This is a genomic window from Streptomyces shaanxiensis (assembly GCF_039537145.1).
Lineage (GTDB): Bacteria > Actinomycetota > Actinomycetes > Streptomycetales > Streptomycetaceae > Streptomyces > Streptomyces shaanxiensis.
Map to the genome: position 1 here is coordinate 114552 of NZ_BAAAZY010000024.1, position 57671 is coordinate 172222.

Here is a 57671-nt window from a genome sequence, read left to right on the forward strand (position 1 = left end):
GCCCGGATTCGGTGTATCACTCCCGTGATCGTCCTGTGTGCGGGCTAGCGGGTCCTGTCACGGTCCGTGACGTCTCTCGCCTCCTGGGGCCCGGCAGTGTAGACATGGGCACATGGTCCGACTATTGGGTCGATCCGGGGCCCGGTCGGCCCGTCGTTCCAGCGGTCTGAGCGCACCCGGTGCGCCCGACCGCGTCTTTGGGATGCCCGAACGGGGAACGCCGCCCGACACGCACGACGAGGAGCCGCGCAAGGGGCGGCTCTCCCGGTTGCGGTCGGCCGTGGGCGGGCGCAGCGTCGCCGGGCAGGTGTTCCTGCTCCAGGTGGTGATCGTGCTGCTGCTGGTCGTCGCCGCGGTGGTGGCGCTGGTGCTGCAGGTGCGGTACGACACCACGCAGGAGGCCCGGCATCGTTCGGTGGCGGTCGCCGAGGCGTTCGCGAACGCGCCGGGCACCCGTGAGGCGCTGGACAGCCCGGATCCCTCCGCCGTGCTGCAACCGCGGGCCGAAGCGGCGCGCGAGGCGACGGACGTGGACTTCATCGTCGTCATGAACACCGACGGCGTCCGCTACACCCATCCCAAGCCGGACCGCATCGGGAAGACATTCGTCGGGAACATCGAACCCGCGCTGGCCGGGGGCGTCGTGGTCGAGGAGATCACGGGCACCATCGGGCCGCTGGTGCAGGCGGTGGTGCCCATCAAGGACCCGGACGGGAAGGTCGTCGGGCTGGTGTCGGCCGGCGTGACGAAGGCGACCGTGGGCGGTACCGCGGACCGGCAGCTGCCGCTCCTGCTGACCGCGGCGGCGGTGGCACTCGCCCTGTCCACGGCGGGCACCGCGCTGGTCAGCAAGCGGCTGCTGCGGCAGACGCACGGCCTGGGCCCGCACGAGATGACCCGCATGTACGAGCACCACGACGCCGTCCTGCACGCCGTCCGGGAGGGCGTGATCATCGTCGGCGGCGAGGGGAAGCTGCTGCTCGCCAACGACGAGGCGCACCGCCTGCTGGACCTGCCCGAGGACGCGGAGGGGCGCCCGGTCCTCGACCTCGGTCTCGCTTCCGACACCGCCGAGCTGCTGGACTCCGGCCGGATGGCCACGGACGAGGTGCACCTGGTGGCGGACCGGCTGCTGGCGGTCAACCAGCGGCCCACCTACCTCAGGGGCCGGCCGTCCGGCAGTGTCGCCACGCTGCGCGACTCGACGGAGCTGCGGGCCCTGTCCGGCCGGGCCGAGGAGGCCCGCGAGCGCCTGAACATGCTGTACGACGCCGGGGTGGGCATCGGCACCAGCCTCGACGTCACCCGCACCGCCGAGGAGCTGGCGGAAATGGCGGTGCCGCGGTTCGCGGACTTCGCCACCGTCGACCTGTTCGACGCCGTGCTCGGGGGCGGGCAGCCGGAGGCGGTGACGCTGCTGCGGCGCACGGCGTTCAGCGGGATACGCAAGGACGCGCCGCTGTATCCGGTGGGCGAGCAGATCCGTTTCGTCGACTCCTCGCCGCAGGCCCGCGCGCTCAGCGACGGGCACGCCGTCGTCGAGCCGCGGCTGCAGACGGCGCCGGGCTGGCGGGCCCAGGATCTGGAGCGGTCGGCGCAGGTGGTGGAGTTCGGCATCCACTCGCTGATCGCGGTGCCGCTCAGGGCGGGTGCCCTGGTGCTGGGCGTGGTCAGTTTCTGGCGGTCGCAGAAGGGCGAGCCGTTCGACAGCGACGAGGTCGCGCTCGCCGAGGAGCTGGTCGCCCGGGCCGCGGTGTCCATCGACAACGCCCGCCGGTACACCCGCGAGCACAGCATGGCCGTGACCCTGCAGCGCAGCCTGCTGCCCCGCAGCCTGCCCGAGCAGAACGCCCTGGACATCGCCTACCGGTACCTGCCGGCGCAGGCCGGCGTGGGCGGCGACTGGTTCGACGTGCTGCCGCTGTCCGGGGCCCGGGTGGCGCTGGTGGTGGGGGACGTGGTGGGCCACGGGCTGTACGCGGCGGCCACCATGGGCCGGCTGCGTACGGCCGTGCACAACTTCTCCGCGCTGGACCTGCCGCCCGACGAACTGCTCGCGCTCCTCGACGAGCTGGTCGCCCGCATCGACCAGGACGAGGCGCAGGAGGGCGACAGCGCCCCGGTGACCGGCGCGACCTGTCTGTACGCCGTCTACGACCCGGTGTCCCGGCGGTGCACCGTCGCCCGCGCCGGTCATCCGCCGCCTGCGCTGGTGCGCCCGGACGGCACCGTCGAGTTCCCCGACGTGCCCGCCGGTCCCCCGCTGGGCCTGGGTGGGCTGCCGTTCGAGTCGGCCGAGCTGGAGCTCGCGGAGGACAGCCGGCTCGTGCTCTACACGGACGGGCTCGTGGAGGACCGGGAGCACGACATCGACGAGGGCCTGGAGCTGCTGCGCGCCGCGCTGACCCGGGCCGGGCATTCCCCGGAGGAGACCTGCCAGGCCGTACTGGAGGACAGGCTGCCTGTCCGGCCGAGCGACGACATCGCGCTGCTCGTGGCACGCACGCGGGCGCTCGGTCCCGCCCAGGTCGCCGAGTGGCAGGTGCCGTCCGACCCGGCTGCCGTCGCCCAGGTGCGCTCCGCGGTGACGCGGACCTTGGAGGAGTGGGGGCTGGAGGACCTGTCGTTCACCACGGAGCTGATGCTCAGCGAGCTGGTGACCAACGCGATCCGGTACGGCGGCGACCCCATCCGCGTGCGCATGCTGCGCGACCGCACCCTGATCTGCGAGGTCTTCGACAGCAGCAGCACCTCGCCGCACCTGCGCTACGCGGCCATGACGGACGAGGGCGGGCGTGGCCTGTTCCTGGTCGCGCAGCTCGCCGAACGCTGGGGCACGCGGTACCTGCCCGCCGGGAAGGTGATCTGGGCGGAGCAGCCGCTGCCGTAGCGGCGCCTGCCTTGTAGATTGGTACGAACCTTTGACGCGACGGGTGCCTCTCATGAGCCGCGTCTGATAGGAAACCTTCCTATCAGTGTCACGTACGGCCAACTCCCCACCCCCCACCATCATTTGGAGCCGCCGTGAAGCACCCCACGCACACGTCGCGCCGCACACTCCTCGCCCTGATCGGCGCGTCCCTGGCATCCGTCCCGCTCATCGGCTCCCCCCGCGCCGCCGCGCTCCGCGCCGCGGTGGGACTCGACGACCCGGCGAAGAAGGAGATCGCCATGAAGCTGGTGTCGAGCGCGGAGAACTCCTCGCTCGACTGGAAGGCCCAGTACAAGTACATCGAGGACATCGGCGACGGCCGCGGCTACACCGCCGGCATCATCGGCTTCTGCTCCGGCACGGGCGACATGCTCGACCTCGTCGAGCTGTACGCCGACCGCCGCCCGGGCAACGTCCTCGCCCCGTACCTGCCGGCCCTGCGCCGGGTGAACGGCACCGACTCGCACGACGGCCTCGACCCGCACTACCCCCGCGACTGGGCGCGGGCCGCGCAGGACCAGGAGTTCCGACGGGCCCAGAACAACGAACGCGACCGCGTGTACTTCAACCCGGCCGTGCGGCAGGGCAAGACGGACGGGCTGCGTGTCCTCGGCCAGTTCGCTTACTACGACGCCATCGTCATGCACGGCGACGGCGACGACCCCACCAGCTTCCGCAACATCCGCAGGCGCGCCCTGAACCGGGCCCGGCCGCCGGCGCAGGGCGGCGACGAGGTCACCTACCTGCACGCCTTCCTGGACGCGCGGGTGTGGGCCATGAAACAGGAGGAGGCCCACAGCGACACCAGCCGCGTCGACACGGCCCAGCGGGTCTTCCTGCGCAAGGGCAACCTCGACCTCGAAACACCGCTCGACTGGCAGGTGTACGGGGACAGTTACCACATCGACTGACCGGGAACCGGGACTCGGCACAGCAGCGGGCACGGTCGACCACCGTCGGCCGTGCCCGTCGCCGAGAGCCGTTTCCAACCCATAGAATGCGTTTATGAGCTCATAGGCCGGACCCGCGTACCGACTTAGGCTTGCCTTAGTTTAGGCTTCCCGACGAGATCGTTCTGTCGCCGCTCGAAGGGAACCTGATCATGCCCCGCCCCCTGCGGGTAGCCATCGTCGGAGCCGGCCCCGCCGGGATCTACGCCGCCGACGCCCTGCTCAAGTCCGACGTGGCCGCCGACCCCGGTGTGTCCATCGACCTCTTCGAGCGTATGCCGGCGCCGTTCGGACTGATCCGCTACGGCGTCGCCCCCGACCACCCCCGCATCAAGGGCATCATCACGGCCCTCCACCAGGTGCTCGACAAACCGCAGATCCGCCTCTTCGGCAACGTCGACTACCCGAACGACATCAGCCTGGACGACCTGCGCGCGTTCTACGACGCGGTGATCTTCTCGACGGGCGCGACGGCCGACCGCGAGCTGCGCATACCCGGCATCGACCTTGACGGCTCGTACGGCGCGGCCGACTTCGTCTCCTGGTACGACGGCCACCCGGACGTGCCGCGCACCTGGCCGTTGGAGGCCGAGAAGGTCGCCGTCCTCGGTGTCGGCAACGTGGCCCTGGACGTGGCCCGCGTCCTGGCCAAGACGGCGGACGAGCTGCTGCCGACGGAGATCCCGCCGAACGTGTACGAGGGCCTGAAGGCCAACAAGGCGCTGGAGATCCACGTGTTCGGCCGCCGTGGCCCGGCGCAGGCGAAGTTCTCCCCGATGGAGCTGCGGGAGCTCGACCACTCCCCCAACATCGAGGTCATCGTCGACCCCGAGGACATCGACTACGACGAGGGCTCGATCGAGACCCGGCGCGGCAACAAGCAGGCCGACATGGTCGCCAAGACCCTGGAGAACTGGGCGATCCGCGACGTCGGCGACCGCCCGCACAAGCTGTTCCTGCACTTCTTCGAGTCGCCGTCGGAGATCCTCGGCGAGGACGGCAAGGTCGTCGGTCTGCGCACCGAGCGCACCGCCCTCGACGGCACCGGCAACGTCAAGGGCACCGGCGAGTTCAAGGACTGGGACGTCACGGCGATCTACCGTGCCGTCGGCTACCTCTCCGACAAACTCCCCAAGCTGCCCTGGGACATCGACTCGGGCACCGTCCCGGACGAGGGCGGCCGGGTCGTCCAGGAGTCCGGCGAGCACCTGCAGTCGACGTACGTCACCGGCTGGATCCGCCGCGGCCCGGTCGGTCTGATCGGCCACACCAAGGGCGACGCCAACGAGACGGTGTCGAACCTCCTGGCCGACTTCGCGAACGGCCGTCTGCAGACGCCGGGTTCGCCCCAGCCCGAGGCCGTGGAGGCGTTCCTCGCCGAGCGCGAGATCCGCTTCACCACCTGGGAGGGCTGGTACAAGCTCGACGCCGCCGAGAAGGCGCTCGGCGAGCCGCAGGGCCGTGAGCGCGTGAAGATCGTCGAGCGCGAGGACATGCTGCGGGAGAGCGGCGCGTAACTCACCGACGCGGACCGGGACGGCCGGAGGTTTCGATCCACCGGCCCTCCCGGAATTCGCGCGCCCGGGGTGATCACCGCCTGTTAGCGTCCCCCGGCGTTCTCACTCCTCGAACCCCCTTTCTTCACCCGGCTGCGCACTGCGCGGCGGGTGCTCGTCGCCGGCGCCGGCGGCGGTTTCGATGTCTACGCCGGTGTCCCGCTGGCCCTCGCGCTGCGGGCGGCCGGCAAAGAGGTCCACCTCGCCAATCTGTCCTTCGCGGACCTGTACGGGCTGGACCTCGACGTCTGGGTGGACCACGACGTCGCGGCGATACGCCCGGACACCGCGGCCCGCGGTGACTACTTCCCCGAGCGCACACTCGCCCAGTGGCTCGGCCGGCAGGATCTGCCCGACACCGTGTACGCGTTCGCCCGCACGGGCGTCCGGCCGCTCCGGGCCGCCTATCGCGCACTGCTGGACCATCTGGGCGGCGTGGACGCCATCGTGCTGGTCGACGGCGGCACCGACATCCTGATGCGCGGCGACGAACACGGCCTGGGCACACCCGAGGAGGACATGGCAAGCCTGGCCGCCGTGGCCGGGCTCGACGAGGTCCCGGTGCGGCTGGTGGCGTGCCTCGGCTTCGGCGTGGACGCCCATCACGGGGTCAACCACTCCCTGGTGCTGGAGAACCTCGCCGCGCTGGACCGCGAGGGCGGCTATCTCGGCGCCTTCTCGTTGCCGCGCGACAGCCGCGAGGCGGGCCTCTACCTCGACGCGGTGGAGCACGCCCAGCGGTGCACGGCGAGTCATCCGAGCATCGTGCAGGGTTCCGTCGCCGCAGCCGTACGCGGCGACTTCGGCGACGTACGGTTCACCGAGCGCACCAAGGACAGCGAGCTGTTCGTCAATCCCCTCATGGCCCTGTACTTCTGCGTCGACGCGCCCGCCCTCGCCCGCCGCAACCTCTATCTCGACCGGCTGGAGAACACCGCGCTGATGCGCCAGATCAGCTCGGTCATCGCGGAGTTCCGCGACGAACTCGACCACCAGCGGCCACCTCGGGCCTACCCGCACTGATGCACCCGCGTCTCGCATTCCGGTGAAGTCGGTACAGCTCTCGCGAGGGCTGTATACACTCCTGATCTTCACGGAAGCTCCACACAGGGGGGTAATTCTCCATGCGCATACGCCTTGTCGTCACAACTGCCGTCGCCGCCGGCACGCTGGCCGCACTGTCCGCCGTACCGGCCCAGGCCACCGAGTACTCGTCCGCGCTGAAGATCAAGGGCATCCAGTACGACGCGCCCGGCAGCGACTCCAACAGCTGTTCCACCGGCAACACCGACGAGGAGTACCTGACGATCAAGAACTACTCGTCCGGTACCACGGTCAACCTCAAGGGCTACGTCGTGAAGGACAAGGCCGGCAACCGCTTCGCCTTCACCGCGAACCACTACCTGCAGCCCGGCGACTACGTGAAGCTCCGCGGCGGCAACGGGACCGACTCCGACTCGCGCAACGTCGTCTACCGCGACAACTGCAACTTCATGTGGAACAACGACAAGGACTCGATCTACCTGTACAAGCCCTCGGGCGCCGGCGCGGACTCGCACTCCTACACCAGGAGCGGGAACGACCCCGACCGCAACGGCTACATCACCTACCACGGCTGAGCCGGCGGTGAGGCGTGAGCAGGACCCGCCCCAATGCGGATGGTGGGCGGGTCCTGCTCACCGGGCCATTGTCATGAACGGGCGTGGTGCGGGCCACGAGTGAGCGGCAGTCGGGCTGTGCGGAGCGCGCACACCCCGTGTGCGGACCCCCGCTTGATCGGACGCCACCCGTGGCGACGATACTGGTACCAGCACGTGCCCCCGCTCATAGATGGACTCATGCCCAGCTCTGCCAGCGCCCGCCCCACGATCCCGCCCTCGGTGTGGTTGGCCCGTGGCCGCCACGTCGGACCCGCCGCGGAGGACGTCCTCCGGCTCAGTCTGCGGCAGCTCAAGGACAGCGGGGTCATAGACGACTTTCTGGAAGTGCCCGAGACCGAGGGCGCCCAGGAGAGCGTCTTCGAGGCCCGATGGCGGGTCGCCGAGTCGGTGACCGTGCGCGCCCGGCTGACCGTCGGGCACGACTCCGGCAGCGGGCAGGAGTGGGTACTGGTCGCGGAGGCGGAGGCCCCGTGGGATCCGCGATGGCCGTCGCCGGCCGCCAAGTTCTGGCCGCAGGATCGGGACGCGGCCTGGGACCACGACGCGGTCACGGGCCTGCGCCTGCGGGACATCAACCCGCTGCCCTCGGACGACAAGGACGTACGGCGCGTGCTGCGGGACTCCGTGCGCGACGGCTGGAGCATCCATGTCGTCGTCCACGAGGCCATGTCGACGGACGAGCGCGGCCGCGTCCCCCTGGCCGGGATGCTGCCGCCGGGCCTGCGGCACCGGGTCGTCGAGCACCGGGCCTCGCCCAGCCAACTGCGCGTCGTCAACTGGGCGCTGCGGGACGCCGGCGTCGAGGTGCCGCGCGGGGGTGCCGTGGTGCTGCCCGGGACTCCGGCGCCGTCCGACTACGGCGTGGACGACTTCGCCGTACGCAGCGTCTTCCTCGACGGTTCGGAGCCGGCCGAGCTCATCCACGCCGTGACGCGCTTCGCCGCGCTGCCCAGGCCACTGCCGGTCGGCGCCGAGGAGGCCGTCACCGCCCTGCGGGAGGACTGGCGGCTGCTGACGCTCGAGGAGGAACTCGCCCGTGAGCGCAGGCTGGTGAAGATGTACGCCGAGGCGCTGGAGGCGATGACCAAGTCCCGCGACCTGTACCGGGAGGCGGCCGAGCAGGCGCACGCGGCGCTGGCCGCCTACCGGGAGTCCGCCGACGCCGTGGGCGAGACGCGGCCCCAGCCGCCCGTCGGCTCGCCGGCGTCCCCGCTCCAGCAGCTGACCCGGACCTTCGAGCGGCTCAAGGGCTCGGCCCGCTCCCGCAGGAATGCCCCCGACGCGGACACCGCCCAGGAGGCCGGGGCCGTCGAGGAGCAGCCGGAGGCGTCGGACCGCTAGCGGCGGCGCGAGAAACACGGGACCCGGCTGCGGCCTGCCCGTGCGCGCGGGTGCGTACGACGGCTGCGAAGGACTCGTACGGGACGCGTACTGCGTCGGGCGGGTTCGCTCCGGTGCGGGGATGGACGGACCGCCCGCCTGACCAGGCAGGTGTCCGGCCCGATCGTGCGTCTTCCGTCCTGACGGGTGAAGAGGTACGCCAGGTGACCGCCGTCATGCAATGCACACGCCGCAACCGGGAATCCGTCCAGCAGTGCGTGTGGTGCGCACCGAGGGCTGAAGGAGGGTCCGTGGAGTCGACCACGACACTGATCGTCGTCGCCGTGGCCCTCGCGGCCGTCCTGCTCGCCGTGGCCGTCGGGGTGCTGGTGCGGCTCGTGCGCACGCGGCGCAGCCTGCGGCGCGCCGGGCTGCCGACGGGGCCGCGATGGGTGTTCTGGGGCGCTCTCCTCTACTTCGTGCTACCGGCCGATCTGGTGCCCGATCCGGTGTATCTGGACGACATCGGCGTGCTCCTGCTGGCACTGCGTACCCTGCGCCGTTCTCCCGATGCCGGGCGGCCCGACCCCGTTGACTACGGAAAGTAAGGAAACCAACCACTCGTTCGATTCGTTTAAGTAAGTGGAAACCAAAGGGCGTCGACGGACCGAGGGGCGGCGCCGGGTGACCAAGCTCGTTCGGAGCAGCACCTGTGAGGGAGAGACGATGCAACCGTTCGCGCTCAACTATGCACGGCCGGCAGCGGAGTTGGAGGTCACCGCTCCGTACGTCTACGACTCCGGGCTGCAGTTGAACGTGCTCCGTGACGGGCGGATAGCCGCCAGTGATCATGGGCTGCTGCGAGAACTCGGGACGACTACGTCCACGGCGGGCTCGAAGACTCACTTCGACGACTGAACACAGGTCGGCGACGATGACCGTCTTGATTCTGACCAGCGAAGAAGACGTGACGGCGGACATGGTGGTCGTGCACCTGAACGCCACGGGCGTCCCGGTGGTCCGCCTCGATCCCGCCGACCTGACCGGCGGGGTCGCGCTGTCGGGCGAGTTCGTCCACGGTGCCTTCCGCGGGCATCTCTCGGCCGCCGGACGGCTGGTGAGCATCGGCGGGCTGCGCTCCGTCTGGATGCGCAGGCCGGGGACGGCGGCAGCGCGCGCGGCCGCGCCGTCCGCCTGGCTCGCGGAGGAGGCCGGGCAGGCGCTGTACGGCATGCTGCGGGGCTGTGACGCGCGCTGGATGAACCATCCCGACGCGGCCCGCCGGGCCCGTTACAAGCCCTGGCAGTTGCGTCTTGCCCAGCGCTGGGGCCTGCCCGTGCCGGCCACCTTGATCACGACGTTTCCGCAGGCCGCCCGGGAGTTCGCCGCGCGGTATCCGGATCTGGTGGTCAAGCCGGTGTCCGGCGCGCATCCGCAGGATCCGCCCCGGGCGGTGCCGACCAGCAGGGTGGCTCCGGACGCGGACTTCTCCGCCGTCGCGTTCGGCCCCACCCTGCTGCAACGGCGGGTCGCCAAGCGGGCCGACATACGTCTGACCGCGGTGGGCGAGCGGCTGCTGGCCGCCCGCAAGGCGACCGGCGCCGACGCCGAGGTGGACGTCCGCTTCGCCGAGTCCGCGGCGCCGTGGCGGCCCGTCGAGGTCGCGCCACGGGTCGCCGAGGCCGTCCGCGCCTATCTGCGGGACGCCGAACTCGCCTACGGCGCCTTCGACTTCGTGGAGGACGCCGACGGGACGTGGTGGTTCCTGGAGTGCAACCAGTCGGGTCAGTTCGGGTTCGTCGAGGTGGACACGGGCCAGCCGATCGCCCGCACCATCGCCGAGTGGCTCGCCCGGCCCGTGTCCGGGCAGGAGGCGCACGTCAACGGGGCGAGCGCGAAGGTCACGTGATCGGGCTCAGAGCTGACCAGGGCCCGGCGGCAGGGCGCTGCGCTGCCACGTCGGGGCCGGGGGTGCGGGCCGTACGGGAGCGGGTGCAGTGCCGCCGGACAGCAGCGGCTGCATGGCGAACTCCACTTCCCGGCTGACGCGTTCGGCCTCCCGACGCACTTGGGTGGGGATGTCGCCGCGCTCCGCGATGAGCCGGTCGTAAATGGGGGAATCCTGGAACACCCGTCAACGCGCCTTTCCTGTCGTGGCCCTGTGTGCATTTGGGCACGGCTGTCGAGTCTAGGCGCCGACGCACCCTGAAGTATGAATTCTGCCAGAGCGCTTGACGGGCGACGACCGGGCGCTTCCAGGAACAGGGCGGCCCGTCCCCGGGTCAGGCACCCGTCGTCGAGCCCGGCCGGACGATCATCAGGATGGTGACGGTGGCCCAGAGCAGGTTGAAGATGCCGGTGAACATCGCGAGTTGCACCGTGGCCGCGTGCTCGACCGGCTTCTCGGCGTCCAGTTGCCCCAGGAGTTCCTCCTGGCGGGGCAGGACGAAGGCGACCAGGATTCCGGCTGCCGCGGCCGTCAGGGCGATGGACGTGATGAGCCAGCCGCTGCCGAGGACGCCCATCGCCAGGGCGGTGGCCAGGCCGAGGACGGGGACCGACACCCCGATGCCCGCGTAGACGCGGCAGATGCGGTGCAGGAGGCGGACGGTGCCCACCGCCACGGCGCCGTCCGCCTCCGGGACGCGGCGCGCCGCCGGCGGGAACATGCTGGCCGCGACGGTGACGGGGCCGACGGCGACGATGGCGGCCAGGACGTGAAGGATGAGCAGGATCTTGGTCACCGGGCTCACGGTAGGGATCTCCCGGGTGATCGCACAGCGGCTGAAATGACAGTTACCAACGGATTCTCGCCAACCGCTGTGAACGGCCCCCTTCTGCCGCGTCTACTTCCGAGCACTCCACCTACCTGGGCTTCTGTCGATGGCGGGAACCTGCCTAAGGTGGCGCTCATGCACACCGTGGCGATCCTGGTTCTCGACAACGTGGTGCCGTTCGACATGGCGACGCCCTTCCAGATGTTCGGCTGGACGCGGCTGCCGGACGGCCGCCGTCCCTACCGGGTCCGGCTGTGCGCGGAATCGCCGGAGGTGCCCACCGAGGGCTTCGCCCTGCGGATCGACCGGGGGCTCGACGGACTGGCGGACGCGGACACGATCATCGTGCCGGGCTGCGACTCGACGGGGGCGCCCTCCCCTGGCGTGGTGACGGCCCTGCGGGAGGCGGCGCGAGCCGGCACGCGGATCGCGTCGGTGTGCGTGGGCGCCTTCGTGCTGGCCGAGGCGGGCCTGCTGGACGGGCTGCGTGCCACCACCCACTGGATGGCCACCGACGACCTGGCCCGGCGCTTCCCGCGCGTCGAGGTGGAGCCCGACGTGCTGTACGTCGACAACGGGCAGGTCCTCACCTCCGCCGGAGCAGCCGCGGGACTGGACATGTGCCTGCACATGATCCGGCAGGACCTCGGTTCGGCGGTGGCCGCGCACACCGCGCGCATGGCCGTCGTACCGCTGGAACGGGAGGGCGGGCAGGCGCAGTTCATCGTGCACGAGCACCCGCCGGTGCCGCGCGGCTCGGCGCTCGAACCCCTCCTGGAGTGGATCGAGGACAACCTGGCCAAGGAGGTCACACTGGCGGAGATGGCGCAGCGCTCGGGCATGAGCGAGCGCACCCTCAGCCGCCGGTTCCGTGAGCAGACCGGCACCACTGCGCTGCAGTGGCTGCTGCGGGCGCGGGTGCGGCGGGCCCAGTATCTGCTGGAGAACAGCGACCACCCGATCGAACGGATCGCGCGGCAGGCGGGCTTCGGGTCGCCGACGGCGTTCCGTGACCGCTTCCGCCGGGTGGTGGGCACGACCCCGCACGCCTACCGCTCCGCGTTCCAGGGGAAGCCCGCGATTCGCGTCCAGACATAACCGGTGACCCGCCCTGGTCGGTCACGGTGGTAAAAATCACCCGAGTCCCATACGGGCTGTGCACAGTTGGACAAGGGGTATCGATCCTCCCCAAGGACGGTGTACACCCATGAACTACTCCAGCCGCTTTCTCTGTGTTCTCTACGTCGCCACGAGCGCGGGGCTCGCCTGGACCACGGTCCTGGCGTTCCGGTACGGCCCCGTGTGGGCCGCCTGCCTGTTCGCCGCCGCCAGTCTCGTGCCGCTCATCGCCGTCGTACGGGAGACAGTGATCGGCGAACAGCGGCGGTGGCTCCTGGAGTTGGTCGCGCGGGCCGGGCGGGCCGGCGACGCCGCGGAGGCGATCGTCCAGGCAGAGCTCGACTCGGCGTGCTGCGAGCGTTGGTGGACGAGCCTCGGCAGCGCGCACGACCTGACGTGCCGGCACGGGATGCCGCACAGCAGCAGCGCCGCCTGAGCGTGCACGGGTCAGTGGCCGAGAGCCCGGTCGACCTCCTCGTACAGGAGCCGGCCGCGAGACGTACGGCCATGAAGAGGTCGGCGGCAGAACACCGCGGCGGGCCCAGCACCAGGCAGGGCCCCGACCGCGACCGGGCCGCGCTCATTGGAGTGGACGCTTCGGACGAAGATCGTTCAGCAGTGGGCGACGTACCCTGCACGACCGGAAACGCACCCCATGACCAGGCCGCAGGCGACGCGCAGGAAGCGCGCGAACGGGGTGGAGTCACGGCAGCGGATCCTCGACGCCACCGTGGAGATCGCCGGTGAGCGGGGCTACGACGGCACCTCCATCGCGGCCGTCAGCGCCAAGTGCGGGTTGCCCGCGAGCTCGATCTACTGGCACTTCCAGGACAAGGACGATCTGATCACACCCCTGGAGCGAGTCACCGCCATGGCCGCGAACGTGGCCAGGTCACTCGTCGACGCACCGGACTTCCTGCGCCTGGGTCTGATGCTCGCCCTGGAGCGGCGGCCCACGGAGCCCCGGGGCCGCACCGTGTTCCTCCGGGTCCGCGAGATCACCCACCAGAAGATCACCGAGGTGCTCACCACCCTCTTCCCCGGCCTGGACGAGGCCGCCGTGCACACCCTCGCCGTCTACACCGTCGCCGGCGCCGACGGCCTGTTCGTGCATCGGAAGGTCACCGGCGACGCCGTCGATCTGGTGGCGCTGTTCGAGCGGCACGCACGGCTGGTCCACGACGCGGCGACCCGCATGGCGGCGGCTCGGTGATCCGCCAGGACCCGGCCGCCTCAGGCGACCTGCCCGCTGTGCAGGGACGCGTAGGCGCCGTTGCGGCGCAGGAGTTCCTCGTGGGTGCCGATCTCCTGGATCCGGCCGTCGCTCATCACGACGATCCGGTCCGCGCCCCGCACGGTGGACAGCCGGTGTGCGACCACGAAAGTGGTACGGCCGTGCAGGAGCCGGGCGAGGGCCTGCTGGACGAGCGCCTCCGACCGGGTGTCCAGGGCCGAAGTCGCCTCGTCGAGGACCAGCACCCTCGGGTCCCGGATCAGCGCCCGCGCGATGGCCAGGCGCTGCCGCTGCCCACCGGACAGCCGTGCCCCGCGCTCCCCGACCAGGGTGTCGACGCCCTGCGGCAGCCGGTCGACGAACTCCAGCGCGTTGGCGTCGCGCAGCGCCGCCCGCACCGTCTCCTCGTCGGCGTCGTCCATGCCGTACGCCACGTTCTCCCGGATCGTGCCGTCGAAGAGGATCGACTCCTGCGGCACGACCGAGACAAAGCGGCGGTACGTGCGCAGGTCGAGGGTGTTCATGTCCGTCCCGTCGAGCAGCAGGTGACCGGAGGTCGGACGGATGAAGCCGATGACGAGGTTCAGGACGGTGGACTTCCCCGCGCCGGAGGCACCGACGAGGGCGATGGTCTCCCCCGGTGCCACGGAGAGGTGGAAGTCCCGTACGGCAGGGCGGTCGCTGTCCTCGTAGGCGTACCCGACGCCCTCGAAGGTCACGGCGCCGCGCAGCGAGGTGAGTTCGGCCTTGCCCTCGTTGTCCTCCAGCTCGGGGGCCTGCAGGACCTCGCCGACGGAGCGGACGGACTCGAGCCCCTTGGTGATGACCGGGGCCAGCCCTGCCAGCGTCGTCGTGGAGTTGGTGAGCGTGGTCAGGAACGCGCTGAGCATCACCACATCACCGGCGGTCACGCCCCAGACGTCGTAGTACGAGATCAGCGCCGCGCCGGCGAGAACGAGCACGCCGACGACGTTCAGCACCACCCAGGCCAGCGAGCCGAAGCGGCCGTTGACCAGGTCGAGGCGCATACCGGAGGTCAGCAGCCGGTGCAGGGTGCCGTCCATGCGGCGCAGCGCCTTGCCCTCCAGGCCGTGGGCGCGGGTGACCGGGATGAGGCGGGTCATCTCGGTCACCCGGGAGGACAGCGTCTCGACCTCGTGGCGGAAGTGCTCGTTGTGGGTGCGCAGCCGTGCCCTGAGGCGCGCGACGACCAGGGCCGCGGCGGGCACGATCACGAGGAAGACGGGCACGAACTCCGGTGTCCGTACGGCGATGATGACGAGGCCGCCGATGAGCACGGTGCCCGCGCCGAGGCCCGTCTCCGCGGTCTGCTGCACCATCTGCTCGACGGTTTCCACATCGCGCACGACCTTGGCCTGCAGCACACCGGCGCTGACGCGCGAGTGGTAGCCGATGGAGAGCTGCTGCATACGCGTGCACAGCGCGGAGCGCAGGCCGGTGCCCATCCGGCGGACGCTGCCGTACAGCAGGCGTACGTACAGCACGTGCAGCGGGTAGTTGACCAGCAGGATCAGCATGATGACGCCGGTGCTCAGCCAGAGCCTGCTGATCGGCTGGTGCTGGACGACGGTGTCGATGATGGACGCGGTGATCAGCGGCAGCAGCCAGACCGGGCTGTGTTTGACCGTGAAGATGCCGACCGCCGCGGCGAGGCGGCGGCGGTCGGCGCGGAACAGGTAGGCGAGGGTGCGTACGGGGTGTTCGTCCCGGTAGCGGTGGTCTAGCGGTCTTTCGTGTGACGACGCCATCGGCGTAGTCCTTCCCAAGGTGCCGGATGCATGGCAAGCGCTTTCCTATCCCAACGGGGAAGGACTACACACGCGATCGGCCACCGATTCCCGAAAGAGTTTCAGACGGCGTCCAGCTCCGCGATCTCCTCGGCGGTGAGCGCGAGCCCGGTCGCGCCCAGCGAGTCCAGGATCGTCTCCGGCCGGCTCGCACCCGGGATCGGCACGACGACCGGCGACTTGGCGAGCATCCACGCCAGGCACACCCGCTGCGGACTCACCCCGTGGGCCTCGGCGACCCGGGCGAACGGGGCGTAAGCGGAGCCCAGTTCACGGGCGCGGGAGATACCACCGAGCGGGCTCCAGGGCAGGAACGCGATGCCGAGCTCGTCACACAGGCGCAGCTCGGGCTCGCTGGAACGGAACGCCGGGGAAAACTGGTTCTGCACGGAGACCAGCCTGCCGCCGAGGATCTCGCCTGCCTCCCGGATCCGGTCGGGGTTCGCGTTGGAGATCCCGGCCATCAGGATCTTGCCCTCGTCGAGCAGATCGCGCAGGGCGCCCACCGACTCGGCGTAGGGCACCCTCGGGTCGGGACGGTGGAACTGGTAGAGCCCGATGGCCTCCACGCCGAGCCGGCGCAGGGATGCCTCGCAGGCCGCCTTGAGGTGGCGGGGGCTGCCGTCCAGCGTCCAACTGCCGTCGCCGGGGCGCAGATGGCCGCCCTTGGTGGCGACCAGGACGTCCTTGCCACGGTCGTGGGAGGCGAGGGCCTTGGCGATCAGGGTCTCGTTGTGGCCGACCTCGTGCGCGTCCCGGTGGTAGGCGTCAGCGGTGTCGATCAGGGTCACGCCGGCGTCGAGCGCGGCGTGGATCGTGGCGAGGGAACGCGCCTCGTCCGGGCGTCCCTCGATCGACATGGGCATCGCGCCCAGTCCGATCGCGCTGACCTCGACGTCACCGATGCGGCGGGTGTGCATGGGCTCGTGACCTCTTTCGCCTGTCACGCAAGGAACGTTGATGTCCGGTGGGCGACGGTGGATCACGGCCGCCGGACTCACTCAAGCGTGGCCGTCCCCCGGCGAGAGGTCCAATAGAAGATGGAGAACGCATTCAGCGACGGCACCGCTGAATCACCCGTACTGAAGCCGAATCTCCCCTACTGAGATCGACCGCCTGCTCCCTTGCGCCGCATCCCGGGAGGTATGACACGCTCACCTCGACCGACTGCCGGACCGACCTGCCGCCCCGGCATCGGTTCGCGAACACTTCGGCACAGTGAGAGGCGACGGCATGCGGATAGGACTCCTCGGCACCGGACCGTGGGCCCGGATGGCCTACGCGCCCGCCCTGAGCCGGCACGGCGAGCTGGACTTCGCAGGTGTGTGGGGCCGCCGTACGGCCGCTGCCAAGGAGTTGGCCGACAGCTACGGCGTGCCGGCGTACGACGATGTCGACGTGCTGCTCGCCGACGTGGACGCCGTCGCCGTGGCCCTGCCGCCGGCCGTCCAGGCCGACTTGGCGGTACGGGCGGCGCGGGCGGGCCGGCATCTGCTGCTGGACAAGCCGCTCGCGCTGACGGTGGCGGACGGACGGGCGGTCGTCGAGGCCGTCGAGGAGTCCGGCGTGGCCTCGGTCGTCTTCTTCACCGCCCGGTTCCAGCCGGAGACCGAGGCGTGGATCACCGAACAGGCCGCTGTGGAGGGCTGGTTCACCGGGCGGGCACACTGGCTCGGCGCGGTGTTCAGCGGTGACGACAGTCCGTTCGCGGCCTCGCCGTGGCGGCGGGAGAAGGGCGCGCTGTGGGACGTGGGGCCCCATGCCCTGTCCGTGCTGCTGCCGGTCCTGGGTGACGCTCGGCGTGTGACCGCCGCGGCGCACGGCCCCGGCGACACCGTCCATCTGGTCCTCGAGCATGTCAGCGGCGCGTCGAGCACGCTGGCCCTGAGCCTCACGGCACCGCCCGCGGCGGCGGGGGCGACGGTGGAGCTGCGGGGTGCGGCCGGGGTGACGCTCCTGCCGGAGAGCTCCGACGGCGCGGTGGCCGCGCTGATGCGCGCCGGGGATGCACTGCTGGCCGCCTCGGGCACCGGGCAGGCGCACGCGTGCGACGCGGCCTTCGCTCTGCGGGTCACCGAGATTCTGGCCGCGGCCGAGGACCTGTTGAACGACGGAGCCTGACGGGTCGGTCGCCGTCAGGCTCCTGGCGAGGGTTCACCGAGGTCGAGGACCTCGCGCAGGACGAACACCGCCCGCTCGGCGTCAGCGTCTCCAGCACCAGCGGCATCGCCATCGAGACGCTGTCGGCCAGGACGAGGCGAGCCGGTCGCCCGTATCGCCCCTCGCGCCCGGCCTGTTCGCCAGCCCGACGAACTGACCGATCAGTCCTCGAACGGCTCGTCGCTCCACCGGAACCACGCCCTGTCGCCGTCGACGTGCAGCAGGAACTCGGCGACGGGGCCTTCCGGTGAGGACAGGGAGACGCCTCTTCGGATCTCGTCGTAGACCGCCTCCCATTCCTCCCGGCCCTCATCGAGGCCCTGCTCCAGCAGGGCGAGTTCACGGGCGAACAGATCGCGGACCGTGGCGTACCCCGGGCCGGGTGTGAAACGGCCCGACAGCCAGGGGAAGTCGGCGTCGTCGATCAGGATCTCCCCGACCGGCTCGTCGCCGCCGCGCACATGCCAGACCTCGCCCTCGAACCCCATGCTCGCCTCCCGTACCCGCTGTCGATCACACCGTCGGCCAGCATGCCACCCGGCACTGACAGGCGGCCCGGACCCGCCGAAGGTCCGGACCGCCTGTCGTTCACCGCCCCTCGGGTCCATGCCTCCACTGGCCCTCGGGGCTACGTCTCGCTATGCCTGGCCCGCCGCATGGAAGTTGATGCGTTCCTTGGCGACGGGGAAGCCCGCCTTGGCGAAGTTCGCGGCCATGGGGAAGTTGCCCCGGTCCGTGCTTCCGCTGACGAACTCCGCGCCCTGCTGGGCGAGGAAGTGGGTGCACTCCGCGAGGAGGTCGTAGGCGTAGCCGTGGCCGCGCTGTTCCGGGACGACGCCGATGAAGCCGATGGTCGGGCCGGAGGGGTTGTGGGCCGGGATGTGGATGCCTGCGAGGTCGCCGTCCGGGGTGTGCGCGAGCTGCCACCACTCCCGTGGGGACGGGCACCAGTGGAAGAAGTCGAGCTCCTCCTGCGCGGCCTGGTCGAGGCCGCCCTCTTCGATGGCCCGCAGGGCGTGGGCGTCGAGGGTGGCGGAGTGGATGCGGCGCAGCGCGTCGAGGAAGACCGCGTCGTCCGGCTCGGCGCCGAAGCGCAGGCGTCCGGGGCGCTCGGGCAGACCGAGCTCGGGGGTCCAGCGGTACAGGAAGCGTTCCACGAGGAGTTCGTAGCCCGCCGCCCGAGCGGCGCCGAAGCGGGCCTCGGCTGCGGCCTTCAGGGCGGGATCGTCCCGCCAGCCGCTGGGCAGGTTGATCTCGAGTTCGACCCGCCAGGGGACGGAGCGCAGGAGTTCGGCGCCGGCCTCCTCCTCGCCCTCGGCCACGTCGAACCAGTTGATGTTGACGGGCTCCGAGTCGTCGGGGCCGCCCCACCAGGCGCCGCGAGCGACGACCGTGCCGTCGCGCAGGGCCACCCGCTGCCACTCGGGGCGGAACCGGGTCCGCCGGTGTCCCTCGCGGGCGCCGAGCGGGTCGGGGTGGGCGTCGAAGAGATGGGCGTCGCTCGCGGTGAGCGCGCGAATGACCAGGTCGGTCACGGATTCCTCCGGGATACGGGCTACTTGGAGCGCTCCCGGTCAGATCTCACGAACCACGCCGGGGCAACGGGAGAGGGAGCGCTGGAAAGGTGTGAACTGCACGGCACTCGCCTCCTTCCGTCCGTCTCAGGGCGTGGAGCCACACCGTACGTGATCTTTCGGGGGTCGGTCCACGGAATTTCTCGGCACTTGACGGAGGGCTCTCCTCGTCGTCCGGGAGCGCTCTCAACGGCCTGGCCGGGCTTAAGTGAACCTTAGGCAAGGGTTAAGCGGTCGTGCCCATTCTGTGGGCTTTCAAGTTCCCCCAGTTCAGCGGGATTTGAGGCGCCGCCAGAACCATTGGCCCACTCCGGAACCGTGCGTAACATCGGGGTCCATCGATGGCGGCGACCATGGATTGAGAGCGCTCTCAGACCGATCGCTCTCGCGTCCTCCGTCCCCCACCGAGACCCAAGTACCCGCACAAGTACTCCGGGAGACCCCCCACATGACATCCCGCCATCAGCGCCATCTCGGTCGACGCAGGCTGCTTTTCGCCCTCGGCGGCGCGGCCGTGGCCGTCCCCACCGCCGCCACCGTGGCTCCGTACGCCCTTGCCGGCACACCCGTGGACGGCGGCACACGTGCCGCGGCGGCCGCACTGCCGCTGACGATCGTCAACAACAGCGGTTCCTTCGGCAACGCGAACGTCCACGTCTACATCGTCGGCAACCAGGACGGCAGGCAGGTACGCGTCACGCCCGACGGCACCCTCGCTCCGATCACCCTGTCGGACAACGGTTCCGACGGCTTCACCGATTACGCGATCAGCCTGTCCGGCAGTGGCGAGACCCGGCTTTCCCTCCCCCAGATGTCCGGCCGGATCTATGTGTCGGTCGGCCAGAAGCTCAAGTTCAAGGCCGTCGCGGACGGCAACGGCAACGCGGCGCTCCAGTACCCGGCGGGCTGGGTGACGTCGGACCCCAACTACCCGGTGGTGCACGACTGTGCCGAGTTCACCTTCAACGCCGCCGGCATGTTCTGCAACACCACCATGGTCGACATGTTCAGCGTGCCGCTGAGCATCCGGCTGACCGGCGCCAAGGACCAGACGACGGGCACGCTGCGGGCCGGCGGGCGGGCGGCAGCGTTCGCCGCGGTCCGTCAGGTCGAGGACTTCGCGCGGCTCGTCGTGGACGACACGCGTGTCATCGCCCCGGGGCACGGCCTGGACGCCGGTCTGTTCGCCAAGGACTACCTCGCCCCGTACATCGACGAGGTGTGGAGCACGTACACCGGGCGGGACCTCACGGTCACCACCAACGCGGGTACGTTCACGGGACGGGTCCGCGGCGATCGGTTCGCCTTCGACGGGCCCGCCCAGGTGTCCTTCGGCAAGCCGTCGACCCGGGACGTGCTGTTCTGCGACGGCAACCTCGCCGCCCCCAACGACGGCACGACCGGCCCCGTCGCCGCCGTCCTCGGCGCCGGATTCAACCGCTCGACGCTGCTCAGCCATCCCGCCCAGCCGACGACCGACCCCGCCACCTTCTTCCGCACCGACCTGACCAACCACTACGCCAAGGCGATGCACACGGCGACGGAGGACGGCAAGGCGTACGGCTTCGCCTTCGACGACGTGGCCGACTTCGCGTCGTACATCCAGGACACGGCGCCGACGGGGATCCGGCTGACGCTCACGCCCTTCGAGAGCTGACGAGAGGGGGCCGCCGGGGCCCGGGTGGGCGCGAGGTGCCCGGCTTCGGTTGTTTCCCTGCGGTGCGCAGAGGTACTCCTGGTGTCCAGGGGGCCACAGTGCACAGCGGGTCCCGGCGCCTCCGGATGCAGGGTCCGCTCCGGCGTTGAATGGTGTTAACAGACCCGATGACCGCACCGGGCCCGAAGAAGCATCCGGATCCGAGGAGCAGAGATGATGCCGACGTCCCAGCCCGAAACATCCGGGCCGTCCGAGGAGCGCGCCACCCCGGACGACCTGCTCCACGCCCGCACCGGCACCGAAGTGTCACCCGAGGACATCGTGCTTGCCTCAGGCAAGGACATCACCCCGCGCAACCTGGAATGGGCGAAGCGCAAGCTTGAGGCAGAGGGTCCCTCCGCCCTCGACAAGCTGCTGCCCTAGCCGTACCGGCCACGATCCGCACGGGTCGCCCTCGGGTGCGGGCCGGCACCCGGGGCGACCGTGTGCGCCTGCCTTGGCCGGCCCGCGGACCTCACCCCGCGGCCTCACCCCTCGTCCACACACAGCACCGGCACTCGCTGGACGACGTTGTTGGCGAATCCCCCGCGGTTCCAGAGCTGCTCGAGTGGTTGGCCGTGCCCCTCGGCGTCGGTGGCCCGCGCGCTCAGCACATGGTCGCCCGGGGTCGCCGTCCAGCCGTACCGCCAGTGGCGCCATGCCCACCGGTGGCCGGTGTCCGGCTGCAGCTCGGCCTCCCGCCAGGTACGCCCCGCGTCCGCGCTGACCTCGACACACGTCACCGGCGCCCGTCCGGACCAGGCACGCCCTTCCAGAGCCACCGGGCCGGGCCGGACCACCCGTGCCCGGGACATGAAGTCGGGGAAGCCGGGTGGGACGAGCAGGGCGCGCGGGGCGATGCGGGTGACCGGCTCGCCCTCGTCCTCGGGGTGCTGCCGCAGCCGGTAGGCCACGGCCTGCTGGAAGCCGGTGAACGGCACGTCGGTGACCTCGACCTCGCGCAGCCACTTCACGTGTGCCATGCCGTACCAGCCGGGCACGACCAGCCGTAGCGGACGGCCGTGCTGCGGGGGCAGCGGAGTGCCGTTCATCGCGTACGCCACCAGCACCTCGGGGTCGCTGCCCGTGGCCACGTCCAGGGGGAGCGCGCGCCGGTAGTCCTGCTCGATGCCGCGCTCGACCCCGTGGTCGGCGCCGGTGAAGACCACGTCGACCGCGTCGGGTTCGACTCCTGCCTGCGCGAGCAGCAGGCGCAGCGGTACGCCCGTCCAGTCGGCGGTGCCGACCGCCTCGACGAGCCAGGGCTGGCTCACCGGCCGTGGGGTCAGCAGGGCCCGTCCGTTGCCCGCGCACTCCAGCGTGATCCGGGTCGTGACCTGCGGGAACGCCCGCAGGTCGGCCAGGCCCAGTCGCAGCGGGCGGCGGACGCGGCCGCCCAGCGTCAGGTGCCAGGGGGTGTCGTCCGGGGCGTACGGGATGTCGTAGTGGGTCAGGACGTAGTGCAGGCCCGGTGGGGTGAGGTCGTAGCGCAGGGCTTCGAGCGGCAGGCCGTGGTTGCGGGTCGCGAGCGCCAGTTCGTCCCGGCCGATGCCCTCCTCGGGGGCGGCCAGCCGGGCCGGTGCGCTCGCGTCGGCGAGTCGATGCCCCATACCTGCATTATCGACCCGTATGCACGGTATGGCACCGTGCGCGAGCGGTGGCACAACTTCCGTTTCCTTCCCGGCACTTCACGCGCAGAGTGGTTTCCGGCTCGCCCTTTCGTAAGGGCTCCTCCGGCTGTCAGACTCCGGAGGGTGCCCGACTTCGACATGCTCGTCATCGGATCCGGCCCGGGTGGCCAGAAGGCCGCCATCGCCGCGGCCAAGCTGGGCCGCCGGGTCGCCGTCGTCGACCGTCCCGACATGGTCGGCGGCGTCTCCATCCACACCGGGACCATCCCCTCCAAGACCCTGCGCGAGGCGGTGCTGTACCTGACCGGTCTCACCCAGCGCGATCTGTACGGGCAGAGCTACCGGCTCAAGGAGGACATCACCGTCGCCGACCTCACCGCCCGCACCCAGCACGTGGTCGGCCGTGAGGTGGACGTCATCCGCAGCCAGCTCTCCCGCAACCACGTCGCCCTGTACGCCGGGACCGGCCGCTTCGTCGACCCGCACACCGTGGCCCTGCGCGAGGTCACCGGCCACGAGCGGCTACTGACCGCCGAGCACATCGTCATCGCCACCGGCACCCGGCCCGCGCGGCCCGGCAGTGTGGAGTTCGACGGGCGGACGATCCTGGACTCGGACAACGTCCTGGCGCTGGAGCGGGTGCCGCGGTCCATGGTCATCGTGGGTGCCGGCGTGATCGGTATGGAGTACGCCAGCATGTTCGCCGCGCTCGGCAGCAAGATCACCGTGGTGGAGAAGCGTGCCGGGATGCTCGACATGTGCGACGTCGAGGTGATCGAGTCGCTCAAGTACCACCTGCGGGACCTCGCCGTGACGTTCCGCTTCGGGGAGACCGTCGCCGCGGTCGAGCGGCATCCGCGCGGGACGCTGACCATCCTGGAGAGCGGCAAGAAGATCCCCGCCGACGCGGTGATGTACTCGGCGGGCCGGCAGGGGCTCACCGACGGACTGGACCTGGACAAGGCCGGGCTGACCGCGGACCCGCGCGGCCGGATCACGGTCGACGAGCACTACCGCACCGAGGTTGCGCACATCTACGCCGTCGGCGACGTCATCGGCTTCCCGGCGCTGGCCGCGACCTCGATGGAGCAGGGCCGGTCGGCGGCGTACCACGCCTGCGGGGAGCCCGTCGGCCGGATGCACAACCTCCAGCCGATCGGCATCTACACCATCCCGGAGATCAGCTTCGTGGGGCGGACCGAGGACCAGCTCACCGATGAGTGCGTGCCGTTCGAGGTGGGGATCTCCCGCTACCGCGAGCTGGCCCGGGGGCAGATCATCGGTGACTCGCACGGCATGCTGAAGCTGCTGGTCTCCCCCGAGGACCGCACGCTGCTCGGGGTGCACTGTTTCGGTACCGGGGCGACGGAGCTGATTCACATCGGGCAGTCGGTGATGGGGTGCGGCGGAACGGTCGACTATCTGGTCGACGCGGTGTTCAACTACCCGACGCTCGCGGAGTCGTACAAGGTCGCGGCCCTGGACGCCACGAACAGGCTCCGGCAGATCGACCGCATCGGGGACTGAACCCCGCGCCGGACTCCCCGGTGGCCCACATCGCCACCCCACGCGCCGTTCCGAGCCTCCGGCGTGCGCTCTTGAAGCCTCAATGATGTGGCTATCATCACTCGCACACACGGCGTAACTGCACGGCGACGCAACGGCGTACAGTGTCCGCCACCCCTTTTCGCCGCCCCTGCCCGAGGTCATCCCTCTCCGGTTCGTGGCGTTGTACCACCCCACCCCCCATACGCGTCGGGGCCTGGTCGCCCTCGCGCCGTGCAAGACGGAGAGCAGCGCATCCATGAGCAACAACAGGGGCAGAGGGCTGCAGGCCAATGTCCTCGGTACGTTCGACACGGTGGTGATGGCGGTCGCGGGCAGCGCCCCGGCCTACTCGCTCGCCGCGACCACGGCGGTCCTCGTCTCGGCGGTGGGGCTGGCCAGTCCGGCCGCGCTGCTGTACTGCGCGATACCGATGCTGGGCATCGCCCTGGCCTTCAGCTATCTCAGCCGCATCGACGTGAACGCGGGCGCCAGTTACTCGTGGGTGGGGCGAACGCTGCACCCCTTCCTCGGGTTCATCAGCGGCTGGGCGCTGGTGATCTCGGCGACCATCTTCATGGTGGCCGGTTCCCTGCCCGCGGGATCGATGACGTTGGCACTGTTCGACGAGCAACTCGCGGAGAACACCGCCCTGTCGACACTGGTGGGCGCCGGCTGGTTCCTGATCATGCTGTTCGTGGTGCTGGGCGGCGCCCGCCTCACCGTCCGGGCGCAGCTCGTGATGTCCGGTGTCGAACTGGCCATACTGGCCCTCTTCGCCGTCCTCGCCCTCTTCCACTCGGACAACGCCCGGGCGTTCGACTGGTCCTGGCTCGGCTTCGGGCACTTCGACGGGGTGACGGGGTTCGCCTCGGGGGCGCTGATCGCCGCGTTCTACTACTGGGGCTGGGACGTCACCAGCAATCTCAGCGAGGAGACCCGCAACAGCCGCCGCACGACGGGCCTCGCGGGGGTCATCGGGGTGGGCATCGTGTTCCTGTTGTTCGAGGTGTTCACGATCGCGGTGAACGTCATCCTCTCCGCGAAGCAGATCCAGGAGAACGACGCGAATGTGCTGGCGGTGCTCGGTGCGGAGATCTGGCCGGGCTGGGGCGGCAAGTTGCTGATCGTGGCGGTGATGCTGTCCACCATCGCCACGTTGGAGACCACACTGATCCAGGTCACGCGTTCGCTGTTCGCGATGGGCCGGGACCGTACGATGCCGTCCGCGCTGGGCAAGGTGCACCGCCGGTGGAACACGCCGTGGGTGGCGATCGCGGTGGTCGGCGTGGTGGCGCTGGCGATGTTCATCGCCGCCAACGCCCTGGGCACGGTGGGCGACATCCTCTCCGACGCCATCTCGGCGATCGGCTTGCAGATCGCCGTCTACTACGGGCTGACGGGTCTCGCGGTGGTCGTCGCCTATCGCGGGATGCTGCTGAAGTCGGTGGGCAACTTCGTGTTCGGCGGGCTGTGGCCGTTGTTCGGGGCGCTGTTCATGTTCTGGATCTTCGTCGAGTCGCTGGGTGAGCTGAGCGGTTCCGCGATCGCGATCGGCATCGGCGGCCTCGCGGCCGGGCTGGTCCCGATGCTCTGGTACTGGCGGCAGGGCAGCGACTACTACCGGCCGGCCAAGCTGGACGCCACCCGGACCGTCGAGGCGGACTATGTTCCGGCCGGCCCCGGCGGCTCGAACTCCCTTGTCCACGAGGGCCTTTCCACCGACTTCTGAGGGAGCCCTCGATGGCGAGAGACCGCTTCGCTCCCGACTTCGACCCCGACTGCGGGGACGCGCCCCTCACCTGCGCCCGTCAGGACATCGTCATCGGGCGCTGGCAGGGGCTGCGGGAACTGCTGCGCGCCACCGGTCCCGACTGGCTGGTGCGCGGCCACCGGGTCCGGCTGCTCGCACAGGCCTGTGCGGGCAGTTCGACGGTGGAGTCGTGGCTGGCCGCCGAACCGCACAGCCCGGACGCGCTGGTGCTGCGGGCGGCCACGGAGACGACCCGGGCGTTCAATCTGGCGATCGCGGCGGGCCGGGGTGTGCCGATCGACCAGCACCGCATCGACACCGCGGTGCTGTCCTGCCTCAGGGCCGCGGACTCCTACCCGGACGACCCGACGCCGTGGATCTCGCTGATCTCCGTCGCACGGCTGTACCCGGCGGGCGTACGGCGGCAGGAACTGGGGCGCTGGTGGGACGAGTTGCACCAGCGCGACCCGTTCAGCGTGGAGGGGCATCTGCAGGTGCTGCACTACTACTCCTCGCGCTGGCACGGCACCCACGGCCTGATGTACGACTTCGCCCGCGACGCGGCCGGAGTCGCACCGCCCGGCTGCCCGCTTCCGGTGCTCGTGCAGTACGCCCGCGTCGAGGAGTTCCGCTACGCCCTGGACGCGGCCAAGGGGCAGCACGCCTCCATGGGGCTCGGCCAGCACTGGAGTCACGACGGCGCGGTCAGCGACGTACGCCGGACCTGGGAGCGCTGGATCACGAACCGCGCCTCCGCCGACGTGGCCCCCGGCGAGCTGCGCGATCTCAACTACCTGGCACACGCGGCCTGTCAGGCGGGGGTCCGTGACATCGCCGCGGCCCTGTTCCGGATGCTGGGGCGCCGGGCGACACGGGCTCCGTGGGGGTACACCGGCGATCCGGAGAAGCAGTTCGTCAGGTGGCGGGGGGAGGTGGGGCTGCGCCGGTGAGAGGCTGTGCGACCACCGTGACGATGAGGATCGTGTGTGGTCGCTGGGACCATCGTGGCGCCAGGAGCTTCCGGTCTCCAAGTCCTGTGACTGCGAAGGGACATGGGCGGCGGCGGCCCCCCAGGGTGAGGGTGAAAGCGCTGCCCGCCCCTGCGCGCCGATGTGCCACCTGTGCGCCAGTGCGCGGGGCGCTCTCTACGTGCCTGCTGGGCAGACTGATGAGAGTCGGCTTCACCCGCGTTCAGCGGCAGGAGGTTTGGGCATGGCGGTACCGCGCATGGGTCAGCGACACAGAGCGATCCTCCGGAGAATGGGCATACTGGCCGCCTCGATGGGGCGCGGGCGACGGGCGTGGACCGGAGGACGCCGAAGGTCCGGGGCCCGGACCAGGTGGCTCCTGCTGAGCGTCTGCCTGATCGTGACTGCCTTCGGCTCCAGCACAACATCGATGGCCGCTGCCACCAAGCCGTCGGCCCAGCAATGCGACGAGGTGCCGACCGGCGTCGACGCCCGCGACCACTGGCTGAGGTTCAGGGTGCCGCCCGGGCTCATGCCGGACCCTCAGTTCGACGGGCGCCCCGCGAGGATCCAGGTGCATCGCGTTCAGCCGGTGTACGCGAACGGCAAATGCCCTGGAGTGCCCAACAGGGCCGCAGTGCTGATCCACGGCCGCTCCGTCACCGCCTCGCCGCTCTTCGACCTGCGCCACCCCGCCCCGGAAGGTGACTCGCTCAGCGTGCAGGACGGACTCGCGCGGGCGGGAATCGACACCTTCGCCCCGAGCCTGCTCGGCTACGGCCACTCGACGCGCTTCGACGAGGGCCTGAACGATCCCGCCAACGCGAGCCTCAGGCCCTACAACCCGGACGGCACCTGTTCGCACCCCGAGGGGTGCGACCGCACCCCCAACCCGATCTTCCCCCTCGATCAGCAGGGGACCCTGCTCCTGACCAATCCGCTGGGCGGGGAGAGGGTCGCGCACTCGAGCAATCAGCGCTTTGCGAGCACCGACGTCTGGGTACGCGACATCCGCCAGGTCATCGACGACGCCATCACGCGCGCGCAGCCCACGGACGGCAAGGTCACCCTGCTCGGCCATTCGCTCGGTGGGCTGCGCGTCGGGCGGACGCTGTACGCAGCCAACCCCAACCCACTCCTTCCCGGCAGCGCCGACGTCATCGCGAAGGTCAACCGTGCCGTGTTCATGTCCTCGCTCTTCGGTGGACCGACTGAGGAGACGGCGCCCCCGGCGGGCTTCGTCACGTTCCCGCTGACGCTTGACCGCCGCCCGGGGGCACCGGTGCTGCCGCCGGATCGCGAGGCCGTGTGCACCGGGCGTGTCGTGCCCGGCAGCCAGGATCAGTTCTGGGAGCAGATCATGGAGCAGGACACCGAGGGGCGGAACTGGGGCGGGAACGACCCCGGCAACCCGACCGGCCTCAACCGCTCGCCGACGTTCTCCAGCTACGGCTGGAACACCGCCGTCGCGGGGCAACTGACCCCGCCCACACTGGTCATCCACGGTCTCGAGGACGCCACGGCGCCGCCGGCCAACTCGTCCGCCATCTTCAACGCGCTCCCGGCGTCGATGACGAACAAGGTGCTCGTACAGGTCCAGTGCGCAAGCCACCAGATGCCGATGGAGGGCTGCTCCGGCCCACGCTGCACACCGGAGTCCGGAACCCCCTACGGTGGGCGCCCCGGTGAACCGTGGGCCGGTCCCCATGCCACGGTCAAGGCGGCGCTGATCGAGTGGATCAGGAGCGGGACCTTCAACGGCTCCGCGAACGGACAGTTCACCGTCAACGAAAGCGGCGTGGCCAACGCCGGCCCGTAGAGCGACCCCGGGCCCTCAGTTGGCAGCGGTGGCAGCCGCGGTCAACGCCCAGGGTGGAGGCTCCGGGGCAACCCGGAGCCTCCACCCGTCACTGGCCGTCCCCACCTCTCCTCGATCCGCCCGACCCGCCACACCAGCAGGGCGACGACCCACGTCACGACGAAGAGGCCCACGACCACGAAGCCGGCGGTGTTGAGGTCGAGGCCGGCGATCCAGTTCCAGAACGGGCCGTGCAGGGCGAGGCGGTCGGCGAGGAGGCCGAGGAGTTCGACCGTGCCGATGAGCAGGGCGACCGCGACGGACAGGCCGGTGACGATGAGGTTGTAGTAGACCTTGCGGACCGGCTGGGAGAACGCCCAGCCGTAGGCGAAGTTCATGAACGTGCCGTCGATGGTGTCCAGGAGGGACATGCCTGCGGCGAAGAGGACCGGCAGGCAGAGGATCGCGTACCAGGGCAGACCGGATGCGGCACCCGAGCCGGCCAGGACGAGCAGGGCGACCTCGGTCGCGGTGTCGAAGCCCAGGCCGAAGAGCAGGCCCAGCGGGTACATGTGCCAGGGCTTGGTGATCGACCTCGTGGCGCGGCCGAGGAGGCGGTTCATGAAGCCGCGGTTGTTCAGCTGCTCTTCGAGGGCCGCCTCGTCGTAGCTGCCCGAGCGCATCCGGCGGAACACCTTCCAGATCCCGGCGAGGACGACCAGGTTGATCGCCGCGATCAGATAGAGGAAGGCTCCGGAGACCGTCGTACCGATCAGAGCGGTGATGTCGTGGAGGCGGGAGTCCTCGTCACTGACCGGTCCGGCCAGGGTCTTCACGCCGAGGGAGAGCAGCAGCGCCAGGGCGAAGACGACGCTGGAGTGGCCGAGCGAGAACCAGAAGCCGACCGACAGCGGCCGCTGCCCCTCCCCCATCAGCTTGCGGGTGGTGTTGTCGATCGCCGCGATGTGGTCGGCGTCGAAGGCGTGCCGCATACCGAGCGTGTACGCGGTGACGCCGATGCCGATGCCGAAGGACTGCTGACCGATGCTGTAGTGCCCGGGCGCCACGACGGCGACGAGGGTGAACCACCCGATGACGTGCAGGGCCAGCACGAACGCGGCCATGCCGCCGACCCTGCTCCACTCCTGCCGCGTCATGGAGGTGCGGACGCGGTGCCAGGCCGTGCGCCGCGCGGGGGCCGTGGCGGGGAGGGTCGGAGTGGAGTCAGGGGCAGCCGTCATCGGGGAGGGAGCGTCTTTCTTCCGGAGGGCGGCTGCGATGTACAGCCTGCGGCCATCCTGCGGTACTTGCAAATCATGTGCAGTAAAGGCCGCGGCAGTTCTTGCCCATGGAAACCAAACCCGCGGGCCATGGAGAGGGAAAGCGCGCAGGGACGGGACGGCGGACGCCCGTCAGGGAGCGGCGTTCGGGCCGTCCGGCCGGCTGCGGCGCTGCTCCACCATCTCCCGGCTCAGTTCCTCCGTCTCCGCGTCGGTCAGCCGCTCGAAGCCGCCCTCTGTGATCACCGAGACGCTGGGGAAGATCCGGCGGTTGATGTCCGGTCCGCCGGTCGCCGAGTCGTCGTCGGCCGCGTCCCACAGTGCGTGCAGCGCGGCCAGGGCCGCCTCGTGCCGGGACAGGCCCGCGCGGAACAGCTTCTTGAGAGCGCTGCGGGCGTACGGCGACCCGGAGCCCTCGGCGTGGAAGTCGTACTTCTCGTACGGACCGCCGGTGACCTCGAAGTCGAAGATGCGGCCCCGCGCGCCCTCGGACGCCTTGGTGTCGTAACCGGCGAGGAGCGGCACCACGGCGAGGCCCTGCATGGCCTGGCCGAGGTTCTGCCGGATCATGCCGGCCAGGCGGGACGCCTTCGCCTGGAGGGACATGGGAGTGCCCTCGATCTTCTCGAAGTGCTTCAGCTCGACCTGGTACAGCTTCACCATGTCCAGCGCGAGCCCGACGGTACCGGCGAAGGCGACAGCGGTGTGGTCGTCCGCGGGATGGACCTTCTCCAGGTCGCGCTGGGCGATGAGGTTGCCCATGGTGGCCCTGCGGTCGCCGGCGATCAGTACGCCGTCGCGGTAGGTGAGGGCCAGCACCGTGGTGCCGTGCGGGAATCGGTCGGGTGCGGCGCGCACACCGTCGGGGAAGGGGCGGCGCATGGGCAGCAGGGCCGGGCGGTGTGCCGCCAGGAACTCGGTGAAGGACGAGGTCCCCGGAGTGAAGAACTCCTCCCCCAACCGCCCGTCGTGCTCACTGCTCGCCATGACATTCCCCCTCCGCCGTTCAGCCGACAACCGGACTCCTACCTGAACGGGCCGACCGGGAAACGCCTTTGGCGCTCACAGGGCCCGGCGCCGGACGAGCACCACAAGCCCGGGAAGCAGCGACAGCCACACGTCAGCAGCCGGTGGCCGAGCACGGCGGAGGCGGCCACCGCGGCCGGTGCGCCGACGGAGGTGAGGGCGAGGGCGGTCAACCGCGTCGAGGGAGCCGAGTCCTTTGCGGATCTTCCGATCCGTCCCCGCTCTTGCCTCGATCTTCCTACAACCGCAGGTCAGAGGCTCTTTGTCATTCTGCCTCTGCGCCAGCCTTGCTGATCCTTCGTCGGACAGCACCAGACGTACGACGGGACGGCTCGTGGCTACGCTGCCCCGGACCAGCTCGCCAGCGCGGCTCGGATCCATGCGGGCCGCGGTGCGCGGCCGAGCCCCGTCGGCTGGCCGACGACAGGCCCCCTTCGGCGGCGCGTACAGCTGGGCACGGTTACGGGCGCGGGCCGCGTCGTCCTCCGCCGCCATGCCCATAGCCGTCTCAGCGGCGTTCAGGAGCCGCCTCAGCGGCCACGTGTGCGGGTCGACGCCCTGGAGGGCGAGACTCCCGTCCCACGCCTCCCAGCCTGCCGCGACGGAGTCGAGGATGCGGCAGACGACGTAGTAGGGCGGCTACCACCACCGAACAGCTCGACCACCCATTCCAGGAGTTCCACGATCACGCGCGTGGGCAGGCGGAACCCATCGACGACGCGGGAGCCCTCGTGCTGGGCCGCGTACTCCTCGGCCTGGTCCAGGTCGCGGAACGTCTCCAGCGTCTCACCGTCCTTGACGACGTCCAGGCGCAGGAAGAGGTCCGCGGAGTCCTCCAGCATCTGCCGGGCGAGGAACAGGCGCAGCGCGCGGACCGTACGGCGCACGTCCTTGGGGTCGGCTTCGGCGAGGTTGTCCATGTCGACGCCCTTCGCCTTCTGCGCGTCCCGCAGCTCGGCGTAGGCGTCCATGAACTCGTCGCCCATGACCTCGGGTTGGAAGTGCAGCTCGGTCCCGCCGATGTCGGCGACGTGCGGTTCGGTGTGAAGGGCGAACAACTTCCTCACGGGTGGTTCCTTGTCTCCCGCTCCTCGCCCGGCCCAAAACCAGCGGCGCTATGCGAAGCGTAGCCGGACAGCATCACCCTCTCCTGGCCCGACGTCTTGGCCGCCTCCGGCCCTCGCGACACAATGCTGTGGCGTGCCTCGTAGCGGGGGGGAAGCATGCTCTCAGGACCAGAGGCGACCATCGTTGCTCGCGCAGGCGGCGCGGTCCTGCGGGGAGCAAAACAATATGCGACCACGTCCTTGGAATGGCCTTCGCTGCACGCCAGTCTGATGGAGCTGCACGCGATCACCGATGAGTGGTGCGAAGCCGCCGAACTGACTGCAAAGCTTATGCAGATGGTGCTCGATGGCGAGGTCGGGCCGCCACGTCGGACTTGGCCCAGGGGGAACCTCGACTTCGGTGACCCGGAGGTGATGAGCACCAGGCGCTTCACGAACCTCATGACAGTAGTGCGACATCGCCTCCACATCGAGCAACAGCTAACGCCGAAAGTTCCCCTGGTCAAGAGGCTGACCCCCGAGCAGAGGAGGAGAGCCGCGCGGCGGAATTTGCGCAACATGATGCGCGTGTACTGCCCCGAGCTGCTCTCCGATTTCGAGAATGCGACAGCCCGTCGGTATGAGTGGGTCAAAGCCAACGCGTCGGCAATCATGGAAGCCCTGATCACTCAGCCAGATGACCTTGATTCACTACGGACCTGGGCAGAGGAAGCCCGCCAGTGCGTTTGTGGCGGTGGCGGCGGAATCCGCTCCGGCGGCGCAGCGACGTCATCGAAGCCTGGGTCATGCTCGCTGGGTGGCTGCTGGCCCTCGTAGGCGGCCTGATCGCAGGGCTGACGGCGGCGGACGCGATCGGGCGGTCCACCGACCGGCAGCGGGCAGAGCGCCGCGAGGTCTCGGCCGTCCTCGTCGAAGACGCGGAGGACAAGGTTCGCACCAGGGCAGTGGGCGATCCTCGAGTGTGGGCGACGGTCCGCTGGACCGCGCCGGACGGTTCGACACACACCGACGAGGCCAGAGTCTCAGCCTTGAGTCCGGCCGGGAACCGGGTCTCGATATGGATCGACGAGGACGGTCGCCTCAGTGCCGAGCCTCTGACCGACGAGGAGGCGCGGTTCCATGCGGCCTCTGGAGGGGTGCTGGCCGGAGCGGGTGTGAGCGGCATCGCGCTGGGCGCTGTCTGGGTGGCCCGCCTGTACTTGAGCCGACGGCGTTTGAAGCAGTGGGCTGCGGAGTGGAAGCGGATCGACACGCGATGGGGGAAGAAAGCCGGCTGACCAGACCGGTCGAGGGTAGTGCCACAGAGACAGGTCTACGGTGTGGCGGGGTCGGCCGGACGGGGGTGGCGGCCGAGGAGTTCGGCGAGACCCTGACGGGTGGCGGCCAGTACGACCCGGTCCTCGGGCCGTAGAACGTACCCGGGGTGTAGCTCCCAGACGAGCCCGGGGGGCCTGTCGTCGCCGTCGGCCGGATGGGCCGCCGCGAGATCGGGACGACGGTCGGCGGGGGCGGCGGCGTCGAGGGCCAGGACACGCCAGGCCCCGGGGCGGAAGGCTTCGGCGACCGTGCGCCCCTCCAGTTGCGGGTGCCCTGCGACGACGAGGGCGGCGAAGAGGAGCACCTTGCGTTCCACGGGGATGGCGCCGAGGATCTGGCGGCCCATCATCGCGCCGGCGAAGGCGGGGGCCGCGAGGCTGGAGACGCTGCGGCTGCGGGTGAGGGCGTGCGGATGGGCGGTACGCAAGGTTCGGTAAACGGCGGTAGCGAAGTCGTCGTCGTACAGCCGCAGCGCGACACGCAGGTCGGGCTCGACGCAACGGGCGTACAGGACGGCTTCGAGGTTGGTGGTGTCGGAGCTGGTCAGGGCGAGCAGGGCATGCGCACGGTGGACCTTGGCGGACTCCAGGACGCCCTCCTCGGTGACGTCACCGATCACGGTGGGAATGCGCAGGCGACGGGCGAGTGGAATGCCGCGTGCCTCGGGGTCCAACTCCACGCAGACGACGGGGATGTCGAGTTCCTTCAGCCGGGCCAGCACACGGGTTCCGATCTTGCCCAGGCCGAGCAGGACGACATGCCCGGACAGGCCACGCGGCGGACGGCGCAGGGCGGAGGCGCTGCGGAAAGTGCCCAGGCCCTCCAGCACGGCAGCGGTCATCACCGGCAGCAGTAACAACCCGGCTAATCCGGAAAGGAGTTGGATGATCTGACGGCTCAGCGGCTCGCCGATCGCCGGGTCGTCGATGGCGAACAGGTCGAGCAGGGTGAGGTAGGTGGCGTGGACGAGGTCGTCGTCGGTGGTCAGCCAGGAGGCGACGGCGAGGCCGAGGACGCAGGCGAGCAGGCCGGCCAGCGACCAGCGCAGCCGACGCGAGAACAACTGGGAGAGTGGGGCTCCCCGGCCGGCCAGCCGACCGGTGGGCAGTACGGGCCCGCTGTACGAGACGGCTTCCAGCACCACTGTGCCGTGTCCGGTGCCTGCGGTCACCGCGTTCTCGTCCGGGAGGAGTTGGGGCGCCTCGGCGCCGCTTCTGTCCGAACCCTCCGCTCCCGCGGGATCGTTGGCGGTCGCCGACAGCAGAGCAAGGGTGCACAGGCCGGGGTCGACGACCTCACCGCGGCGCGGCGGAGTACGCTCCACCGCCCGCAACAGCAGTCCATCCGCCTGAACGACCTTGCTGGTACCCGCAACAGCGGTGGCGGCCAGTGCCGGGGCGGCGGTGTCCGCGTCGGACATGACAGTGGTGGAGGCGTCCAGAGCCACCGGGTCCAACCCTGGTGAGGCGACGATGGCGGCCTGGTCCAGGAGCTCTTCCAGCTGCTGGCCGAGCTTGCGGTTGTACAGCCGGATCACCAGCCGCACCTGTGGGTTGAGGCGCCGGGCGATCAGCGCCGTGCGGATGTTCACCTCGTCGTCCTCATACACCAACGCGAGCGCGGCGGCCCGTGCCACCCCGGCCGCGGCGAGCACCTCGTCGGTGACCTCCGATGCTTCCAGCACCTGTTCGTCATCGGCGGCATCCGGTGCGGTGCCCGCAACTCTGGTCATCACCGTGGACACCCGGCCGAAGAGCGCCGTCGCCAGATCCCGGCCGGCCGGCGACGTACCCGCCGCGACGCCGCTTCGGGTGGGGGCCACGAGCGTGACGTGCTCGCGGTAGACCTCGCGCAGTTCGTCCGACAGCCGGTAGGCCAGCCCGTCATCACCGCAGACGATCATGTGCCCACTGCGGGGTGGCATCTGGCGCGGGAGAGACGACATGGAAGATCACTTTGCCGCAGTCCGGCAGCTGTTTCCATGCCCACGGGACGGAGAACAGCAGAGCGCCACGGCGGCACGATGTTCGCGCCTTGCCATTCGTCCAATTGAAGTGCATGTGGTGACTCTGGCTCGGGAGGTACCTCATGGCCCGCAGCCACCGCTTTCACCCCGACCGGGACGGACATTCCGTCGCGGTTCAGCCGGCAGCGTCGGGTCCCGCCGAGCTGCTCGTAGACGAAAAGGTGGTCGGCGCGCGACTCCGCAGGGATGCCGAAGCACCTCGCGTCTCCCCGGTCAATTCGCACAACGAGTGGGACCCGCTGGAGGAGATCATCGTCGGGCGTCTCGATGGCGCGACGATCCCCTCCCGCCATCCGGCCGTCGTCTGCAACGTCCCGCCGTGGACGGGGCGGTTGCTGGGACTGGCCGGCGGCTTCAAATATCCGCGCGTGCTGATCGAGCGGGCGCAGCGCGAACTCGATCAGTTCGTCGATCTTCTGCGGTCCCTCGGCGTCACCGTCAGGCGCCCGGATGTGGTCGACCACAGGCGACACTTCGGCACGCCCGACTGGTCGTCGCGCGGTTTCTGCAACACCTGCCCGCGGGACAGCCTGCTCGTAATCGGCGACGAGATCATCGAGACCCCGATGGCGTGACCGTGCCGGTATTTCGAGACTCACTCCTATCGAGCGCTCCTCAAGGACTACTTCCGGCGAGGCACGCGCTGGACGTCGGCTCCTAAGCCGCAGCTCACCGACGCGCTGTTCGATGCGGATTTCCGCATCCCGGAACCTGGCGAGCCCATGCGCTACATCCTCACCGAGTTCGAGCCGGTGTTCGACGCGGCGGACTTCGTGCGCGCGGGACGCGATCTGTTCGTCACACGAAGCAACGTCACCAACCGCATGGGCATCGAGTGGCTGGGCCGCCATCTCGGGCCTGTCTATCGCATCCATGAGATCGAAAGCCGCTGCCGCACGCCCATGCACATCGACACGACGTTCGTCCCGCTCGCACCCGGCAAGGCACTGGTCAACCCTGAGTACATCGACGTCGGCCGCCTGCCCGACGTCCTGAGCAACGTGGGACATCCTGGTTGCCCCCGAGCCCGACCCGATCGACGAGCCCTTGCTCAGAGTCACCTCAATGTGCGGCAGATGGCTCAGCATGAACGTGCTCATGATCGACGAGAAGCGGGTGATCGCCGAGCGGCACCACCGGCATGTTGCACGCACTGGAGAAGTGGGGGTTCGAGCCGGTCCCATGCGACCTGCTGCACTACGCGCCGTTCGGCGGCTCGTTCCACTGCGCGACGCTGGACGTCCGGCGTCGTGGCACGCTCGAATCGTATGTAGATTGACCGGCCCATCAACACGGGCCCAGGCCGCGTGGCCGATGAGGTGGGTCGGCCTCACGTCACGTTTCCGAGCCTCGTACCCCGCTTGTCCCTCCAGCGCGGCGTGCCCGGCCGGAGAGTTCGTCCCTGTTACACAGGCCACCCAACAGCGTCGAGTCATGAAATGCGCGCCATCACCAAGGACTGCACGTCAAGAAGGCCATGATCGAATCACCGTGAAGATCCGGTGACACTGACAGGCCGTTGCCACTGCTGCCGGGACCGCCTCTTCAAGGTGGTCAGCGACGACCGGAGTGATCGGTGTCGTCGACCCGCGTCGCCAGCACGGTCCATGGCTGCGCCGCGCTCACAACAGGGCGGCCAGGAGACAGCAGTTGCCCGGCCTGGTCGGACGGGTGGTGCGGCGGCGCGAGTAGGCCGGGGCAAACACCATGCTCGTGGCCGAGAAGCTCTCCGAGGACCTCTGCCTCAAGGCGCGCCTGGCCCGCCTGCCCCTCACCCAATCTCCACAGCCGCAAGGGCCTGACCAGCCTGGTCACATCAGGCGGCCAGCTGGATTCCCGCCGGGATCGTCGGCCAGCCCGATCGCGGCCTTCAGGCGCTTGCCCACTGGTTCCCGCCGCACCTAGAAGCTACGGCAGACCGCCATCGCGATCTCCAGACCGTGCTGCCCGACCCGGCACGGATCGGCGGAACAGTCCGCCGGCAAGGTTGGATCGGTGTCCCGCACGCTGATCTCCACGGCGCCGTCGTTGACCTCCAGGTCCAGCAGGCACGGGCCGGGGGCGTATTTGCGGGCGTTGGTGACCAGCTCGCTGACCACCAACTCGACCATGCCCATCGCACGGTCCGACACCGGGATCCTGTGAACGGCCTGCACCTCGGTCATGAAATGACGGGCAGCATGCCGGGCCTCAGCGATCGGCTCGCTGCCGTCGAAGGCCATGGCGGACAGGATCGAGCGGCTGACCAACGGCTCATATTCGTCTTCGTGCACCACTGAGCCACACCGCCACTCTTGTCCTGAGCGCTCACGGTCAACTACGCGCATACCCCCGAGACGGCGCCGCACACGGCTCCAGAGCGGCAGAACTGACCCCCTTCACACAGGGCGAACCATGCCCCAAAGGATCTCCGACGCTTTCAGACTTCAGGTTCGGAAAGAGTCATTATGGAGATTTCTCCGCCGCTCGGCACACAGGGCAAGTCAGCTGACGGGCCGCAAGGTCGTGGATCACCTTGCCCGGCTGCGCGGGCCCGCGCAGTATCTGGCTCTCGGTGTGCACGTGATCAGCGCACACACCCGCTCCGCACACGCAGCACACGGCGACCGCGGCTGCAGTACGACCTTGCTGGACACATTCATAGCAGTCCATGGCGAGTGCCTTTCGTTTCGGGAGAGCGAGGGATCATGCAGTTGCAAACCACGGCTCTCCTAAGCCCCAAGAGGCTGCGCTTCTGGGGGCTTGCAATTCGTACACTGAAGGGGCATGTGGTGACTGGCCTTGGAGGTACCTCATGGCCCGTAGCCACCGTTTCCACCTCGACCGAGACGGCCATTCCGTCACGGTCGAGCCAGCGTCGGGCCACGCAGAGCTGCTGGTCGACGGCAAAGTGGTCGCCTCGCAGCGGCGGCGCCGCAAGGGTGCCACGGTGCTGGCCGCGGAGCTGCCCGGCGACCCGCCGCATCCCTTCACCGTCCGCGTCGACCGGTTCAAAGAGGCGGGGAATCCGCCTGTCTGCCTGATGGAGACCGGCGGTGTGCGCGAACTCATGCCCGACACACCGCTTGCCTCTCATCGGGCACCCTCCCCAGGTGTCGGCATCCCGCGGCATCCGGTGAAGCGGCTGGGGAGACTCGTGCGCCGGCGCTTGCGGCACTTGCAGACCGGTAACCGCCGTTAGACGACCGGTGGTCGAGGTGTCCCCGGCTGTCCGAGCGGTCTTGCGTGGGTCGGCCATCACTGGTTCTCCGTTCCGCCGAGTGTGTGGCGCTGCACGATCCGGGAGATGTCGCGGGCGGTGATGATGCCCACCAGGTGCTGGCCGTCGGTGACGAGGATGCGCGGGTCCATGCCCGGGCGGAGCTTTTCGAGGACGTCTTCCAAGAGGTCGTCCGGCGCGCAGGTCGTGATGTGCGACAGCGCGGTCGCCACGTCCCGCACGCGCAGTGTCTGCCGCTGCTCGGCGGGGATCCGCGCGAGCTGAGGCAGCCGCAGCAGGCCACTGGGGCGCCCTTGGAAATCGGTCAGGACGAGCGTCGAGTGGTGGGCACGCAGAGCCACGTCGTGGACGCAGCGTTCCACGGTGAACCAGTCCGGGCAGGTCTCCACGGGACCCGACATGGCATCGGCCGCTTTCACCCCGCGCAGAGCGGGGACCAGCCGGGCGCGCTGACGCTCGGCGCCGGCGACGATCACGAGGAAGAAGCCGACGAGCGCGAGCCACAGACCGCCGAAGGCTCCGCGCAGGACGGCGATCCATCCCAGAGAGATGAGCAGGATGCCGAGGATCTGTCCGCCGCGTGCGGCTGCTCTATCGGCACGGTCACGGTCTCCGGTACGCCACCACATCAGCGCCTGCACCACCCGCCCGCCGTCGAGCGGCGTGGCCGGCAGCAGGTTGAACACGCCGAGGACGACGTTCACCCACCCGAGCCAGACCAGGACGGCCGCGGGCACCGCCCAGCCGGACACCGCGTCCAGCCCGATGCCCGCCCCGATCGCGGCCCCGCCGACGACGAAGCTGGTGAGCGGTCCGCTCACGGCTACAAGGAAGGTCGCGCCGGCTCCGCGCGGTCTGCCCATCTCGGTCATCCCGCCCAGCGCCCAGAGCGTGATGCTCTTGACCTCGATGCCCTTCTTAAGGGCCGTGAACGCGTGGGCGGCCTCATGTGCCAGAAGGCTCCCCAGGAGCAGCAGGGCTCCGACCAGGCCGGCGACTGTGTACGTGGCGCTCGACTGATCCGGGACCGAGGCGGGGAGTGTTCGGCTGCCCAGGCTGGATCCGAAGAGCAGCACGAGCAGGGGCACCGACCAGTGGACGCGCAGCGGCACCCCGAGAACGCGTCCCATCCGTACGGAGCCGTTCATCGCCCTCTCCTGGGGACTGAAACCGGCGGTCCTGCGCACGTGCCGACGGGCCGGGGCGTCCATAGGACCGGACCAGCGCGGTGTCCCCCCACTGACAGTCTCACTCGCCAGGGGCGGATGGCCGAAGGCGTGGCTTCCCTGGGCACGTGGGGTCACCTTTCGCGTGTGGACGGGGTGCCGGAGTCGCCGCCGTGACGGGGCCGGTTCCGGCTCGGGGCGTCCGGGGCGGCGGTGTGGCGCTGGTAGATGTCGGGGATGCCGTCGGCGTTCACGTCGAGGTTCTCTTCCTCATACAGCCGCCGGTATTTGCTGTTCCGCGCTCTGAGCAGCACACAGGCCAGGAGGGCGGAAGCCAGGGAGCCCAAGAGGACCGCGGCCTTGATGTGCTCGAGGTCCTCGGGGCTCGGATAGACGAGTTCGCCGATCAGCAGCGAAACGGTGAAGCCGATCCCGGCCAGCATGGCCACAGCCAGCACGTCCGCCCAGACGAGGTCCCGGCTGAGGCGGGCTCCGGTGAAGCGGACGGCGAGGTAGGAGCCGCCGAAGATGCCCAGCACCTTGCCGGCCGCCAGTCCCACGGCCACGCCCAGCGGCTCCGGGTTGCTGACTACGTCCCCGAAGGTGTCGCCGGACACGCTGACGCCGGCCGCGAACAGGGCGAACAGCGGAATGGCCACCCCGGCGGAGAGGGGGCGGACCAGGTGCGCGATGTGTTCGGCCGGGCGCCGGCCGCGCTCACCGTCCTTCGCGACCCGCAGCAGCAGTCCCATGGCGACTCCCGCCACCGTGGCGTGCACCCCGCTGGCGTGCGTCAGGCCCCAGATCACCAGGGCCAGGGGCAGGTACCAGTACCAGCCGTGTACGCACCGTCGGGTGTGGAGGTGGAAGAACAGGCCCAGCCCGAGGGCGGCGCCGATGAGGGCGGGGAAGCTGATCGTCGAGGTGTAGAAGACGGCGATGACGAGGATGGCGCCCAGGTCGTCGACGATCGCGAGCGTGAGCAGGAAGGCGCGTAGCGCGGAGGGCAGATGGGTGTCGATGACCGCGAGGACGCCGAGTGCGAAGGCGATGTCGGTGGCCATGGGGACGGCCCAGCCGTTCCATGTTCCTCCCCGGGAGGTGGCGACGAGTCCGTAAAGGAGGGCCGGTACGGCCATGCCGCAGACTGCGGCGATCACGGGAAGTACGGCTGTGCGTCGGTGGCGCAGTTCGCCGACCACCAACTCGCGTTTGAGTTCGGCGCCGGCGACGAAGAAGAAGATCGCCAGCAGTCCGTCGGCTGTCCAGTGGGCCACGGAGAGGTCGAGACCCAGTGCGTCGATGCCGAAGTGGAAGTCCCGTATGGACTCGTACGCGCTGCTCAGCGGAGTGTTGGCCCACACCAGCGCCGCGGTAGCCGCTGCGAGCAGCACCATGCCACCGACGGTCTCCGTGCGCAGGGCGTCCGTCACGAACGTCCGCTCGGGCAGTGGGAGACGGTCGAGGAAGGTGCGGTCCTTGCGGTTGCCACCCGTCATAGGGGTTGATCTTTCGGTGGTTCAGCAGGGTGTCCTGGCGCTTCGAGCCGACAGTGCTGTTCAGGCCTGGAGGAGTCGTTTCAGCAGGTGGGAGGCCGTGACGACGCCGAGGAGACGGTCGAGGCCCCCGGCGTCCCGTTCGACAATGGCGATGAGCGGACTTCGGGTCTGGGCCAACAGTTCGGTGAACTCCATGGCCGTGCGATCGGGACCGGCAGCGGGCGGGAAAGGCCTTCCCGCCGGAAGACGGCCGGCTAGGGTGCGTCCCGCCAGTGCTCGGCACAAGCGATCGGCATGCGGCTCGTCGATCACGGCGGCGAGCACCGGGTCCTCCTGGATTGGCTGCCTGGCCGGGCCGACAACGAGCAGACCCGTCAGCCGCTGCTCGACGAGCAGTCTCTCCGCTTCCACGGCATCGGTGTCCGTGCTGACCGAGACGTACGACTGCGCCGGATCACGTGCACGCGTGAACTCCCCTCCTTGGCAGTTCCAGTTCGGTTGCTGACGGCGTTGCGCGGGCACGGTTGGCCCGGTGCCTGTCCGGGTCCGAGGGCCGCGGCGCTGAGTATGGACAGTCACGGTCGGCGCCAGGCCCTTTGCCGGTGGTCCCTGGTTGTCGCCGGACGGGGATGGCTTGGCAAGGATCGCCGTGAGAATCAGGCCCGCCAACGCGACGATGAGCAGTGCCACGATGACCTTCCGGCGCAGGCCATGCCCTCCACCATGGTCGTCGGCGTCATCCGGTTCATGGGGGAACTGGTGGTTCAGCGCATCCATCAGCGACACCAGCTCGGGATCGTCCCGGGCTAGGCAACGCTCGATCTCAGAGAGGATGCGCCGGTCGTCCATCGAGGGGTTCATACCGATCACCTGAGTCCTCCGGCGGTGCGCAGTCCGTCTTCGACGTGATCGGCGACCACCGGCGTGATCGTGTCGTCGATCCTCATCACGAGCACCGTCGGCGACTGCGCCATGCTCACCGCGGGGGCCGCGAGAAGGCAGCCCAGCGACACCAAGAGGATCCGGGCAATCCTCCGGAACGATGAAAGGAGGCGCCTTCGGGGCACAGTCGTGGTACCCCCTGTTGCATCGGTCTCCAGCGGGCGTTTTACTCACTGATTACCCTTGCGGCCCAGCCGGACGCCTGCCGATGACCGCGCAAACAAGGACGTCTCGCACCCCCTGTTTTGCCGCTCTTCGGCAAAATGGGAGCATGCCGACGCGAAAACGCCGCTCGGAGTCGCATACGGCGTCACCCGGTGCCACGGTGCCAGCACCGAATGCCGCACCCGCCGCTGGAAAAACGCCCACGACCTCAACTGCGGACATGAGCCGCCACGTGGGGCACCTCGCAGGGATCTCCCTCAGTAATCGGGGTCTGCCCCAGGAGGAACTCGAGGGTCTGCGCCAGCTCGCCGCCACGGCGGCCGACCGCGGAACGGCCCTGCCGCTCCTGGTCGCCGAATACGTCGACTCCGTCTCCCGCGCCTGGACCGACCTGCCCGCGATTCGGCGGGCTACGGAACCTCAAGAGCTCAAAGAGGCAGCCTCCGCCCTGATCAGGGCGGTCGGTGACGCGACCGTGGCGCTGACCGAGGGCTACGAATCCGCCCACCGCGCAGCCATCCGCGGCGAAGAGGCAACGCGGCGGGAATTCGTCGGCGACCTCCTCGAAGGCCGCACCGACCTCGGCCGACTCGCCGAGCGGGCCGAACGCTTCGGGCTGCGGCTCGTCGGGCCGCACCAGGTGAGCGTGGCCCGCGCCGAGAGCGCATTCGAGGCAGGCGATGACACCACCCGATATGTCGAGGAAGCATTGACCGCCTGCTTCGGTGCGCGGGACGTACTGATCACCACCAAGGACGGCCTACTCGTGTGCGTGTTTCCCGGCGCGCTGCCGGAGGTTCCGGACTCCTTCGCCGCCAAGGTGGGCGACGCCGTCGACGAGTCGTGCCGGATCGCCGTCAGCCGGCCCCGGCCCGGTCCCAGCGGCATCGTCCGCTCCTACCAAGAAGCCCGCAGCACCCTCGACCTCGCCGTCCTCCTCGGCTTCACCACCCGGCTCGTGCACGCCTCGGACCTGCTCGTCTACCAGGTCCTGGGCAGAGACCGCGCAGCCATCACCGACCTGGTGGCCACCGTTCTCGGCGGCCTCGAGGGAGCTCGCGGCGGGCCCAGGGCACTCCTGGACACCCTGACCGCGTACTTCGCCAGCGGCTGCCTGAACACCACCACGGCGCGTCGTCTCGGGGTGAGCGTGCGCACGGTCACCTACCGGCTCACCCGTATCCGACAACTCACCGGCCACGACCCCACCGATCCCGACCAGCGCTACATCCTGCAGACCGCCGCGCTCGGCGCCCGCCTCCTCGACTGGCCGTCGCACTCGCTGCAACCCGCCGAGTGATCCGCTCCGCTCCCTGCGGGTACAGCGTCAGGCATGAGCGAGTGGTCGCCAGTGCCGCCGGATGACACCACCGGTCTGCTGCCAAGTGGCATCCGTGGACGCGGCATCGCGCCTGCAAGGCCGTGGGCGTTCCGCATCCCTTCGCGTGGACCGGCTGCGCAGGGCTGGCCGATTGATTCGACTCACGGACGCGGAAGACGTACGAAGACTGCCGGAAGAGGGCAATGCCTGTCCGCCCGCCTCTGTGCGAGCCTCCTCCTGCGCTGGAGTTGCGGGCGGGAAACCACGGAGGAGTGGCATGAGACGAAGTTTCGCGGTGCACGCGGGTGCAGCACTCGTGCTGAGTGTCGCTCAGCTGTCCGCCGCCGCTCTCACTCTGCTCCCGGGGCACTCGGTATTCGGGGACGGAAAGCTCGCGGTCGGCCTTTCCATGCTGGCGCTCTTCCCTGTTTTCCTCACCGCCCTCGTCCGCGGCATCCTCCTCCAAACAGATGGGGTTCGTCTGGGTCGAAACCCATCGCTGCAGTGGCTCGCCCTACGCTGTCTCCCGCGTTCCGTGCAGGTGTGTCTCCTCGCCGTCTTCGCCGCGGGCATCGCGCTGGTCGTCAGCAGCAGCGGAGAAGACCGGCAAGCCCTCGACCCCCGGGACGGCCGCTACTACGCCGTCTACACCGGCATCCCGCGCCAGGAGATCGAGATCTCCCGAACCGAGTACGAGGCACTGATCAAGATCGATCAACGCACCATGTTCGCCATTCCGGGACTGCTGAGCGCCGGGGCAGCAACACTCGTACTGGTCACAGGACAGCTCCGGACAGCACCCGGCGTCGAGCGCGCATAGAGAGGAGCACACCGACTCCGGCCACAAGCGGCATGATCCGCGCACTGGCCCCCGCAGTCCCCGCCAATGCAACAAGTTCGTCGGCGAGAAGATCGTCTTCACTCCGGTCCCTTTGCTCCTCTCTCAGCGTCACTCCTCCCCTGGCTTCGAGACCGGACGAGCCGCATGCCGGGCAACGGGGTTGGTCGTCAGGTGGCGTGGGTCGGCGGCGCGGTTGATCGCCGTCTCCACGGCAGCGACCCGGTCGGCGAGCAGCCCGAGGGTGGCGACCGCGCGGGTGAAGGGGTCGTCGTCCGGGCCGCCCAGCGTCTGGGTACGGACGTACGCCGCCTTCAGATCGGCCCAGCGCAGCGCCTGTTCGTCCGTCAGTGTGCCGCGTAGTTCCGCCAGTTTCAGGAGGTTGGCCTCGGCGCCGGTGGTGAGGGTCTGGGCCTCGGCCGTGTAGTGGTCGTCGATCAGAGCCGCCAGCTCGGTGTCGTTCATGACCGGCTGGATGCGCTGGGCGATCTTGTTCATGTTGCGGTAGGAGCCCTGGAGTTGGAAGGGCGGTTCGGTGCGGGTGGCGTCGGACTGGCCGGCGGAGGCGATGTAGGCGGCGTTGACCGCCAGGACCGTCGCGCGGGCCGTGAGCAGGTGGCGCAGGACGGCCAGGATCCGCTCCCGTTCGGCGGGTTCGTACGGGTGGGTCAGTCGGTCGGCGCGGGCTGCGGTGTCCCCCTCGGCGAGGCGGATCAGCAGGTCGAGGTCGGTGCGGTCGCGGCCGGCGAGCGGGGCGAGGACGGGGTTCGCGGTGAGGGCGTTCTCGATGAAGCTGAGCGCGAAGGCGTGTTCCTTGCCGGTCAGGACGTCGCCGAGGTTCCACACGTCGGCGCGGTTGGCGAGCATGTCGGGGACGCGGAAGCGGCTGCCGGACTCGGTGTAGGGGTTGCCGGCCATGCAGACGGCGAACCGCTTGCCGCGCAGGTCGTAGGTGCGCGGTTCGCCGTCCCGTACGCCCTCGATACGGCGGGTGGCGTCGCACAGCGGAATGAACTTCTGCAGCAGTTCGGGCGAGGTGTGCTGGATGTCGTCCAGGTAGAGGAGCGTGTTGTTGCCGGCCTCCAGCGCGAAGTTGATCTTCTCGATCTCCTGGCGGGCGGTGACGTTCGGGGCCTCGGCCGGGTCGAGGGAGGTCACCGCGTGGCCCAGTGCCGGGCCGTTGACCTTCACCAGGATCAGGCCGAGACGGTCGGCGACGTACTCCATGAGAGTCGTCTTGCCGTAGCCCGGCGGGGAGATGAGCAGGAGCAGGCCGCCGGTGTCGGTGCGCTTGGTGTCGCCCGTAGTGCTCAGCTGCTTGGCGAGGCTGTCTCCGACCAAGGGGAGGTAGACCTCGTCGATGAGCTTGCTGCGCACGAAGGCCGACATCACCTGCGGCCGGTACTCGTCCAGGCGGAGGCGGGTGCGCTCGGCGGCCACCAACGCGGTCCGGCGGCGCTGGTACGCCCGATGGGCGGGCACCTCGCTGACGCGGAACTCCCTGGTGCGGGCGAGGATTTCGTCGATGCGGACGGTGAGCGTGCGGCCGTTGATGCGTGGGTGGGTGCCGAGCATTCCCTCGACTGTTTCGGTCAGCGGTGCGTTCGACTCGTAGCGGGGCAGGTCCGAGCAGAGCTCGGCGGCGACCGCCTCGGCCAGGTCGCCGGGGGTGATGTCCGTGCCGGTCGCGGTGGTGTACGACGTCAGCCATGCCTCGACGAGCTGCCGGCGGGCGGCCTGGTCGGCGAGGGCCGCGAGGTCGTCGTCGTAGGCGGACGTGCCCACCGTACGGCGGAACTTGTCGAGCAGTGTGCGGGTGCCGGCGCTGATGACGAAGCCGTCGGGGCCGCTCGTCAGCTCCTCGAAGAGGTAGGCGGCCGCCGCATCGGTGCCGATCGACTCCGCCAGCTCGGCCTGCAGGTCGGCGATTGCGGGTGCGAGGCCGAACGTGTCGCGGGCGCGGGCCATGGACACCGCCCGCCGGGTCCAGCTGTCGCGCTCCTGGGCCGTCGTGCCGTACGCCCAGAAGAGGTGGGCGGCGGCGCGGGCGGCGGGTTCGTGGCGGAGCAGGCCCGCCGAGTCGTTCAGCCGCAGCAGCGCGGTGAGGATCAGGGTCGCGTCGTGGTCATGGACGCCGCGCTCGTAGCCCTCGTCGTACGCCGCCTCCGCGGCGTGCCGGACCAGCGCGGGCAGGTCGGCCTCCGCGAGCGCGGCCGGGCCGTGCTCGTCGAGCAGGCGGGCGGCGAGGTGCTCGGCGCGGTAGACCTCCGTGGACTCCGACGGCAGCGGGCGGTCCCAGTACGGGCGGGTCGCGGCGAAGTCGGGATCCGTGACCGGCGAGCGGTAGTCGGTGCCGGTCAGCGCGAACGCAAGGCCCTCGCCGTGCGGGACCAGGGTCAGGTCAAGGGGCTGGGTGTTGACGGCGAAGCGGTGGGTGCCGAGGCGCAGGGTGCGGCCGTCGTCGGCGTAGAGGTCGGTGCGGTCGCGCAGGGCGCGCAGGGCCTCCTGGCGGGCGGACTTCAGGCGGCCGTCCAGCTCTTCCGCCCTGACCTGGTCGGCGAGTTCGCGGAGCTCGTCGGCGATACGGCGGACCTTGGCCGGCATCGGGTCGGAGGAGAAGTACGTGGCGACGGCGTCCGCGTCGGCGAGCGTGGCCGCCCGCCGGGTCACCGTCCGCAGCACACGGGACGCCGAGTCGGCCAGGCGCTCGGCGCGGCGGGCCCGGGCGTCGGCGAGGGTCTGCTTGCGGGCGGAGAACGCCTCGTGCACCTCGTCGCGTTTGTCCGCGAGTTCACCGAGGAAGTCGTCGAACTCGGCGAACCGGGACTCCAGGTTCTCCACCTGCACGAGCATGCGGGCGAGTTGCTCGTCGCAGGCCTCAGGGCTGTCAGCGGCCGCGAGGGAACCGGTGACAGCCTGTCCGAGCAGCGCGAACTCGGCGGCGAATTCGGCGCGCCCCTCACTGTCGAGGAGTGCGCGGCGTCGGCCGTCGAGGGTGGCTCGGGCGCGGTTGACGCCGCCGAGGACCTCGGCGATGCGCTCCAGGATGGCCGTACGGACGGTGGCGTCCCCGATGTCGAGCCCGGCGACGACCTCGGTCACCGTGCGTAGCCCCTCGGCGAGTTCGTCGAGGCGGGCGGCGACGGGCGCGGCCTCGGCAACGGTGCCGATCCCCTCGGCGTCCATCACGAGCCGCTCGATGTCGGCCCGGTGGCCGGCGAAGGCGTCCTCACGGGCGAGGTGGGTGACGGCCCGCTGCCCGAAGGCGGCGAGGTCCGATTCGACGTCGGCGGCGAGTTCGTCGATGCGAGCGGTGTCGGCGTACCGCATGTCCCTGAGGGTGAGCAGGTGCCCCTGGGCGTGTCGGAGTTCGGTCAGTCCCGACACCCAGGCGGCGGCGCTGCGCGGGGCCTCGCCGCGCAGGCGCCGTACGACCGCGGCGACGTGCGCTGCGGCTTCGGCGAGCGCGTCGGCGGCCTGCCGGGTAAGGGCCTGGACGGTCTCGAACTCGGCCAGAACCTGCTCGGCGGTCACCCTGACCTGTGTGAGCGGCTCGTGCAGGGCGCCGAGTTCAGGCTCGCCGAGCCAGTGGTAGGAGTCGGCGGCCCGGACACACGCGGCGGCCAGCGCCTCGTAGATCTCGCTGGTCGGGGTGGTCTCGGCGACAGCGCGCGTGATGGACAGGCAGTCGGAGATGCCGCGCACGAGGTCGGCGTTGCCGACGCGGGCGAGCGGGCCGGTGCCGACGGGCTGGGCGGCGGCGTGGGTGTCGGAGACGTACGGGGAGTTCCACAGCTGGAGCGGGTGGACGCGCTGCGGCTCATCGCTGTCCGCACGCAGGACCACGAGTGTGCCGTCGTCGAAGAGCGCCCAGCCGTGGCAGGACAGCGGGGTGTCGACCTCCTTGCGGATCATGTTGTAGGGCAGCAGCAGGCTGCGGCCCTCCACGCGCGCGTGGAACGCGAAGAGGACGTCCTCGCCGTTGGGCGAGCGGACCGCCCGCTCGAATTCCAGGGCTGCCATGTCCAAAGGGGCGGCGAGGCCGTCGAACGTCTTGTGCGCCCCCGTGGCCAGACAGTAGCCGCCGGGGAAGACGATCCCCTGGTCCTCGGGCAGTGTTCGGCAGGCCCGGCCGATGCCGTCGAGGCGGACGACGCTCTTGGTGAGCGTGTTGAAGACCAGATAGCGGTGGACGTCCTCCTTATAGGGGAGGACGTCCAACAGGATGAGGACGCCCACGCGCGCGTACGCGATGTCCGCGTCGGCGAGGGACTGCAGCGGCTCGGCGACCGGCTCGGCGTAAACGCCCTCGCCCGTCTCGGTGTTGTCCTCGACCTTGACGGTGAGGGTGCCGCCGACGGTCTCGACGAAGACCTCGCCGCCGATGGAGACGTGCGGGTGGCGGCCGAGGACGTGGTCCTCGCGCGTCGTCCGGGTCCACTCGAAGTCGTGGGAGGGCGGGAAGACGTGGTCGCGGTCGCCGCGGGCGTCCAGGAAGGCCGCCCGGCCGCCGTCGGTCAGCGCCCAGCGCAGGACACGGATGTCGCCGGCCTTCTCGCCGGTCTGGAAGACGGCCAGCAACTTACCGTCGATCGTGCGGAGTTGCAGGAGGTGGGCCTGACGGTAGTAGCGGTAGAGAGCCGCGAACTCCCGCACGAAGGCCGGGTCGTCGAGCAAGCCCGGCACGGCGTCCTCGGGCAGCCGGTTCAGGTCCCGGTCGTACAGCGCGAAGACGTCGCCCACCGTCGTCTCCGGCTTCAGGCCGAGGAAGACGTTGTGACCGAAGAGCAGGGCGTCGCCCACGGAGACGATGTCGCGGGGCACGCAGTTGTGCTCGGTGCGCAGCCGCTCAGTGCTCGTCAGCTCCAGCCGGACGGAGCCGAACTCCTCGGTGCGGCGGGCATTGAGCGCCTCGGCGCGGCGGGCGAGTTCGGCGGCCTGTGCGGTGAGGCGGTCGCGCAGCACCTCGTATGTGCCGGTGTCCAGACCGGTGGTCATGGGGTCCCTCTCAGGAAGTCGAAGAAGGCGTGGTCCGGAGCTGCCGTCCCCTGTGCGGCAGCTCCGGACCACGGGCCAGGTCGGGCCGTGGCGGCGCAGGTGCAGTCCTGGCGTGCCCGTCAGGCCCCGGCGTCGCGGGGTCAGGCCCTCGCGCTGCCGTTCAGTGCGGCCAGCGAGGTGTCGGCGAGGCCCAGTTCGCCGGCCTTGTCCAGGAGCTGCTGGAACTGTCCGGCGTTCGCGCCGCCGTTGTTCATGAGCTTCATCAGCAGGGCGGAGACGGTCAGGTTCTGCACGTCGGCCGTGGAGACCGAGCCGAGGATGCGGCTGAGGTCGTCGGTGAAGCTCGACGTGCCGTCCAGCCAGGGCTTCGCCAGCGCCTGAGCGGTGTCGGAGTGCTGGATGAATCCGTCGACGCCCTTGCCGAGGGCGATCGAGGACATCAGCCGGTCGAAGAAGACCGAGTCCCCGCCGACGATGTTGATGTCGGCGTTCTCCAGCCCGGTGGCCAGCACCGTGGCCTGCGCCTCGGCGACCTGCCGCTGCACGTCCAGCCCCGCGAGCCGGATGTCCTTCTCGGCCTCCAGACGCAGCCGGTACTCCTCGTGACCGCGGGAGGCGTCGTCCAGGGCCGCCATCGCGGCCGCCTTCTCGGTCAGACCAGCCGCCTCGGCCTTCAGCTTCCCGCTGATGCCCTCAGCCTCGGCCAGCGCCTTGGCCCGCGCACCGTCGGCTTCGGCACGCAGCCGGGCCTGAGTCGCCTCGGCCTCCGCACGGCCGGCCTTCTCGATGACCTCGGCCTCCTTGTCGCGGACCTGGACGGCGGCCAGGCCCTCGGCGGCGGACTCCGCCTGGATGCCCTCGGCGAGCCGCAGCTTGGCCTGCGCGTCGAGGTCGGCGCTCTTCAACCGGGCCTCGGCCAGGGTGAGTTCCTCGGCGGCACGGTGCACGGCGGCCTGCTCCGCTGCCTCCGCTGCCTTGATGTCCTTGACCAGCTGCTCCTGCGCCTCGGCCTCGGCAGCGATGATCACGGCCTGCCGGCCGCGCTCGGCCTCCTCCACGGCACGCAGCTTCTTGATGGCCTCCTCCTGCTCCGCGACCGTACGGTCCACGGCCACCCGCTCGCGGACGACCTCGGCGATCTCCCGCTTCTCCCCCTCGACCTCCTTGTCGGCGGCGATCCGGGTCAACTGGGTCTCCCGCTCCCGGGCGATGACCTCCAGAAGCCGGTCCTTCTCGATGCGCTCGTTCTCGATGGCGATGACCCGCTCGCGGTTCTTCTGCGCGACGGCGACCTCGCGGGCCTGGTTCTCGCGCTGCACACCGAGCTGTTCCTCGGTCTTGAGGAACGCGGACTGCGCCCGCAGCCGCTCCTCCTCCACCACCCGAGCCGTCTCGGCCTCCTCCCGGGCCCGCACGGTGTCGATCTCCCGCCGCTGCTTGATCTCGGCGTCCGCCTGACGGCGCTCCAGCTCCAGGATGGCTTCTCGGGCATCGACGTTCTGCCGGGTGATCTCCTTCTCCTCGGTGCGCTGGGCCTCGTTGGTGCGCACGTGCTCCACGGCCGTCAGCTCGGTGATCTTCCGGATGCCCTGTGCGTCAAGGACGTTGGCCGGGTCGAGCTGGGTGAGCGGCGTCTGCTCCAGGTAGTCGATCGCCGCGTCCTCCAGGTGGTAGCCGTTGAGGTCGACGCCGATGACCTCGATGATCCGGTACCGCAGCTCCTCGCGCTTGGTGTACAGGTCGGTGAAGTCCAGCTGCTTGCCGACGGTCTTCAGCGCCTCGGAGAACTTCGCGTGGAACAGCTCCTGCAATGTGTTCCGGTCGCTCGCCCGTGCCGTACCCACAGCCTGGGCGACCTTGATGACGTCCTCCACGGTCTTGTTGACCTTGACGAAGAACGAGATCCGGATGTCCGCGCGAATGTTGTCCCGGCAGATCAGGCCTTCCTTGCCGGCCCGCGTGATCTCTATGGTCTTCACCGAGATGTCCATCACCTCGGCCTTGTGCAGCACCGGCAGCACGACCTGCCCGGTGAAGGTCACGTCGACCTTGCGCATCTTGGAGACGATCAGCGCCTTGCCCTGCTCCACCTTGCGGAACAACCGGGCGACGACGAGTACGACGAGCAGGCAGGCGACGACGAGCACGCCGATGCCCACGATCATGGCGACCATGGCATACGTCCTTCAGGCGTAAGGGAATTGAGCATGAAGAGGAGGGGCCGGAGGTGAGATCCTGCGGCAGCGCCGCTCAGGCGGCGCGGTCCCGCGAATGGAGCGCGGCATCGTGCGGCACGCCCCCGTGGGCATCACGGCCGCGAGCATGCGGCAGCGCGGCAGCGGCGCCCGTGCGAGCCTCGCTCAGCACGGGCAGCCCGGGTTCATCCGGGTAGAGGCGGTGCAACGGCCGCACGATCAGGCAGGTCGCGGCCCAGGCGACGATCAGCGCCCCCACGGGCACGACCAGGCGCAGCACACCTGCGACGAATCCTGGGCGCGCGAACCCGGCCAGGACAACCGCCGCTCCGACACTCAGCGACCAGGCCAGCACCGTCAGCAGCGAGAAGGCGACCGTCACAGGCACCCCGCCCATGCGCCACGCCCGCAGGTCCACGTCCCCGTCGAAGCTGTCGGCGTCTGCGACGCCCACGGCGGCGAGGAGCCAGAAGCAGACGACCACGACGAGGGCAGTGGTCAGCAGGATCGTGGGCAGGCCCGTGGCCGCTGCCAAGAATGTCTGCATCTCCCCGCCCCCTTTTCCACCCTCGGCACGCATACCCGCGCCGACGCCAGCCGGTCCGGCGGCGCACGGCTCCTGCGGTCCCAATGCGGACACCTGCCGGTGCCGGGCAATGGAACCAACGGCCGTGGCCCCTGCGAGACATGCTGCCCCACCGGATCCCGCCCGCGCATTGCCGGTTTCCGGCAGTGTTCATCAATGCCTGCATGCCGGTGACCGCTAAGAAACCGTTACCAGCGCGTCAAGAAGCCGGGGACGACGTGACGGACCGGGACATTCCCCAGCAGTATTTCGACGGCTACGCCCGCATCCTGACGGACGAGCCTCGGCTACCGCCGACGCCTCGCCCGCGACGAGATCGCTCCCTAGCGGCCCTGGAAGAACGGATCGCGGACGACCGACCGTGGCCTGCACGTCCTGGCCAACGCGTACATGGCACCGCCCACGCCGCCTGGCCCGACCCCCCCGGCTCGGACGACAGCACGCTCGCCGCCGTACAGCTGGCCATCGACGCCTTCGCCGAAGGCTGCGAAGGCGCCCAGCGCCTGGCCGTACGCCAAGAAGATGCCGCCTGCCGTGAGTTCATCGGACGAGCTCCTCCACGGCCGCATCGGCCTCGGCCGCCCCGCCGAAAGCGCCGAGTACTTCGGCCTGCGCCTGTCCCACGCGCACACGGTCGCCGTCGCGCAGGGCCCCACCGTCCACGCCGAGGGCGACCCGACGCCCGGCAGGTGGAACGGGCGCCCGTCCCCCGCTTCGGCGACCTCAGCGTCCTACTCACAGGACGGTCGGCTGCTGCGCATCGCCTCCGGCCGCCAGGACGAGGTACTCGCCTACCTCGCCAAGCAGGCACACGCCGCGACCGACGGCGGCCGGGCCGCCATCGGCCCTACCCAGCCCGGCCCCGGCGGCGTCGTCCAGTCCTACGAAGCAGCCCTCAACGACCTCCAGCAGCCGAGCGCCTCGACCTCGGCAACCCGGTGCTGCGCGACGCCGATCTGCTGGTCTACCCCGTCCTTACCCGCGACCGCCAGCCCAGGGTCGACCTCGTCCTCGACGGCCTCACCGCGTACTTCGACTCCGACTGCATCGCGCACGAGGCCGTTCGACGGAGTGTCTCCCCCGCCCGGCCTGCAAAACATTGCCTGGGCGGTCCGATCTGTTCGTGCATGGGACACCGGAAGGCCAGTACTTCAGTCCTCCCCGGAACGCACCGGCCCGCCGCAGGGGCCAGCCGCACAAGGCTTCAACAGGGTGACCGAGAACCATACTTGACTGTGCGGGGACCATCCGTCCCCTGATGGCTTTCGGTACGGAAGAGGCGGTAATCCGGTGAGCAGCGACAGCCAGGGAGTGGCGAAGGCCGAGGTGCGGCTCAAGTGGGACCCGAGTCCCTGGGATCAGCCACCTCATCATCTCGACATCATCGCCGCCACTTACTCGGCGGACGCCCCCTACGGGCCGCCGGTATACGTCGTCCACTTCGACAGCCGCTCACCGGACGGCACCATCAACATGAGCCGGCACAGCCAGACCGGTCAGGGCTTCGGCTATGTCGAAGTGATGACGCTGGAGCTTGATCGCCTCGCATCCTCCTTCGCACGGGTGGTTGTGGGCGTGGCGATCCACCAGAACAGCGGCCCCAAGACCTTCGGTGACATATCGAACGCCGGTGTGCTGGTGGTCGAGGGGTACAAGGAGCTACTGAAGAACGAATTCGCGCAGGTCGCCGGATCCACCGCCGCGACCGTCGCCGAGTTCACCCGGGATACCTCCGGAGCCTGGGAGTTTCACGAGATGGTCCGAGGGTTCGACAGCGACGCCGTGGTCTTCGCTGCAGAGATGGGCAGCGCCCCATAGCGCTGACCGCCAGCAGCACGGAAACGTACGGCCGACCCCGGTGGCGCCTTCATGAGCTCCTGGAACCGGAACGGCAAGCACCCCGAAAGCATCGCCGTCTCGGCCCCGGCATCACTCGCCCGACTGGGGCGGCTGATCGTAGGCCGAGACGCGGCCCCCGTCAGCGAGGTGGCTGAGACGGGAGGGTATCGGGGGTGGCGCCCTCGGCCTTGGCTGCGTCGGCGAGGGCAGCAGCAGCGGCTTCTTCGGCCTGAGCCGTGTCGCTGGCGGCCTGGGCAACCATGTCGTCCGAAGGCTTCTCCCGGGTTGCCGACGACTGAGGCAGTACCTCGCTGAAGGCGCGGGACACGCCCTGGAGCGCGGAGGTGACCTCGCTGGGGATCACCCAGAAAGTGCTGCCCGAGCCTTGCGCGAGTTGGGGCAGCATCTGGAGGTACTCGTAGGCGAGAAGCTTGGGGTCGGGGTCGTTGCGATGCACGGCCTGGAACACTTCGTCGATGGCCCGGGACCGGCCCTCGGCCTGGAGGATCGCAGCGGTGCGGTTGCCCTCCGCGCGCAGGACGGCGGCCTGCTTGTCGCCTTCGGCGGTGAGGATCTGCGACTGGCGTTGGCCCTCGGCCCCGAGAATCGCGGCCCGCTTGTCCCGCTCGGCTCGCATCTGCTTCTGCATCGCGTCCTTGATGGACTGGGGCGGGTCGATGGCCTTGATCTCCACCCGGTTGACCCTCAGCCCCCACTTCCCGGTGGCCTCGTCCAGCACGCCACGGAGCTGGCTGTTGATGGTGTCCCGTGAGGTGAGCGTCTTTTCCAGGTCCATGGACCCCACGACGTTGCGCAAGGTGGTGACGGTGAGCTGCTCGACCGCCTGAAGGAAATTCGCGATCTCGTAGAAAGCCGCTCGCGGGTCGGTGACCTGGAAGTACAGGACGGTGTCGATCTCGACGACCAGATTGTCCTCGGTGATGACCGGCTGCGGTTCGAAGGAAACGACCTGTTCCCGAAGATCGATCACCGGATGAACGCGGTCGATGTAAGGGATCACGAGGCTGAGGCCGGGAGTCAGGGTCCGGTGATAGCGGCCGAGTCGCTCGACATTACGAGCGCGCGCTTGAGGAACGATACGGACCGCCCGCACCACGGTGAAAACCGCGAACAGCGCGACGATCAGGCCGGCAATGAGGAACGCCGAGGTGTCCATGGTTTCAGTCCCTGGGGTAGACGATCGCGGTGGCGCCGCTGATCTCCATGACGTCGACGGTCTTTCCAGCAGGAATCACCAGCGTCTCGTCGTAGGCGCGGGCCGTCCATTCCTCTCCGTCAATACGGACCCTGCCGCCCAGGCCCGTCACCTCCGAGACGACATAGGCAGCCCTGCCAACCAGTGCGTCTACGCCGAATCGCGCCGCTTGGGGTTGCCGCACGTGGCGCAGCGCAATGGGGCGTACGAACAGCACGGTGACCGTAGCGACGACGGTGAACACCAAGAATTGGAAGGGCAGCGGCAACCCGACCGCGGCGGAACCCGCCGTGACCAACGCGGCCACGCTCAGCATTCCGAGCGCAGCGGTAAGGGTGAAGATCTCCGCCACAGCCAGCACGGCTGCGATGATCAACCAGATCACAGATAGATCCATTACCGTCCCTTCTTACCGGTGCGGGTGCGGAAGGGATTGAATCTCACCATTGGACCCCGACACGGGACAGTCGCGGTACTCCTGGGATATGGAAACCCTGCCGAACGAGCGAGGGCGTACTGGTGCAACGCACCGCAAGCGACACTTCACACCTTTACAACTACTTTACCCATTCGGAGAAGATCGCTCATTTCACGCCGACGAATGGGTCTGCTCTCGCTCGGGAATGAGAAGGTCCGCCACGGCCTCACGGATGCGTTCAGGATGGCGGTCTTCGGCAGTTCGGTGAGGATCATGCGTTCCTCGGTGCCCGCCCCCGCCTTCAGCCTGCCCTCGGCCACCGGCCAGACCGTGCCCCTGGACGACCTCCTCGCCGCAGGCCCCGTCGTGCTCACCTTCTACCGCGGCGCCTGGTGCCCCTGCTGCAACATCGCCCTGCGCGCCCTCCAGCAGCACCACACCGACATCACCGCACGCGACGCCCGCCTGGTGGCCGTCTCCCCTCAGATCCCCGATGAGTCCCTCTCCCTGACCGAGAAGCGCCACCTCGCCTTCGACGTGCTCAGCGACATCGGCTCCGACACCGCCAAGCAGTACGGCCTCGCCTTCGACCTTCCCGACGACCTCGCCACCGTCCACGACAAGCTCGGCTTCGACCTCCAGCGCGTCAATGGCGGCCACCCGCGCACACTTCCGCTGCCCGCCACCTACGTCATCGACCGCGCCGGCACCGTCCGCTGGGCCTTCGTCACCACCGACTACACCACCCGCGCCGAACCGGCCGACATCCTCGCCGCCCTCGACACCCTCGGCTGAGCGCGCTTCGCGTCGAGCACGGCGACGATGTCCACGAGACTCGGGGTGCGGCACGGCTTCGGCGAGCACCGTGCAGCTAGCGGAGACCACGGCAACAGGACGGCGGATGGCACGCTTTCGTCTTCATGCCTGGGCGCCGCAGAGCCGGCAGCTGCATCGTGCCGCAACCTGGAGAGGCCGTGGACCAGCCTCAGGCGCGGGCGAGTTCGGCGGCGCCGAAGGAGACGTCGAAACGGTCGCACCAGATGCTGACGCTGGTGTAGCGGGCGGGGTCGATGTCGTCGGGCAGGGCGTAGTTCTGGCTTCCCTTGTTGCCCTTGAGCTTGCCGAGGCTGACGTACTCCCCGTCGTCGAAAACGTGCCAGCCGGCCTTGCCCTCCTTCACCGGCGCGTCGGTCAGCCACACACGCAGGTCCGGCCCGTTGCTGGTGTCGAGCTTCTCCAGCCGCACGACGTGGGAGCCGTCGGCCAGCCGCACGAGCTTCACCGCGCCCGACGTCGCGTGCTCGTGGCTGATCAGCTCACCGCTCGCCAGCGTCTGCGGACCAGTGGCAGGAGAGGGCTGCCCTGAGGGCACCGCCGCAGGAGGAGCAGAAGTCTCCACGACCCCGGGCAGGGCCTCCTCGACGGTCTCGTCCTGCCACAGCTTCCACGGCTGGAACCAGTACAGCCCGAAGCTGACTCCAGCGACCACTACCGCCAGCGCTCCGATGACCAACGGCCTGCTCAGTACCTTTCTCACGCGCCCCATCCCCGCCTCGCCTCCTGAGTGTTCACCTACGCTGCCCATTCAACGCAAGCGGACTGCCGTCCCGCACCCCCAGGAGATGACCGAACCCTTACGTCGCCGTCCCACCGCACCTGGACGGCCGACAGCGGCATCACCGCGCGTGGCTACCAGGACACGGCGGGTCGGGCCCTACGGGCAAGGCGGGACGAGAACGCCACACCCCAGCAGATGTGGCCAGGCCGGAGCATGGGAGCGCGTCGGCAGGCGGAGGTCGGGCTTACTGGACGTGGATGACGATTACCGAGGCCGACCGACAGCTCACGGCTGGTCTGCACCGGGTACCCCTGACATCTGCCCTGCGAAGACAGCGCTCGGCTCGTGTGGCGAACACTGCGACGCCGTTCGCAGGACACTGACCTTTCCCCAGGTCAGATCGTTTCTGCACCGATACCGCTTGGTGGGGCGGGTGGGACTCGAACCCACGGCCGACGGATTATGAGTCCGCCGGGAGTGGGCAGCAGGGCGGCCGAGCGACCGCCGTGACC

Annotated in this window: 50 protein-coding genes and 2 pseudogenes (1 of these 52 only partly in view); 28 read left to right on the forward strand and 24 right to left on the reverse strand. The window is 69.8% G+C overall.

All coding sequences use genetic code 11. The features are described 5' to 3' along the window. Positions 1–112: 112 nt before the first annotated feature. From ABD932_RS34905 to tgmB, 9 genes are all read left to right on the forward strand, one after another. The gene (locus ABD932_RS34905) at positions 113–2890 is read left to right on the forward strand and encodes a SpoIIE family protein phosphatase (protein ID WP_345019145.1); all 2778 of its coding nucleotides are present in this window, start codon (positions 113–115) and stop codon (positions 2888–2890) included. Between the two features lie 134 nt (positions 2891–3024). After that, the gene (locus tag ABD932_RS34910) at positions 3025–3843 is read left to right on the forward strand and encodes a chitosanase (protein ID WP_345019147.1); all 819 of its coding nucleotides are present in this window, start codon (positions 3025–3027) and stop codon (positions 3841–3843) included. A gap of 191 nt (positions 3844–4034) precedes the next feature. After that, positions 4035–5399, forward strand: coding sequence for an FAD-dependent oxidoreductase (locus ABD932_RS34915; RefSeq protein WP_345019149.1), 1365 nt, complete (start codon positions 4035–4037; stop codon positions 5397–5399). A gap of 150 nt (positions 5400–5549) precedes the next feature. Further along, entirely contained in the window at positions 5550–6461 is a 912-nt protein-coding gene (locus ABD932_RS34920; RefSeq protein ID WP_345019151.1) for a DUF1152 domain-containing protein, read from the forward strand. A 101-nt stretch (positions 6462–6562) separates the two neighbouring features. Then, a complete protein-coding gene (locus ABD932_RS34925; RefSeq protein ID WP_345019153.1) occupies positions 6563–7057 on the forward strand; it encodes a lamin tail domain-containing protein in 495 nt (164 codons plus the stop codon). Between the two features lie 219 nt (positions 7058–7276). Further along, on the forward strand, positions 7277–8440 hold the full coding sequence (locus tag ABD932_RS34930; protein WP_345019155.1) for a hypothetical protein: 1164 nt from the start codon (positions 7277–7279) through the stop codon (positions 8438–8440). Between the two features lie 290 nt (positions 8441–8730). Further along, on the forward strand, positions 8731–9027 hold the full coding sequence (locus ABD932_RS34935; protein ID WP_345019157.1) for a DUF1232 domain-containing protein: 297 nt from the start codon (positions 8731–8733) through the stop codon (positions 9025–9027). A gap of 118 nt (positions 9028–9145) precedes the next feature. Further along, on the forward strand, positions 9146–9337 hold the full coding sequence (gene tgmA, locus ABD932_RS34940; RefSeq protein WP_126388094.1) for a putative ATP-grasp-modified RiPP: 192 nt from the start codon (positions 9146–9148) through the stop codon (positions 9335–9337). 16 nt (positions 9338–9353) lie between these two features. Beyond that, entirely contained in the window at positions 9354–10328 is a 975-nt protein-coding gene (tgmB, locus tag ABD932_RS34945; protein WP_345019160.1) for an ATP-grasp ribosomal peptide maturase, read from the forward strand. Positions 10329–10334: 6 nt separating this feature from the next. On the opposite strand, the gene ABD932_RS34950 is transcribed toward tgmB, so the two are convergent. Beyond that, positions 10335–10550, reverse strand: coding sequence for a hypothetical protein (locus ABD932_RS34950; RefSeq protein ID WP_345019162.1), 216 nt, complete (start codon positions 10548–10550; stop codon positions 10335–10337). A 151-nt stretch (positions 10551–10701) separates the two neighbouring features. Beyond that, on the reverse strand, positions 10702–11163 hold the full coding sequence (locus ABD932_RS34955) for a DUF2269 family protein (protein WP_345019164.1): 462 nt from the start codon (positions 11161–11163) through the stop codon (positions 10702–10704). A 168-nt stretch (positions 11164–11331) separates the two neighbouring features. On the opposite strand from ABD932_RS34955, the gene ABD932_RS34960 reads away from it, so the two are divergent. The 3 genes from ABD932_RS34960 (at position 11332) to ABD932_RS34970 (ending at position 13528) form a co-directional block, all read left to right on the forward strand. Continuing rightward, on the forward strand, positions 11332–12294 hold the full coding sequence (locus ABD932_RS34960) for a GlxA family transcriptional regulator (RefSeq protein ID WP_345019166.1): 963 nt from the start codon (positions 11332–11334) through the stop codon (positions 12292–12294). Between the two features lie 109 nt (positions 12295–12403). Further along, on the forward strand, positions 12404–12751 hold the full coding sequence (locus ABD932_RS34965) for a hypothetical protein (protein WP_126388104.1): 348 nt from the start codon (positions 12404–12406) through the stop codon (positions 12749–12751). 219 nt (positions 12752–12970) lie between these two features. After that, positions 12971–13528, forward strand: a complete 558-nt coding sequence (locus ABD932_RS34970) for a TetR/AcrR family transcriptional regulator (protein WP_345019169.1) — start codon at positions 12971–12973, stop codon at positions 13526–13528. 20 nt (positions 13529–13548) lie between these two features. Here ABD932_RS34970 and ABD932_RS34975 read toward each other — a convergent pair whose 3' ends face one another. Together ABD932_RS34975 and ABD932_RS34980 are read right to left on the reverse strand one after the other, a co-directional pair. After that, positions 13549–15318 carry an ABC transporter ATP-binding protein gene (locus tag ABD932_RS34975; RefSeq protein WP_345019171.1) on the reverse strand — a complete coding sequence of 590 codons (1770 nt, stop codon included), beginning with the start codon at positions 15316–15318 and terminating at the stop codon, positions 13549–13551. A 101-nt stretch (positions 15319–15419) separates the two neighbouring features. After that, a complete protein-coding gene (locus ABD932_RS34980; RefSeq protein WP_345019806.1) occupies positions 15420–16277 on the reverse strand; it encodes an aldo/keto reductase in 858 nt (285 codons plus the stop codon). A gap of 313 nt (positions 16278–16590) precedes the next feature. On the opposite strand from ABD932_RS34980, the gene ABD932_RS34985 reads away from it, so the two are divergent. Continuing rightward, the gene (locus ABD932_RS34985) at positions 16591–17478 is read left to right on the forward strand and encodes a Gfo/Idh/MocA family protein (protein WP_345019172.1); all 888 of its coding nucleotides are present in this window, start codon (positions 16591–16593) and stop codon (positions 17476–17478) included. A 200-nt stretch (positions 17479–17678) separates the two neighbouring features. Here ABD932_RS34985 and ABD932_RS34990 read toward each other — a convergent pair whose 3' ends face one another. Next, a complete protein-coding gene (locus ABD932_RS34990; RefSeq protein ID WP_345019174.1) occupies positions 17679–18005 on the reverse strand; it encodes a hypothetical protein in 327 nt (108 codons plus the stop codon). Between the two features lie 150 nt (positions 18006–18155). Then, the gene (locus ABD932_RS34995) at positions 18156–19052 is read right to left on the reverse strand and encodes a GNAT family N-acetyltransferase (RefSeq protein ID WP_345019176.1); all 897 of its coding nucleotides are present in this window, start codon (positions 19050–19052) and stop codon (positions 18156–18158) included. Positions 19053–19539: 487 nt separating this feature from the next. Here ABD932_RS34995 and ABD932_RS35000 point away from each other — a divergent pair, with 487 nt between their 5' ends. Together ABD932_RS35000 and ABD932_RS35005 are read left to right on the forward strand one after the other, a co-directional pair. Next, complete coding sequence (locus ABD932_RS35000; protein WP_345019178.1) at positions 19540–20748, forward strand: beta-1,3-glucanase family protein; 1209 nt, start codon at positions 19540–19542, stop codon at positions 20746–20748. A gap of 216 nt (positions 20749–20964) precedes the next feature. After that, entirely contained in the window at positions 20965–21171 is a 207-nt protein-coding gene (locus ABD932_RS35005) for a hypothetical protein (protein WP_126399118.1), read from the forward strand. A 104-nt stretch (positions 21172–21275) separates the two neighbouring features. Here ABD932_RS35005 and ABD932_RS35010 read toward each other — a convergent pair whose 3' ends face one another. Further along, entirely contained in the window at positions 21276–22397 is a 1122-nt protein-coding gene (locus ABD932_RS35010) for a sulfite oxidase (RefSeq protein WP_345019180.1), read from the reverse strand. A gap of 144 nt (positions 22398–22541) precedes the next feature. On the opposite strand from ABD932_RS35010, the gene sthA reads away from it, so the two are divergent. The 4 genes from sthA to ABD932_RS35030 all read left to right on the forward strand — a co-directional run bounded on the left by sthA (position 22542) and on the right by ABD932_RS35030 (position 28503). After that, positions 22542–23945, forward strand: coding sequence for a Si-specific NAD(P)(+) transhydrogenase (gene sthA / locus ABD932_RS35015; protein WP_345019182.1), 1404 nt, complete (start codon positions 22542–22544; stop codon positions 23943–23945). A 277-nt stretch (positions 23946–24222) separates the two neighbouring features. Beyond that, positions 24223–25695: an APC family permease gene (locus ABD932_RS35020; RefSeq protein ID WP_345019184.1), complete on the forward strand. Its 1473-nt coding sequence runs from the start codon at positions 24223–24225 to the stop codon at positions 25693–25695. Positions 25696–25706: 11 nt separating this feature from the next. Beyond that, positions 25707–26666, forward strand: coding sequence for a hypothetical protein (locus ABD932_RS35025; RefSeq protein WP_345019186.1), 960 nt, complete (start codon positions 25707–25709; stop codon positions 26664–26666). A gap of 448 nt (positions 26667–27114) precedes the next feature. After that, positions 27115–28503, forward strand: a complete 1389-nt coding sequence (locus ABD932_RS35030; protein ID WP_345019190.1) for an alpha/beta fold hydrolase — start codon at positions 27115–27117, stop codon at positions 28501–28503. Between the two features lie 41 nt (positions 28504–28544). Here the strand turns inward: ABD932_RS35030 and nicT are convergent, their stop codons facing one another. The 3 genes from nicT to ABD932_RS35045 all read right to left on the reverse strand — a co-directional run bounded on the left by nicT (position 28545) and on the right by ABD932_RS35045 (position 31855). Further along, the gene (nicT, locus tag ABD932_RS35035; protein WP_345019192.1) at positions 28545–29723 is read right to left on the reverse strand and encodes a Nickel transporter NicT; all 1179 of its coding nucleotides are present in this window, start codon (positions 29721–29723) and stop codon (positions 28545–28547) included. A 171-nt stretch (positions 29724–29894) separates the two neighbouring features. Then, complete coding sequence (prcB, locus tag ABD932_RS35040; protein WP_345019194.1) at positions 29895–30749, reverse strand: proteasome subunit beta; 855 nt, start codon at positions 30747–30749, stop codon at positions 29895–29897. A gap of 569 nt (positions 30750–31318) precedes the next feature. Beyond that, a complete protein-coding gene (locus ABD932_RS35045) occupies positions 31319–31855 on the reverse strand; it encodes a hypothetical protein (protein ID WP_345019196.1) in 537 nt (178 codons plus the stop codon). A gap of 270 nt (positions 31856–32125) precedes the next feature. Here ABD932_RS35045 and ABD932_RS35050 point away from each other — a divergent pair, with 270 nt between their 5' ends. Both ABD932_RS35050 and ABD932_RS35055 read left to right on the forward strand, forming a co-directional pair. Continuing rightward, entirely contained in the window at positions 32126–32671 is a 546-nt protein-coding gene (locus ABD932_RS35050; RefSeq protein WP_345019198.1) for a hypothetical protein, read from the forward strand. Next, a complete protein-coding gene (locus ABD932_RS35055; protein WP_345019200.1) occupies positions 32641–33132 on the forward strand; it encodes an Rv1733c family protein in 492 nt (163 codons plus the stop codon). Before ABD932_RS35050 ends, ABD932_RS35055 begins: the two co-directional genes overlap by 31 nt. Positions 33133–33167: 35 nt before the next feature. Here ABD932_RS35055 and ABD932_RS35060 read toward each other — a convergent pair whose 3' ends face one another. Next, complete coding sequence (locus tag ABD932_RS35060; protein ID WP_345019202.1) at positions 33168–35117, reverse strand: potassium channel family protein; 1950 nt, start codon at positions 35115–35117, stop codon at positions 33168–33170. A 242-nt stretch (positions 35118–35359) separates the two neighbouring features. Here ABD932_RS35060 and ABD932_RS35065 point away from each other — a divergent pair. Further along, a pseudogene (locus ABD932_RS35065) lies at positions 35360–36477 on the forward strand (amidinotransferase). 622 nt (positions 36478–37099) lie between these two features. Here ABD932_RS35065 and ABD932_RS35070 read toward each other — a convergent pair. Both ABD932_RS35070 and ABD932_RS35075 read right to left on the reverse strand, forming a co-directional pair. Further along, the gene (locus tag ABD932_RS35070; RefSeq protein WP_425587563.1) at positions 37100–37474 is read right to left on the reverse strand and encodes an ATP-binding protein; all 375 of its coding nucleotides are present in this window, start codon (positions 37472–37474) and stop codon (positions 37100–37102) included. Positions 37475–37643: 169 nt separating this feature from the next. Then, complete coding sequence (locus tag ABD932_RS35075) at positions 37644–37850, reverse strand: DUF2180 family protein (RefSeq protein WP_345019204.1); 207 nt, start codon at positions 37848–37850, stop codon at positions 37644–37646. Between the two features lie 142 nt (positions 37851–37992). Here ABD932_RS35075 and ABD932_RS35080 point away from each other — a divergent pair, with 142 nt between their 5' ends. Then, positions 37993–38379, forward strand: coding sequence for a hypothetical protein (locus tag ABD932_RS35080; RefSeq protein ID WP_345019206.1), 387 nt, complete (start codon positions 37993–37995; stop codon positions 38377–38379). A gap of 56 nt (positions 38380–38435) precedes the next feature. Here ABD932_RS35080 and ABD932_RS35085 read toward each other — a convergent pair whose 3' ends face one another. From ABD932_RS35085 to ABD932_RS35095, 3 genes are all read right to left on the reverse strand, one after another. Beyond that, on the reverse strand, positions 38436–39566 hold the full coding sequence (locus tag ABD932_RS35085; RefSeq protein WP_345019208.1) for a site-2 protease family protein: 1131 nt from the start codon (positions 39564–39566) through the stop codon (positions 38436–38438). 152 nt (positions 39567–39718) lie between these two features. Continuing rightward, positions 39719–41083, reverse strand: a complete 1365-nt coding sequence (gene nhaA / locus ABD932_RS35090; protein ID WP_345019210.1) for a Na+/H+ antiporter NhaA — start codon at positions 41081–41083, stop codon at positions 39719–39721. 60 nt (positions 41084–41143) lie between these two features. After that, on the reverse strand, positions 41144–41944 hold the full coding sequence (locus ABD932_RS35095; RefSeq protein ID WP_345019212.1) for a DUF3040 domain-containing protein: 801 nt from the start codon (positions 41942–41944) through the stop codon (positions 41144–41146). Between the two features lie 466 nt (positions 41945–42410). Here ABD932_RS35095 and ABD932_RS35100 point away from each other — a divergent pair, with 466 nt between their 5' ends. Both ABD932_RS35100 and ABD932_RS35105 read left to right on the forward strand, forming a co-directional pair. Continuing rightward, positions 42411–43490: a PucR family transcriptional regulator gene (locus ABD932_RS35100; RefSeq protein WP_345019214.1), complete on the forward strand. Its 1080-nt coding sequence runs from the start codon at positions 42411–42413 to the stop codon at positions 43488–43490. A gap of 556 nt (positions 43491–44046) precedes the next feature. After that, on the forward strand, positions 44047–44331 hold the full coding sequence (locus ABD932_RS35105) for a hypothetical protein (RefSeq protein ID WP_345019216.1): 285 nt from the start codon (positions 44047–44049) through the stop codon (positions 44329–44331). Positions 44332–44460: 129 nt separating this feature from the next. Here the strand turns inward: ABD932_RS35105 and ABD932_RS35110 are convergent, their stop codons facing one another. From ABD932_RS35110 to ABD932_RS35120, 3 genes are all read right to left on the reverse strand, one after another. Then, positions 44461–49347, reverse strand: a complete 4887-nt coding sequence (locus tag ABD932_RS35110) for a DNA repair ATPase (RefSeq protein ID WP_345019218.1) — start codon at positions 49345–49347, stop codon at positions 44461–44463. 140 nt (positions 49348–49487) lie between these two features. Continuing rightward, positions 49488–51521, reverse strand: coding sequence for a flotillin family protein (locus ABD932_RS35115; protein WP_345019220.1), 2034 nt, complete (start codon positions 51519–51521; stop codon positions 49488–49490). Positions 51522–51597: 76 nt separating this feature from the next. Beyond that, positions 51598–52089 carry a hypothetical protein gene (locus ABD932_RS35120; RefSeq protein ID WP_345019222.1) on the reverse strand — a complete coding sequence of 164 codons (492 nt, stop codon included), beginning with the start codon at positions 52087–52089 and terminating at the stop codon, positions 51598–51600. Between the two features lie 561 nt (positions 52090–52650). Here ABD932_RS35120 and ABD932_RS35125 point away from each other — a divergent pair. After that, positions 52651–52965 (forward strand): annotated as a pseudogene (locus ABD932_RS35125) (PucR family transcriptional regulator); the annotation flags it as partial. Between the two features lie 44 nt (positions 52966–53009). Here ABD932_RS35125 and ABD932_RS35130 read toward each other — a convergent pair. Then, positions 53010–53183 (reverse strand): hypothetical protein, encoded by a 174-nt coding sequence (locus ABD932_RS35130; protein ID WP_345019847.1) that lies wholly within the window; start codon positions 53181–53183, stop codon positions 53010–53012. A gap of 235 nt (positions 53184–53418) precedes the next feature. Between ABD932_RS35130 and ABD932_RS35135 the strand changes: the two genes are divergently transcribed. Beyond that, positions 53419–53946, forward strand: a complete 528-nt coding sequence (locus ABD932_RS35135; protein WP_345019224.1) for a TerD family protein — start codon at positions 53419–53421, stop codon at positions 53944–53946. Positions 53947–54106: 160 nt separating this feature from the next. Here the strand turns inward: ABD932_RS35135 and ABD932_RS35140 are convergent, their stop codons facing one another. Further along, positions 54107–55144, reverse strand: a complete 1038-nt coding sequence (locus ABD932_RS35140) for an SPFH domain-containing protein (RefSeq protein ID WP_345019226.1) — start codon at positions 55142–55144, stop codon at positions 54107–54109. Positions 55145–55148: 4 nt separating this feature from the next. Beyond that, on the reverse strand, positions 55149–55580 hold the full coding sequence (locus ABD932_RS35145; protein WP_345019228.1) for an NfeD family protein: 432 nt from the start codon (positions 55578–55580) through the stop codon (positions 55149–55151). A gap of 294 nt (positions 55581–55874) precedes the next feature. Between ABD932_RS35145 and ABD932_RS35150 the strand changes: the two genes are divergently transcribed. Next, positions 55875–56396 (forward strand): peroxiredoxin-like family protein, encoded by a 522-nt coding sequence (locus ABD932_RS35150; protein WP_345019230.1) that lies wholly within the window; start codon positions 55875–55877, stop codon positions 56394–56396. A 190-nt stretch (positions 56397–56586) separates the two neighbouring features. Here ABD932_RS35150 and ABD932_RS35155 read toward each other — a convergent pair whose 3' ends face one another. Continuing rightward, positions 56587–57147, reverse strand: a complete 561-nt coding sequence (locus ABD932_RS35155; RefSeq protein ID WP_345019232.1) for a DM13 domain-containing protein — start codon at positions 57145–57147, stop codon at positions 56587–56589. 472 nt (positions 57148–57619) lie between these two features. Then, positions 57620–57671, reverse strand: partial view of a hypothetical protein gene (locus ABD932_RS35160; protein ID WP_425587564.1) — the final stretch only. Its footprint extends 143 nt past the window's final position; the window shows 52 of its 195 coding nt (coding positions 144–195); its start codon lies beyond the right edge, outside the window; it ends in the stop codon at positions 57620–57622.

Bases quoted from the DNA above. Each gene is read 5' to 3' on its own strand.
- ABD932_RS34975 (WP_345019171.1), bottom strand. From the start codon at position 15,318: ATGGCGTCGTCACACGAAAGACCGCTAGACCACCGCTACCGGGACGAA.
- ABD932_RS34970 (WP_345019169.1), top strand. From the start codon at position 12,971: ATGACCAGGCCGCAGGCGACGCGCAGGAAGCGCGCGAACGGGGTGGAG.
- ABD932_RS35050 (WP_345019198.1), top strand. From the start codon at position 32,126: ATGGAGCTGCACGCGATCACCGATGAGTGGTGCGAAGCCGCCGAACTG.
- prcB (WP_345019194.1), bottom strand. From the start codon at position 30,749: ATGGCGAGCAGTGAGCACGACGGGCGGTTGGGGGAGGAGTTCTTCACT.
- tgmA (WP_126388094.1), top strand. From the start codon at position 9,146: ATGCAACCGTTCGCGCTCAACTATGCACGGCCGGCAGCGGAGTTGGAG.
- ABD932_RS35030 (WP_345019190.1), top strand. From the start codon at position 27,115: ATGGCCGCTGCCACCAAGCCGTCGGCCCAGCAATGCGACGAGGTGCCG.
- ABD932_RS34925 (WP_345019153.1), top strand. From the start codon at position 6,563: ATGCGCATACGCCTTGTCGTCACAACTGCCGTCGCCGCCGGCACGCTG.
- ABD932_RS35080 (WP_345019206.1), top strand. From the start codon at position 37,993: ATGGCCCGTAGCCACCGTTTCCACCTCGACCGAGACGGCCATTCCGTC.
- ABD932_RS35100 (WP_345019214.1), top strand. From the start codon at position 42,411: ATGAGCCGCCACGTGGGGCACCTCGCAGGGATCTCCCTCAGTAATCGG.
- nhaA (WP_345019210.1), bottom strand. From the start codon at position 41,083: ATGACGGGTGGCAACCGCAAGGACCGCACCTTCCTCGACCGTCTCCCA.
- ABD932_RS35140 (WP_345019226.1), bottom strand. From the start codon at position 55,144: ATGGACACCTCGGCGTTCCTCATTGCCGGCCTGATCGTCGCGCTGTTC.
- ABD932_RS35155 (WP_345019232.1), bottom strand. From the start codon at position 57,147: ATGGGGCGCGTGAGAAAGGTACTGAGCAGGCCGTTGGTCATCGGAGCG.
- ABD932_RS35005 (WP_126399118.1), top strand. From the start codon at position 20,965: ATGCCGACGTCCCAGCCCGAAACATCCGGGCCGTCCGAGGAGCGCGCC.
- ABD932_RS34980 (WP_345019806.1), bottom strand. From the start codon at position 16,277: ATGCACACCCGCCGCATCGGTGACGTCGAGGTCAGCGCGATCGGACTG.
- tgmB (WP_345019160.1), top strand. From the start codon at position 9,354: ATGACCGTCTTGATTCTGACCAGCGAAGAAGACGTGACGGCGGACATG.
- ABD932_RS35085 (WP_345019208.1), bottom strand. From the start codon at position 39,566: ATGAACGGCTCCGTACGGATGGGACGCGTTCTCGGGGTGCCGCTGCGC.
- ABD932_RS34915 (WP_345019149.1), top strand. From the start codon at position 4,035: ATGCCCCGCCCCCTGCGGGTAGCCATCGTCGGAGCCGGCCCCGCCGGG.
- ABD932_RS35020 (WP_345019184.1), top strand. From the start codon at position 24,223: ATGAGCAACAACAGGGGCAGAGGGCTGCAGGCCAATGTCCTCGGTACG.
- ABD932_RS34905 (WP_345019145.1), top strand. From the start codon at position 113: ATGGTCCGACTATTGGGTCGATCCGGGGCCCGGTCGGCCCGTCGTTCC.
- ABD932_RS35060 (WP_345019202.1), bottom strand. From the start codon at position 35,117: ATGTCGTCTCTCCCGCGCCAGATGCCACCCCGCAGTGGGCACATGATC.
- ABD932_RS35010 (WP_345019180.1), bottom strand. From the start codon at position 22,397: ATGGGGCATCGACTCGCCGACGCGAGCGCACCGGCCCGGCTGGCCGCC.
- nicT (WP_345019192.1), bottom strand. From the start codon at position 29,723: ATGACGGCTGCCCCTGACTCCACTCCGACCCTCCCCGCCACGGCCCCC.
- ABD932_RS35115 (WP_345019220.1), bottom strand. From the start codon at position 51,521: ATGGTCGCCATGATCGTGGGCATCGGCGTGCTCGTCGTCGCCTGCCTG.
- ABD932_RS34985 (WP_345019172.1), top strand. From the start codon at position 16,591: ATGCGGATAGGACTCCTCGGCACCGGACCGTGGGCCCGGATGGCCTAC.
- ABD932_RS35120 (WP_345019222.1), bottom strand. From the start codon at position 52,089: ATGCAGACATTCTTGGCAGCGGCCACGGGCCTGCCCACGATCCTGCTG.
- ABD932_RS34965 (WP_126388104.1), top strand. From the start codon at position 12,404: ATGAACTACTCCAGCCGCTTTCTCTGTGTTCTCTACGTCGCCACGAGC.
- ABD932_RS34930 (WP_345019155.1), top strand. From the start codon at position 7,277: ATGCCCAGCTCTGCCAGCGCCCGCCCCACGATCCCGCCCTCGGTGTGG.
- ABD932_RS35095 (WP_345019212.1), bottom strand. From the start codon at position 41,944: ATGAACCCCTCGATGGACGACCGGCGCATCCTCTCTGAGATCGAGCGT.
- ABD932_RS35000 (WP_345019178.1), top strand. From the start codon at position 19,540: ATGACATCCCGCCATCAGCGCCATCTCGGTCGACGCAGGCTGCTTTTC.
- ABD932_RS34960 (WP_345019166.1), top strand. From the start codon at position 11,332: ATGCACACCGTGGCGATCCTGGTTCTCGACAACGTGGTGCCGTTCGAC.
- ABD932_RS35075 (WP_345019204.1), bottom strand. From the start codon at position 37,850: ATGGACTGCTATGAATGTGTCCAGCAAGGTCGTACTGCAGCCGCGGTC.
- ABD932_RS35025 (WP_345019186.1), top strand. From the start codon at position 25,707: ATGGCGAGAGACCGCTTCGCTCCCGACTTCGACCCCGACTGCGGGGAC.
- ABD932_RS35150 (WP_345019230.1), top strand. From the start codon at position 55,875: ATGCGTTCCTCGGTGCCCGCCCCCGCCTTCAGCCTGCCCTCGGCCACC.
- ABD932_RS35055 (WP_345019200.1), top strand. From the start codon at position 32,641: ATGCTCGCTGGGTGGCTGCTGGCCCTCGTAGGCGGCCTGATCGCAGGG.
- ABD932_RS34990 (WP_345019174.1), bottom strand. From the start codon at position 18,005: ATGGGGTTCGAGGGCGAGGTCTGGCATGTGCGCGGCGGCGACGAGCCG.
- ABD932_RS35145 (WP_345019228.1), bottom strand. From the start codon at position 55,580: ATGGATCTATCTGTGATCTGGTTGATCATCGCAGCCGTGCTGGCTGTG.
- ABD932_RS35110 (WP_345019218.1), bottom strand. From the start codon at position 49,347: ATGACCACCGGTCTGGACACCGGCACATACGAGGTGCTGCGCGACCGC.